A 54,806-nucleotide genomic window follows, 5' to 3' on the forward strand; every position below is an offset into this window, starting at 1 on the left:
GCTCAACTCTGGCAAGGCAATCATCTCCCGGCAATTGCGGGGCAAATTATTGCCGGATGGCGCTGAAAACCAGCCCCTTTCGACAAGCGGGGAGCGCGGAATTTAGCAGCACCGGCCCGCTTTCGCGCATCGCGCCGCCGCCAGGATCATGCCCCCCTTTGCATCAGATAGATATCCATGATCCAGCCATGCCGGGCCCGTTCCTGCGCGCGGAGCGCTGCGATCCTGTCCCGCACGACTGCCAGCGGCCCTTCGACCAGGAGTTGATGCTCCATGCCGAGATAGGCCCCCCACCAGATATGGATGCCGGCGGGATCGAGCGCGTCGAAGGCACAGCCCTGATCCAGCATCACGGCGACGCTGTCGCCGTCCGCCGGCCAGCCATCGTCGCGCAGCCGGCGCCCGGTCGTGATGACGACCGGCGCGCCCAGCCGATTGAGCGGGATGGCATGAGCCGCAGTCAGCGCCTGCAGGCTGGTGATGCCCGGCACGACGCTTACCCGGATCGCCAGCCCCCTCTGCGCCAGCCGGTCGGCGATCCGCAGGCTGCTGTCATAAAGGGAGGGGTCGCCCCAGACCAGCAGGGCAAGGCGGCCGCCATCGGGCAGGTGGCGCGCGATCTGTCCGGCCCAGGCCTGGGTGATGGCATCGTGCCAGTCATGGACGCCGCCCATATAGTCGCCCCGCGCATCGCGCACGGGCAGGTCGAACTCCACCACGCGCACCGCCCGCGTCAGCACGGCCGCGCAGATGGTGCGGCGCAGGTCGACAAGGTCGGACTTGGCGCTGCCCTTGCGCGGCAGGAGGATGAGGTCGGCGCTGTTCATCGCCCGTACCGCCTGGGCCGTCAGATGATCCGGATTGCCGGTGCCGATACCGATGAGGTGCAGGTCGATCATCATGCGCTCGCGATCATGTGGAAGAAGGAACCGCTGGCCCAGCCGCGCCGCGAGCCGGTCTCCGCGACCGCCGCACCATCGGCATCGGTCACCCGCATCAGGGGCGCGTCATCTTGGCCCAGGATGGTCGAATAATGGAACTCATGGCCCCGCAGCATGGTGCCGGCGCGCAGCCCCGCGACGGGCGCCAGCAGCTCCGCCCGCCGATAGCCCAGATGCAGGCGGCGGTCCGCATGGCTGGTGACAAGGCGGAGCAGCCCGGCCATGCGATGGGCGGTGCCGTCCCGGTCGATCAGCGCATCCCCCAGAACCATATAGCCGCCGCATTCGCCATGGACCGGCCGATCCTCGGCATGGCGGCGCAGGCCCGTCAGGAAGTGCTGCGCACCGGCGATGGTCCCAGCGTGCAGTTCGGGATAGCCGCCGGGCAGCCAGATCAGGTCGGCATCCGCCGCTGGCGCCTCATCGGCCAACGGCGAGAAGGGCATGATCTGCGCCCCGGCCTGTCGCCAGCCTTCGAGGAAATGCGGGTAGAGGAAGGAGAAAGCCACGTCCTTCGCCACCGCGATCCGTTGCGCCGGGGGATCGGGCAGGCGCCCGCCGGCCCTGACGCCGTGCGAGCGGGCCGCGTCCCGAACCGCGGCGAGATCGACCCGCTCCCGCATGAGTGCGCCATGGCGCTCCAGCGCCTGATCGAGCCCCTGCTGCTCGCCGGCCTGCACCAGCCCCAGATGCCGCTCGGGCAGGCTGAGGTCCGCGTGCCGGGGCAAGGCGCCGAACACCGCAATGCCCGCCGCCGCCAGTCCCGCGCGCGCCAGCCGTTCATGGCGCGGGCTCGCCACGCGATTGAGGATGACGCCTGCAATCGTCACATCGGGATCGAAACGGGCAAAGCCCAGCGCCGTCGCCGCACAGGATTGCGCCTGTCCGGATATGTCGAGCACCAGCAGCACCGGCCAGCCCATGCGGCGCGCCACGTCGGCGGCGGTGCCATGGCCAGCGGCGCCCCGACCCGCCACCCCGTCGAACAGGCCCATCGCCCCTTCGGCCACGATCATGTCGGCATCGCCGGCCTCGGCCGCCACCCGGTCCAGCAGCGCGCCGTCCATCGCCCAGCTGTCCAGGTTGAAGGACGGCCGGCCACAGGCGGCGCGATGGAAGGCCGGGTCGATATAGTCCGGCCCGCATTTGAACGGCTGCACCGTCACGCCCGCGTCGCGCAGCGCGCGGAGCAGGCCGAGCGTGACGGTCGTCTTGCCGGTGCCCGATGCGGGCGCCGAAACGAGCAGGCCCGGCACCGTCACTCGGACGACCCGGCGTAGCGCGATCCGGCATGCTGGGGCCGGAAACGCCGGTCATAGCCCTGCGCGTAGAGGCTGCTTTCGGCAAAATCCGCCGCGTCCAGCGCCGGGCCGACCAGGATGATGGCGGTGCGCTCCACGCTGCCCGCGACCGCCGCCTCGATCGACGAAAGGGTCGCCCGCACGATCCGCTGGTCGGGCCAGCTTGCCCGCCACACGACCGCGACCGGGCAGGATTGCCCATAGGCCGGCATGAGATCGGCCACCACCTGCGCCAGATTGTGGATCGACAGATGGATGGCCAGGGTCGCGCCCGTCACCGCAAAGTTGGTCAGGCTCTCGGCCGGCGGCATGGTGCTGGCGCGCCCCGGCGTGCGCGTGAGGACGAGCGACTGGGCCAGTTCAGGCAGCGTCAGCTCCACCTCCAGCGCCGCGGCCGCCGCAGCGAAGGCGGGCACACCGGGCGTCACGGTGAAGGGGATGTCCAGCGCCCGGAGGCGGCGGATCTGCTCGCCCATGGCCGACCAGACCGACAGGTCGCCGGAATGGAGCCGCGCCACATCCTGCCCGGCGGCGTGGGCGGTGGTGATTTCCGCCATGATGGCGTCCAGGTCCATGGGCGCGGTGTTGACTATGCGGGCGCCGGGCGGGCAATGGCCCAGCACCTCCGCCGGGACCAGCGACCCGGCGTAGAGGCATATCGGGCTGGCTGCGATCAGATCGCGGCCGCGCAGGGTCAGCAGGTCAGGCGCGCCGGGGCCAGCGCCGATGAAATGGACGGTCATGATGATGCTCCTTGAGCGATGGCGCAGGTTGCCATGCGATCGGGGGAAAGGCTGCGGGCGGCGCGCAGGCGGGCGCCTTCCCCCGCGCCGGCCAGGGCACAGGCCTCGGCGACGCTGCCGGTGCCGCGCGCGGCCAGCGAGGCCGGCGACCGGCTGATGGTGGGCAGGGAGGCTAGGCGATCCGCCGCAATCGGGATGAGCGGCAGGGCCAGTTGGGCGGCGAGTTCCGCCAGTGCCGGCGCCTTGTCCGCCAGCGTGGCAAGATGGGTGACGTCCCGTCCGCCGCCGGCCGCCACCAGCGCCGCGCGCAGGGATGCGGTGGTCGCGCCGGCACGGAAACCGAAGCCCGCGACGATCATAGCGTGACGCTCCACTGCACCACCGGATAGCGCGACCGCCAGCCATGGCGATTGCCGAGCGGCGCGGCGTCGGCCAGTTCGATGCGCAGCAGGCTACCGCCCCGCCGCCCGTGCCAGAGCGCCAGCAGCGCCTCCGACTCCAATGTCACGGCATTGGCCACCAGCCTTGTGCCGGGTGGCAGCAGCGCCTCCAGCCGTTCCAGCAGCACCTGCGACAGACCGCCACCGATGAAGACCGCCTGCGGCATCGGGCCATCGGGCAACATGTCCGGCGCGCGACCGATCATCAGCTCCAGCCGATCCACGCCCAGCGCACGGGCATTGGCGCGGGCGCGATCCGCACGGGCCGGATCGGCCTCCACCGCGCAGGCGCGATTGGCGGGATGGGCCAGCAGCCATTCGATCGCGATCGATCCCGACCCCGCGCCAATGTCCCACAGATAGTCCCCCGGCCGGGGCGCCAGCGCCGACAGGGTCAGGGCGCGCACCGGCGCCTTGGTGATCTGTCCGTCATGGTCGAACAGCGCGTCGGGACGACCGCTGGCGACGGTCAGGACGGGGCCGTCACCGGCGACCTCCAGCCCGACCGCCACGGGATGGGCGATGTCGGCCGGTATCGTCGCCTCGGCCTCGATCGACCGGATCCGTTCGCGCGGGCCGCCGAGGCGTTCCAGGACATGGAGGCGCGACGCGCCAAATCCCCTGGCCGACAACCAGGCGCTAAGTCCCGCCACCGCCGCCCCGTCGCGCAGCAGCACCAGCGCCCGCGCGCCCGGCGCGAGGTGCGGACGCAACCGATCCAGCGGCGCGGCATGCAGGCCAAGGCACGCGACATCCTGTATCGCCCAGCCCAGCCGCGCCGCCGCCAGCCCGAAGGTGGAGGGCGCGGGATGCGCGCACCATTCATGTGGCGCCAGATGGCGCGCGATGCTGCCGCCCGCGCCGAACCAGAAGGGGTCGCCCGACGCAAGCACCACCACCGGCCGCCCACGATGCGCCAGCAGCCGCGCGATCCCGTCCGCGAAGGGCACTGGCCATTCGACGATCGGCGCGCTAATCCCGCCCAGCAGCGCGAGGTGCCGGGCCGGCCCCATGACCAGGTCCGCCGCCGCCAGTGCCGCGCGGCTTGCCGCAGACAGGCCGTCCATCCCGTCCTCGCCGATGCCGACGATCGTCAACCAGGGGGGAGAATTCATGTCATCCATGCCCAATATCCTGCTGCTGGGCGGCACGACGGAGGCAAGCGCGCTGGCGGTCCTGCTGGCGGCGCGCGGCATCCGTGCGACCTTCAGCTATGCCGGACGCACGGCCAGCCCGCGGGCACAACCCCTGCCCGTGCGGGTCGGCGGCTTTGGCGGGGTGGCGGGACTGGTCGCGCATCTGCGTGCGGAAGGCATCACCCATCTGGTCGACGCCACCCATCCCTTTGCCGCGACGATGAGCGCCCATGCGGTGGCGGCTGCGCATGGGGCGGGGATCGCCCATGCCGCACTGACCCGTGCGCCCTGGACGCCCGGCGCCGGCGACCGCTGGACCGCGGTGCCGGACATGGCAGCGGCGGTGGCCGCGCTCGACGGCCCGCCTCAGCGGATCATGCTCGCCCTGGGGCGCATGCATGTGGAGGACTTCGCCGCCCAGCCCCAGCATCATTATCTGCTGCGCTTCGTGGATGCGCCGGACGCGGTGCTCCCCCTGCCCGATCATGCCCTGATCGTGGATCGCGGCCCGTTCACGGTGGCGGACGACACAAGCCTGCTGCGCGATCATCGCATCGACCTGATCGTCGCCAAGAATGCCGGTGGCACGGGCGCAGCCGCCAAGCTGGACGCCGCGCGCGCGCTGGGCCTGCGCGTGCTGATGATCGACCGGCCCGCGCTGCCCGATCGGTGGGAGTTCCACCGGCCCGAGGATGTGCTCGACTGGATCGCTCATCCCGCCGCCTCGTCGGGGATGCCGCGCGGCGTGTAGAGGATAGGCCCGCGCGCGCGCTCGATGATGCGAGTCCGGCTCGACCCGACGATCACCATGGTGCGCATGTCCGCCATGTCCGCGCGCGCCTGCCCCAGCGGCACGATATGCAATGTCTCCTGCGCGGTGGTGACGGCGCGGGCAAAGAGGATCGGGCGCGCGTCGCCACAAAGTTCCCGCAACAGCGCCAGCGTGCGCACGAACCCTTCCGGCCGCGACGCCGAGCGAGGATTGTAGAAGGCCATGGCGAAATCCGCCTCCGCCGCCAGCCGCAGCCGCTTTTCGATCAGGGACCAGGGCTTGAGATTGTCCGACAGGTTGATCGCACAGAAATCATGGCCGAGCGGCGCGCCCGCACGCGCCGCGGCGGCCAGCATCGCGGTAATGCCGGGCAGCACGCGAATGTCGATGTCGCGCCAGGGAGCGGGGCCGGCCTCCAGCGCCTCGAACAGCGCGGACGCCATGGCAAAGACGCCCGGATCGCCCGAGGAGACGACGACCACCCGCCGCCCCTGCGCCGCCAGCTCCAGCGCATGGGCCGCCCGATCCAGTTCCACCCGATTGTCCGAAGGATGCAACATCAGCCCCGCACGCGGCGCGACCCGCGCGACATAGGGGATATAGCCCACCACGTCGGTCGCGGCAGCCAGCGCGGCATCGACCTCCGGCGTCACCAGCGCTTCGTCCCCCGGCCCAAGCCCCGCGATCGCGATCCAGCCCCCCTCTGCCGCCGCGAAACTCATGGCCGGCGCCCCTGGCCGTGGATCAGCAGGATCGAGAAATAGGGCGTGACCCTGTCGACATCGGCCAGCCGGGTCACGCGCTGTTCCGGCATGGCGGCATGTTCGACCAGCCATGCTTCATCGCTGCGCCCGGCCGCCGCCACCGCACGGCGCAGCTTGGCGAGGTGCCGGCCGATCTTCATCACCACCAGCGCGTCGGTATCGCGGATGCGGCGGACCAGTTCCTCTTCCGGCAGGGTTGCCATCGCCACGGTCAGCACATCGTCCCCCCAGGTGATCGGCAGGCCGGTCGCATTCCACGCCCCCGACATGCCCATGATGCCGGGGACCACTTCGACCGGGACCAGCCCCGACAGCCGACTGTGCAGATGCATGAAGGAGCCGTAGAAAAAGGGATCGCCCTCGCACAATACGACCACATCCTCGCCCGCCTCCGCGATCGCCAGCAGCCGACCGGTGCAGTCGGCATAGAAGGCGGCTAAACAATCATTGTAGCGCGGATCGGTGAGCGGAATTTCGGTCGTCACCGGATATTCCATCGCCAGTTCGATCGCATCGTCCCGCAACATGCCCTGCGCGATGCGGCGCGCCTGCCCCGGCCGGCCAGCCTTGCGGAAATAGGCGACATGCCGTCCCCCCCGCACCAGCCGGTCGGCGCGCACGCTCAGCAAGTCCTGCGCGCCGGGGCCAAGGCCCACGCCATAGACGGTGCCGCTCATTCCGCGCGGCTCGCCAGCGCATTGATCGCCGCGACCGTGATCGCGCTGCCGCCAAGCCGCCCGTCGACGACGCAGCAGGGGACCGGCTGCGCCGCCCACAGTGCCGCCTTGGATTCCGCCGCGCCGACGAAGCCGACCGGGCAGCCGATGATCGCTGCGGGGCGCGGACAGGCCGGATCCTCCAGCATGTCGAGCAGGTGGAACAACGCCGTGGGCGCATTGCCGATGGCAACCAGTGCCCCGGCAAGATGCGGCCGCCACAATTCCAGCGCGGCGGCGGACCGGGTATTGCCCATCGCCCGCGCCATGTCCGGCACGGCGGTGTCGTGCAAGGTGCAGAGCACGGCATTGTCGGCGGGCAGGCGCGCGCGCGTGACCCCTTCCGACACCATGCGCGCATCGCACAGCACCGGCGCCCCTTCGGCCAGGGCCTGCCGCGCCGCCGCTGCAAAGCCCGGCGAAAAGCGGATATGGCCCGCAAGGTCCACCATGCCCGCGGCATGGATCATGCGCACAGCGACCGGCTCCTCCTCGGCAGCAAAGCGCCCGAGGTCGGCTTCGGCGCGGATGGTGGCGAAGGACTGGCGATAGATCGCCGCGCCGTCCCTCTCATAATCATGGGGCATCAACAGGCTCCGAAATGGGCAAGAAGGTCGGTGGCGGTGAGGTCAGGACGGACGGGCGCCGATCCTGCGCGGGCATGGAAGGCAAGGTCGTAGCGCCCGTCCCGCCCCGTCAGCACGATGTCGGCCGGCATCGCACAGGCACAGCCCTTGGCGCAGCCGGAGACATGAAGGCGGCCCGCCACATGGGGGGCCAACTGGCGGGCGAGGTCGCGCGTCTCCACGCTCGCCTGCGGACAGGCAGGCGCGCCGGGGCAGGCCTCCACATGGATCAGCGGGTCGGCAGCGTCGGCGGACAGGCCAGGCACCTGTCCTTCGGCCAGCAGCATGCGCCACGGGGTCAGCCGCATGGCCGGCGCGTCGAGAAAATGCCGCGCATCGATCTGGCCGAAGGGAAGACCATAGGCCAAGCCGCCATCCCATGCGCCGGGGACCAGTCGCGGGCGTGGCAACGCCGCCTCTGTCATGCCCGTTGCCCAATCCGGCAGGGGCGCATCATGCCGGGCCATGCGCCCCGCGCGCGCGCCGTCGCTCTCCACGAACCATCGGGCGAGCGCGAGCAGCGCATCCACTTCGCCGCCGCTGTCCACCGGCACGCCTTGTGCCCGCCCCTCGGCGCGCAGGATCAGGCCGCCGTCCCGCGCCCGCTCGATGCGAAAATCCCCCGCTTCGCCGGACAGGAGCGGCGCAGCGCCGGCATCGGTGACGAAGCCCATCTTGCCCGGCAAGTCCGGCAGTTCGTCCAGGCGATCGAGCAACTGGCGGGCGATGCGATGGCTGTCATCCCCTTCGCGCCAGTCCGGCGCGACCATCATCATGCGCGCGCCCTCGCGCCGAGCATCGTGGTCGACCAGGCCAAGGTCGAGCAGCCGGTCGAGCAAGGGGCGCCAACTATCGTCGCGCACGCCGCGGATCTGGAGGTTCGCGCGCCGGGTCATGTCGATCAGGCCGTTGCCATGGGCGATCGCCGCTTCGCCCAGCGCCGTCATGTCGGCGGCCGAAAGACGGCCAAGGCGCGGCTTCACGCGCACGATCAGCCCGTCGCCCGCCGCCATCGGACGCCAGGCATCGGGACACCAGCCCCGAACGGCCGGCCCGCGAGCCACCGCATGGTTCGCGGTCGCCCTATCACTGCCCGCGCCGGTCTGGCTCACAGGCACATCCTCCGCGCGCCGGGACGCAACCAGGCGGGGCTTGCCGGCATCGCCGGTCGGCGCGAGGCGGCAGGCAGGCGCGACAGGCGCCCGACACCACGCGGCCGTGCAGCCCCAGCCACACGCTTCGCCGCCCAGACGGAAGAGAGACCGTGCCATGACCAATCCCTGGGTCAGGACAAGAGCGACCGAAACGCCGGCAGGTCTCCTGGCTCGCGGGTCGTTGCGGGATGCACGCCTTCCCGGACGCTCTGTCCAGTGGCTGCCCTCATGGGCTCGTGCATCGCGCTATCCGCTTACAGTTGCAGGGACAGCCGCGGAATAAGGGGCCAGGCCCCCGCACCGCATTCCCGATTAAGTTCCTTGCGGAACACCGGCGTCAGTTATGCAATGCACCAGCATGAACCGGCGCATCGGTGATGCCCTAGTCGAAACATCGGTCTTCGCCAAGACATGGAATGGGTATCGGCAGTCCCGCTGCCGGCTCGACGCCCAAGGCATACCGACGGAAGATGCCGAAACGGAAACCGGAAGCAAGGAAAGCGACGCGGCGTCGGATACCGAAAATTATGGCTGGGGCGGCAGGATTCGAACCTGCGCATGGCGGCATCAAAAGCCGCTGCCTTACCGCTTGGCGACGCCCCAGCAATGCGCCGATCCAAGTCAGCGCGGGACCGCCATATAGCGGCTGATGCACGAAAGAAAAGCCCTCCTGACGATGGACTTCGCCTTTCCCTTTCCTTCCCGCCCAACCCATCTTAGGGATCAACCCCACGCCCCCGCCCCTGCAACCGGAAACCCGCGCCGATGTCCGTCCAAGCCCCCTCGCCCAGCCAGATCGCACCGGCCTCGCCGCTGTTCCTGCGCGAGGACGAAATCCGGCGCGGCATCGAGATGCTCTATTTCGGCTATTCCGCGCTCACCCGCTCGATCGACGAGGGGCTGGCGGCGCAGGGCCTGGGCCGCGCCCATCACCGCGCCCTCTATTTCATCTCGCGCCAGCCCGACCTGACGGTGAAGGATCTGCTGCGCCTGCTGGCAATCACCAAGCAATCGCTCGGCCGGGTGCTCAATGACCTGATCGAGCGCGGCTATATCGAGACCCGGCCCGGCAGCAGCGACCGGCGGCAGAAACTGCTGCGCCTCAGCCCCGCCGGCCGCGCGCTGGAGGCCGAGCTTTTCCGCGCGCTGCGCGAGAAGATGGCGGCCGCCTATGCCCAGGCCGGACAGGGTTCCGTCACCGGTTTCTGGCGGGTGATGGAGGGTCTGATCCCCGATGCCGACCGGTCGATGGTGTTCGGCCTCAGCGGCGGCTGATCGCGAAAGCACGCAACCTTATGGCCGCTGCCGCGCTTTTAGGAGCGTCGTGCGGAAAAGTGGGAACCGGTTTTCCGCTTAAAACGATGCGACAACAAGGAATTTGGCAGCGCCGCGTCAGATATGATGCGGCGCTGCCTAAGCCTTGCCAACGCAATGAGGAGACATCATGCGCGCACCCCTTCTGGCCATCACGGCCCTGTCCGCCCTGGGCCTCGGCCTGTCCGCCTGCTCGGAAAAGGCATCGGACAATCTGGAAAATGCCGGCTCCGCGATCGGCAATGACGTCAGCAACGCCGTCGACGATGCCGGCGCCAGGATCGACAACGGCCTCGACCGCGCGGGCGCCGCGATCGACAATGGCGCGGACCGGATCGGCGCCGCGACCGACCGGGCCGCCGACGATGCCAAGCGCGAGGGCAAGGAAGCCAAGCAGGATGTCGGCGCCTCGCTGGAGCAGGCCGGCAAGGACCTGCGCAACGACAGCCATTGAGACGTATCGGGCCTCCCCATGGGGAGGCCCGGCCTCAGGCCGCGAGAATATATCCGGTCGGCCTGGATGCGACTGGCAGTGACTATTTCCATCTTCATCATCCCGGCCCCTTCGACAGGCTCAGGACAGGCTTGATCCGGGATCGCTTCAGCGCTCTCTATCTGGCCTAGTGCAGAATGGATCCTGACTTTCGTCAGGGTGACGTCTGTAATGATTGTCGGAATTCGACCAAAAGCCGTCCGCACTATCTTCGTCACCCTGAACTTGTTTCAGGGTCCATGCCTCCTAAGAGACCAATGGCTTGTTAGGCTTGATGGATACTGAAACAAGTTCAGCATGACGTTGGTGGGATGGCCGCTACCCACCCAACTCCGTCACCCCAGCGAAGGCTGGGGTCTCAAGCGGTGGAAGCAGGAGGCCAGCCGTCTAGCGCTATCCGTTTATGCCGCGTGCGCCTGCCTGAGATGCCAGCCTTCGCTGGCATGACGAGATAAAGGTCAGTCAACTCCCACCACCACATCTGGCCATTCGTCCGCGCTGCCTAGAAAACCACGTTGCGCACGAAGCGCAGCAGGTCCGTTCCGCGATTGACGAAGACATAGGGGCGGTCGCTGCTGAAGATGAGGAAGTCGCCCGCCGTGATCGTGCGCGTGCCGGCATCCATCTCGACCGTCAGCACCCCTTCCACCACATAGAGCATCTCGTGCCAGTTGGCGGCGTCCGCCTCGGCCGGGTAGCGATCGCCCGGCGCCAGCGACCAAGTCCATAGCTCCGCCTCGCGCGCGGCCGGCACGGTGCCGAGCAGGGTGGCGCGGCTATGCGCATCCTCGCCCTGCCAGGCGAGGGTATCGATCCGGCTATTGTCGGGCATGTCGGGCGCGCGCACGACGTGCGAGAAGCTGACGTCCAGCGCCTGCGCCAGCCGGTCGAGCGTCGACAGGCTGACATTGGCCTCGCCGCTCTCGATCCCCACCAGCATGCGCCGGCTGACCCCCGCCGCGCTGGCCAGCGCATCCTGGCTCAGCCCCTTGGCGGCGCGCAGGCGGCGGATATTGCCCGCGACATGGGAAAGAACGTCCGGGCGCGGGACTTCGACTTGACTGTGCAATATATTGCTCATAACGCGATGTGCATTATGTTGCACAATGCCGCCCTCGACAAGAGCCCTGCGCCCCGGCTGATCATCGGCCGTCCCGAACTCGCGCTGATCGGGATCACCGTGCTGTGGGGCGCGACCTTCCTGATCGTGCATCATGCCATGCAGCAGAGCGGGCCGCTCTTCTTCGTGGGGATGCGCTTCGGCACGGCGGCGCTGCTGGCGCTGCCGCTCGCCTGGCCGGTGCTGCGTGGCCTGACGGCGCGCGAACTGCTGGCCGGGTCGATGATCGGCCTTGGCATCTTCTGCGGCTACACGCTCCAGACCTGGGCGCTGCAGACCATATCCAGCAGCACATCCGCCTTCATCACCGCGGCCTATGTGCCGCTGGTGCCGATCCTCCAATGGGCGATATTGCGGCGGCGGCCGCGCTGGACCAGCTGGGTCGGCGTCGCGCTGGCCTTTGCCGGCCTGATCCTGATCGCGGCCCCGCGCGAAGGGCTGTCGCTGGGCAAGGGCGAGGCGCTGACGCTGATCAGCACGCTGGCGATCGCGCTGGAAATCATCTTCATCAGCCTGTGGGCCGGCAAGGTCGACATTGCCCGCGTCACGCTGGTGCAACTGGCGGTCACGTCGCTGCTCGCCTTCGGCCTGATGGCGCCGATGGGTGAGGCGATCCCGCCCTTTTCCTGGACGGTGATCCTGTCGGCCTGTGGCTTGGGCGCGATGACGGCGCTGATCCAGTTCGTGATGAACTGGGCGCAGCGCACCGTATCGCCGACCCGCGCGACCCTGATCTATGCCGGCGAGCCGGTCTGGGCCGGGATATTGGGCCGGATCGCGGGCGACCGCCAGCCCGCCACGGCGCTGGCCGGCGCGCTGCTGATCATCGCCGCCGTGATCGTGAGCGAACTGAAGTTCGAGCGACGGGGCAAGACGAACTGAAACATCCCCGTTCGCTTCGAGCCCAGTCGAGAAGCGGGTAGCACAATTTGCCGCCTCTTGGCTGTGCTCCGTTTCTCGACAGGCTCGAAACGAACGGAGGTAGGGACTTGGTCAGGCCCGCTTGAAGACCGGCGCGCGCTTTTCGAAAAAGGCCATGAACGCCTCCTGCGCTTCGGGCGAGGCCAGCGCTTCGCGGAACAGCCGGGCTTCTTCGGCGATGCGTGCCTGCAAGACTGTCGGATCGCCCTTCATCAGCCGGCGCGTCGCCATCAGCGCCTGGGGCGGCTTGGCCATCAGCGCCGCCGCCTTGGCGCGGGCATGGTCGAGCAGCGCGTCCCCCGTCACGATCGCCGTCACGAAACCGGCGCGATCGGCCCCTTCCGCATCCATCGGCTCACCCAGCATCAGCATCGCCGCCGCCCTGGCATGGCCCATGATCGCGGGCGCGAGCAGGCTGGAGCCGGCCTCCGGCACGATGCCCAGATTGACGAAGGGCATGACGAAGCGCGCGTCGGGCGCGGCATAGACCAGATCGCAATGGAACAGCATCGTCGTGCCGACGCCCACGGCCAGCCCCTGCACCGCCGCGACGATCGGCTTGTCGAAGGCGGCAATCGCGCTGATGAAATCGAAGGCGGCAGCGCCGCCCTCCGGCCCGGCCATGAAGTCCTTGAGGTCATTGCCGGCGCAAAAGGCGTCGCCCCGGCCCGCGAACAGCACCACGCCAATCTCCGGCCGGCTCGACGCATCGGCCAGCGCGGCGATCATCGCGCGATACATCGGCCCGGTCAGCGCATTCTTCTTGTCGGGCCGGTCGATATGGATTTCGAGCACGCCGTTCGTCTCGATGATGGCGATATGGTCGCTCACGCAAATTCTCTCCCGATACTCTGTGCCAAGGCTGTTGGCCCAGAGGATGGGGCGGCGTCTATCCTTTTCCAAGCCCCTTCCCTATGCCCGGAATCATGATGACTCGCCTGCGCCTGATCCTCGATCCCTTCCTCGTCCTGCTGCTCTGCACCGTTGCCCTAGCGTCGGTCCTGCCCGCGCGCGGCCAGGGCGCCCATGTCGCATCGATCGTTGCGGATGCCGGCATCGTGCTGCTTTTTTTCCTGCATGGGACAAAATTGTCGCGCGAGGCGATCTGGGGCGGTGCCAAGGCGTGGCAACTCCATCTCGCGACTCTGGGCACGACCTTCCTCTTCTTCCCGCTGGTCGGCATCCTGCTGCAACAGATCGGCGCGATCCCGGAGAATATGCGCGCGGGCCTGCTGTTCCTGGCGCTGCTGCCATCGACGGTGCAAAGTTCGATCGCCTTTACCGCGATTGCGCGCGGCAATGTCGCCGCGGCGGTGGTCAGCGCGTCCTTTTCCAACCTGCTCGGCATCGTGCTGACGCCGCTGCTGGTGGCATTGCTAATGCAGCGCGGCGGCAGCAACCTCATCTCCCTTTCCTCGGTCGAGGGGATCATGCTGCAATTGCTGCTGCCCTTCGTGCTCGGTCATCTGGCCCGCCCCTGGATCGGCGGCTTCGTGTCGCGGCACAAGACGCTGGTCGGCCGGGTCGATCGCACCTCGATCCTGCTGGTGGTCTATTCCGCCTTCAGCGCGGCGGTGGTCGAAGGGCTATGGCACCGGGTCTCGCGCGCGGAACTGGCGCTGCTCGCGCTGCTCTGTATCGCCATGCTGGTGATCGTGCTGCTCTTCACCTGGGGGCTTGGCCGGCTGCTCGGCTTTTCCCGCGAAGATGCGATCGTGCTGCAATTTTGCGGCTCGAAGAAGAGCCTCGCTTCGGGCGTGCCGATCGCCGGCGTCCTCTTCCCCGCAGCGGCCGTCGGGCCGATCATCCTGCCGGTCATGCTGTTCCACCAGATTCAGCTGATGGCTTGTGCCCTGCTGGCACGGCGCTATGGGGCGCAGGCGGCCGATAGGGCCGATTCGCAGATGGCAACCATATCATGACCCAACCGATCCTGACCGACATTCCGATGGAGAGCTTCCTCTCCCATATCGACGCCGTGGCCGGCGCGATCGCCAAATCGGACTGGCGGCCCGACTATATTGTCGGCGTCGGGCGCGGCGGGCTGGTGCCGGCCACCTATCTGTCCCACGCCATCAGTCAGCCAATGCTGTCGGTCGACCTGTCGGCCCAGGTCGTGGGTTTCTGCGACGAACTGCTCGACAAGCTGGTGGCGATGGCGCTCGAAGGATCGCGCCTGCTGTTCGTCGACGACATCAATGACAGCGGCCGCACGATCAACCAGTTGCGTGCGGCGCTGGCCGGCGCACCCGCCGATCATCTGCGCTTTGCCGTGCTGATCGACAATGTCAGCTCGGCCGCCAAGGTCGAATATCGCGCGACCACGATCGACCGTGCCGTCACCAAGGACTGGTTCGTCTTCCCCTGGGAAGCGGTTGCCAGCCGCGCGTCGATCCTGTCCGACTGGGGCGAAGTGCCCGAACGGACCAGTTGAGAATAGCTGTCACAAAAATATAATGGAAATTCCCCGCCCGCTCGTTATACAAGCGTACAACTGCAATGGGGCATGCGGGGTAGATGGGCGAGACGGGAAGCGGACCGGATCCGGACGCGGGCTATAGCCTGCCGGCATGGACCTATAGCGATCCCGAATTTTTCGCCGTCGAAGCCCGCCGCATCTTCCGTCCGAGCTGGCAGATCGTCGCCCATGACAGCGACCTGCCGGCGCCGGGCGACTTCCATGTGCTGGACTATCTTGGCGAGAGCATCATCGTCATCCGCGGGGATGACGGCGAAGCCCGCGCCTTTACCAACGTGTGCCGCCACCGCGGCGCGCGCCTAGTGGACGGGCCCTCGGGTCGCACCAGAAAGCTGGTCTGTCCCTACCATGCCTGGACCTATGGTCTGGACGGATGCCTGACGGGCCTGCCAATGGCGGGCAGCTATGGCAGCCTCGACCGGTCCAGGCATGGACTTTCCCCTGTAGAAATCGAGAATTTCCACGGCTTCCTGTTCGTCCGGCTGGAGGATGATGGCGGCCCGTCGGTGGCGCAGATGATGGCGCCCTATGTCGACGAGATCGCGCCCTATCGCTTTTCCGAACTGCGCGCGCTTGGCCGCGTCACGCTGCGCCCGCGCGCGGTGAACTGGAAGAATATCGGCGACAATTATTCCGATGGCCTGCACATTGCGGTCGCCCATCCCGGCCTCAAGCGGCTGATGGGCGATGGCTATGGCGTCGAAGCCAGCCCCTATGCCGACAAGATGTGGGGGCCGATCTTCGATCGCCCATCCGCCAACCTGTCCGAGCGCGCCTATCAGCATTTCCTGCCGGCTGTCCCGCATCTTCCGCCCGATCGGCAGCGGCTTTGGACCTATTTCAAGCTCTGGCCCAATTTCGCCTTCGACATCTATCCCGACCAGGTGGATTTCATGCAGTGGCTGCCGGTGTCGCCGACGCAGACGCTGATCCGCGAGATCAGCTATGCGCTGCCCGACGACCGTAGGGAGATGAAGGCGGCCCGCTATCTCAACTGGCGCATCAACCGCCAGGTCAATGCCGAGGATACGGCGCTTGTCGCCCGCGTGCAGGCCGGCATGGCGTCGGACAGTTTCACCGTCGGCCCGCTGAGCGACCAGGAAGTCGCGCTGCGCCATTTCTGCGCGCGGATGCGCACCATCATTCCGCAGGCGCGCCAGCATCGCGCGCCGAAAATGGGATGGTCTTTCGACTATCATGATTCTCGTCATTCCCGCGCAGGCGGGAATCCATCCCCCGACCTCACCTATGGGGAGATGGCTGGAGATGGATCCCCGCCTTTGCGGGGATGACGGCGCTTTTTCGGGGAGGGATATGTTGTGACCAAAGCCTATGACGCCGTCATCATCGGCGCGGGCCATAATGGCCTCGTCTGCGCCTTCTACCTGGCCCGTGCCGGCTACAAGGTGCGCATGGTCGAGCGCCGCGATGTCGTCGGCGGCGCGGCGGTGACCGAGGAATTTCACCCCGGCTTCCGCAACTCGACCGCCAGCTACACGGTCAGCCTGCTCAATCCCAAGGTCATCCGCGACATGAAGCTGGCCGACCATGGCTATCGCGTGATCGAGCGGCCGATCAGCAATTTCCTACCCCAGCCCGATGGCGGCTATCTGAAGCTGGGCGGCGGGCTGGAGCGGACGCAAGCCGAGTTTGCCCGGTTCAGCGCGCGCGACGCCGCCACCCTTCCCGCTTATTATGACGCGCTGGAACTGGTCGCCGATGTGTTGCGCGACCTGGTGCTCAAAAGCCCGCCCAATGTCGGGGATGGCCTGACCATGGTGGTCGAGGCGCTGAAACAGGGCCGCCGCGTCGCCGGGCTCGATATCGAACAACAGCGTGACGTGCTCGACCTGTTCACCAAATCGGCCCGAACCTTCCTCGACAGCTGGTTCGAGAGCGAGGCGGTCAAGGCCGCCTTCGGCTTCGACGCGGTGGTCGGCAATTTCGCCTCGCCCGACACGCCGGGCAGCGCCTATGTGCTGCTGCACCATGTGTTCGGCGAGGTGAACGGCAAGAAGGGCGCCTGGGGCCATAGTGTCGGCGGCATGGGCACGATCACCCAGGCCATGGCAAAGGTCGTGCAGGCGATGGGCGTCGAGATCAGCCTGGAGGCGCAGGTCGACCATATATTGGTTGATGGCGACCGCGCCGTCGGCGTGAAGCTGGCCAGCGGCGAGGAAGTGATGGGCACCAGCATCATCGCCAATGTCGGCCCCAAGCTGCTCTATGAGCGGATGATGCAGCCGACCGACCTGCCCGCCGACTTCCTGAAACGGATCAAGGCGTTCAAGGCGGGATCGGGCACCCTCCGCATGAATGTCGCGCTCTCCGCCCTGCCCGACTTCACCTGCCTGCCCGGCATTGGCGAGCATCACCAGTCGGGCATCATCATCGCGCCGACGCTCGACTATATGGACCGCGCCTATCTGGATGCGAAGCGCGACGGCTGGTCGAAGCAGCCGATCGTCGAGATGCTGATCCCCTCGACCATCGACGACAGTCTCGCGCCCGAGGGTTGCCATGTCGCCAGCCTCTTCTGCCAGCAATTCGCGCCCGAGCTGCCCGACGGGCGAAGCTGGGACGATGAGCGCGAGGCGGCGGCCGACCATATCATCGCCACGGTCGAGGCCCATGCGCCGGGTTTTGCAAGGAGCGTGATCGCCCGCCAGATCCATTCGCCGCTCGACCTGGAACGCAAGTTCGGTCTGGTCGGCGGTGACATCATGCATGGCAATCTGACGCTGGACCAGATGTGGGCAGCGCGGCCAGTACTGGGCCATGGCGCCTATCGCGGGCCGCTGAAGGGCCTCTATATGTGCGGCGCGGGCACCCATCCGGGCGGCGGCGTCACCGGCGCGCCGGGCCATAATGCCGCGCGCGAAGTGCTGAAGGATCGCGCCCTGTGGGGGAAATGGCGCGGCCGGGCCTGATCGGGTCTTTCCCCGCCTTGCCCCAACCGAAAGCCTGGCCTAAAGACCCGGCTCATGCCCGACATCTTCATTCCTGATGCAACGCCCGAGCTGACCGGCCGGGCGCTGTTCCCGCACCGGCACCTGCTGTCGATCGCCGACCTCAAGCCCTGGGAAATCCGTTTCCTGCTGGACGAGGCCGAACATTGGGCCCGCACCAACAAGGGCCAGGCGCGCAAGCATGACGACCGGCTGGCGGGCATGACCCAGATCAACGCCTTTTTCGAGAACAGCACCCGCACCCTGCTGTCGTTCGAGATTGCCGGCAAGCGGCTGGGCGCCGACGTCGTCAACATGGCCGCGGCTACGTCCAGCGTGAAGAAGGGCGAGACCCTGATCGACACCGCCATGACGCTCAACGCCATGGCCGCCGACGTCATCGTCATCCGCCATGCGAGTTCCGGCGCGGTCGCGCTGATCGCCGACAAGGTCGACTGCCCGGTGCTGAACGCGGGCGATGGCTGGCACCAGCATCCCACGCAGGCGCTGCTCGACGCGCTCACCATCCGCCGTCGCAAGCGCGGGTTCGAGGGGCTGGTGGTCGCCATCTGCGGCGACGTGCTGCACAGCCGCGTCGCCCGATCCAACATGCTCTGCCTCGCCGCGCTGGGCGCGCAGGTGCGTGCGGTCGCCCCGCCCACCCTGCTGCCGCCCGAGGTCGAGATGCTGGGCGCCACCCCCTATAGCCGGATGGAAGACGGGCTGGATGGCGCCGATGTCGTCATGATGCTGCGCCTGCAGAATGAGCGGATGGACGGCGCCTTCATCCCGTCGGCCCGCGAATATCACGCACTTTATGGCCTGACGCCCGAACGGCTGGCGATCGCCAAGCCCGATGCCCTGGTCATGCACCCCGGCCCCATGAACCGCGGCGTCGAGATCACCAGCACGGTGGCGGACGATCCGGATCGGTCGGCGATCACCGAACAGGTGGCGATGGGCGTGGCGGTGCGCATGGCGTGCCTGGATGTTTTGACGCGCCAGGCGCGTGGTGTGGAAGGCTGGGCATGAGCAGGATCGCAATCGTCAACGGCAAGCTGGCCGATCCGGCCGGCGACGCCCTTGTCCCCGGCACCGTCCTGATCGAGGGTGACCGCATCCTGGCCACCGGCGCGGTCGACATTCCCGCCGACGCGCAGCAGGTCGATGCCGGCGGGCTGGTGGTCGCGCCGGGCCTCATCGACCTGGGCGTCTTCGCCACTGACAAGCCGGCCTTCCACTTCGGCGGCATCACCCGCGCCGCGCTGATGCCCGACCAGCGCGCGCCGCTGGACGAGGTCGGCCTGATCCGGGAAGCGACCCGCGCGGGCAAGCCCGACTTCTGGGTCCACCCGATCGCCGCCGCGACCCGCGGCCTCAAGGGCACGGAAATGGCCGAAATGGGCCTGATGCAGATCGCCGGCGCCAAGGCGGTGGGCACCGGTCGCCAGTGGATCGCCGATTCGGGCGTGATGCTGCGCATCCTCTCCTACGCCTCGGGCCTTGGCCTCACCGTCATCGCCCATGCCGAGGATGGCGGCCTGTCCGCCAAGGCGGTGGCGACCAGCGGCGAGACTGCGACGCGCCTGGGCCTGGCCCATGCCCCGGCCTGCGCCGAGGCGATGGCGATCGCGCGCGACATCATGCTGGCCCGCGAGACCGGCGCCGCCATCCATTTCCGCCTGGTCACGACCAAGGCCGGTTTCGACCTGATCCGCGCCGCCAAGGCGGAGGGGCTGAAGGTCAGTTGCGGTATCAGCCCGGCCTATCTGTTCCTCAACGATCAGGCGATGACCGACTTCCGCACCTTTGCGCGCCTGTCGCCGCCGCTGCGATCCGATGCCGACCGTCATGCCAGCATCGCCGCCGTCGCCGACGGCACGGTCGATGTCATCACATCGGGCCATGATCCGCGCGGTCCAGAGGACAAGCGCCTGCCCTTCGCCGACGCGTCGCCCGGAATGGCCGGCGCCGAAACGCTGCTGGCGCTCTCGCTCAACCTGGTGCGCGAGCGCCATGTCAGCCTCAACCGGCTGATGACCCTGCTCAGCGCCAATCCGGCCAAGATATTGGGCGTCAATGCCGGGAGCTTCGCGCCCGGCAGCGCCGCCGACCTGATCCTGGTCGATCCCGACGCACCATGGATCGTCGATTCGGCGAAGATGGCGGCCTCGGCCGGCAACACGCCGTTCGACAAGGTGCCGGTGCAGGGCCGCGCGCGCCGCATCATGAAGGGCGGGCAGTTCTTCTAAGCAATCTGGCGTTGCGGCCCCACAAATCGCCATCCCTTGCGCTGCCGCTTGTCCGCATAGAGCCGCGTGTCGGCGACATGCAGGACGGCGGCGGCCTCCGCCCCGTCCTGCGGGAAGGTCGCGATGCCAAAGCTGCTGCCGACCGACAGGCTGCGCCCCTGCCAGCCTACCGGCGCAGCGATCGCCTGCCGGATGCCGGGCATGCGTCGATGCAGGGCGTCGACATCGGTTTCCGCGTCATGGAGCAGCGCAAATTCGTCGCCGCCCAGCCGCGCAATGCTCACCGCGTCCGGCATCAAGGCCCGCAACCGACCGCCCAAGGATGTCAGCAGGACATCCCCTGCCTGATGGCCATGCTGATCATTGCACTGTTTGAAGCCGTCGAGATCGGCGAGCAGCACGCTGAAGGCCGCGCCCCGCTCCACCCGCTCTTCGATCGCGCGCATGAAGCTCAGCCGGTTGTCGAGCCCGGTCAGCGCATCGGTGCCGGCCAGCCGCGCCAGTTCGCGCTGCGACACCAGCATCGCCACCGTCTCGCGAAACTTCCCCAGCACCAGATTGGCCTGCATCACCGTGACGATCGCCATCATCACCGCCATCGCCCGCACGCCCAGATTGTCATAGAGTGCCATCTTCACCAGGATCGGCAACACCGCCGCGCCCATAGCCCCGATCGCGGCGCGCGGCACGCTGAGCAGGGTCGTCGCCGCAACCAGCGCGCCGATGCCGATGAACACCGGCGCCACCATGCAATAATAGATTTCGGTTTCGGTGAAGGCGTTGACCGCCCACAGCCCCGCCACCAGCCCGGACGCGGTCGCAACATGCGCGACCCGCTTCAGGCTGCGCGCCTGCACCCTGGCGTCGGTCGCGATCGGCACGCCGCGCCAGCGCAGCAGGGATATCGCGCAGGCCAGGAAGATCAGCGCAGGCGGCGTCACCTGTTGCCACAAGGGCAGATCGCCCATCACCGCGAGCGCCATCGCGACGGCATTGGCCATGATCAGCAGGCACAAAAGCGGCAACGCCTGATGGAAACGGCGATATTGGGTATCCAGCACAGCCTCGCGCGCGCTGTCCGGCACCGGTGCCGTGAACGGGCCGTCCCAGCCCTTCAGCCGCTGTTGCCAGCGCTTTTCCGCCACTTGTCCGCTCCCTGCCGCCTCGCTGCGAGCGGCCGTTGGTAGCGAAAGGAGGTTAATCCTCCAACAACGGGAAACCCTAACCGGGGAAAACCATGAGAGAGGCGAATCAGGGAACCCTATCGCCATTCAGGCGCTACCCCTGTTCAGCAGGGGATATGCATGACCGAAACGATCGCCCAGCAGGTGCATGTCGATGCGCCATGGAAAATCCCGCCGCGTGCCTGGTGGGAGATATTGAAGCGCGTCTATGCCGCCATGTCGGCCAATCATCTGGGCCTGCTGTCCGCCGGCGTCGCTTATTATGCCTTCCTGTCGATCGCCCCGCTGCTGGCCGCGGTCGTCCTCACCTACGGCCTGGTCGGTGACCCGCAGATCGTGGCCCGCCACATGCAGGCGATCATCACCGTCGTGCCCGCCGATGCCGCCCAACTGATCAACGACCAGTTGCTGGGCATGGTCAGCGCGCGCAAGCCGGCGATCGGCTTCGGCCTGTTCCTGGCGCTGGGCCTGGCGGTCTATGGCGCGACCCGCGCCGCCTCCGCGATCATGGAGGCGCTCAACATCGTCTATGCGCAGAAGGAGGGGCGCAACATCTTCGCCTTCTATCGCGTGTCGATGGGAATCACCTTTTCCGCCGTGCTGGTGGTGGTCGCCGGCGTCGTGACCGCGACGATCATCGGCCTGCTCCAGAAATTACTGACCAACTGGGGACCGGGCGTGCTGTTCGCGATCAAGGCGGCGACCTGGATCTGCGCCGGCCTGCTCGCCAGCAGCATCTTCGGCCTGATCTACCGCTTCGGCCCGCATCGCCGCCGGGTGCAATGGCAATGGCTGACCGTGGGATCGATCGCCGCGACGCTGTTCTGGCTGGTGGCGACGCTGGGCGTCTCCTTCTACGTCTCGACCTTTGGCGATTACAACAAGACCTATGGCTCGCTGGCCGCCGTGGTGATCCTCCAGCTCTGGCTGTTCGTCTCCGCCTATATCGTGCTGCTGGGGGCCCAGATCAACGCGGAAGCCGAGCGTCAGACCAGCGCGCATATTCTTGTTGAAGAAGTTGCATAAAGTCGCTTGCCCTCCCCGATAGGCCACGCTAAAGCGCCCTCCTTCGCTGGCTCGGGCCAGTGCAGGAGTGTAGCTCAGTTGGTAGAGCGTCGGTCTCCAAAACCGAATGCCGTGGGTTCGAGTCCCTCCACTCCTGCCAAGCGAACTAGCCGCGAACCTTGAACAATCACGGGTTCGCGGCTAAGTGCGCTTAGCGAAGCATCGGTCGCGAAGCGCGACTGCCTCCCCCGACACCGATTTATCGCGGGAAACGGGAGGGCGGACCGCCGTTTCGCGCTTTGGTATTGATTTTGAAGGTGAGCTGACAGCGCGATGGCGAAGACTTCTCCGAGCGAATTCGTCAATCAGGTGCAGACCGAAGCGAAGAAGATCGTTTGGCCGACCGGTCGTGAAACGATCATGACCGCGATCATGGTCGTCATCATGACCTCGTTGCTGGGCATCTTCTTCTTCGGTATCGACACCTTCTTCGGTGCGATCGTCCAGTGGCTGCTGAGCCTCGCATCGGGTCGTTGAACGCTCGGCGTTCAAAAGGGAGTTTAAGACGGTAACATGGCGCGCTGGTACATCATCCACGCCTATTCGGGCTTCGAGAACAAGGTCAAGGAATCGATCCTGACCGAGGCCGAGCGCATGGGCCTGTCACAACTGGTCGAGCAGGTCGAGGTTCCGACCGAGACCGTGACTGAAGTGAAGCGCGGCAAGAAGGTCCAGGTCGAACGCAAGTTCATGCCGGGCTATGTCCTCGCCAAGCTGGCGATGAACGACGACGTCTATCACCTCGTCAAGAACACGCCCAAGGTCACCGGCTTCCTGGGTTCGTCGGGCAAACCCCAGGCGATCAGCGAGAGCGAAGCCGCCCGCTATTTCGGCGCCCAGAAGGAAGCCGCCGCCGCCCCGAAGCACAAGGTCAATGTCGATTACGAAATCGGCGACAGCGTCAAGGTGCTGGACGGCCCCTTCGCCAGCTTCAACGGCGTGGTCGAGGAACTGGATTTCGAAAAGAACCGGGTCAAGGTGTCGGTGTCGATCTTCGGTCGCGCCACCCCGGTGGAACTGGACTTCGAACAGGTCGAACTGTCGAAGTAACCAGCCGCCGCAAGGCTGTTCAAAAAGGGTCGCCCGCTTTTCAGCCGGCGGCCCTTTTTGTTGGGGAAGCCCTGCGCTTTCGGCCGAATCGACCGAATGACAGACTCCCCCTTCCCTTTGGACAAGAAGGTCGCTATAGGGCCGCGCTTCCATGCCTCCCCACGGGGCGGCTGGACATGTGCGGGAGGTTCCCTTGCGGGAGCCGCTAGACCGCTAAACTTGAACCGGTGAATCTGTCCGCAGATTTGCCAGCTATAGAGTGAGTGAAAATGGCCAAGAAGATTACGGGCTATATCAAGCTCCAGGTGCCCGCCGGAGCCGCCAACCCCTCGCCGCCGATCGGCCCTGCCCTGGGTCAGCGCGGCGTGAACATCATGGAATTCTGCAAGGCGTTCAACGCCTCGACGGAAAAGATGGACAAGGGCACCCCGCTGCCGACCATCATCACCGTCTATGCGGACCGTTCGTTCACCTTCGTGACGAAGCAGCCGCCGGCCACCTACCTGATCAAGAAGGCCGTCAACCTGAAGTCGGGCTCGAAGGAGCCGGGCAAGGTCGTCGCTGGCAAGATCACCCGCGCCCAGCTCGCCGAAATCGCCCAGGCGAAGATGGCCGACCTGAACGCGAACGACATCGACGCTGCAACGAAGATCATCGAAGGTTCCGCTCGCGCGATGGGCCTCGAAGTGGTGGAGGGCTAAGACCATGGCAAAGCTGACCAAGAAGGCGAAGGCCCTGGCGACCGCGATCGACCGCGAAAAGCTGCACGGCGTTGACGAAGCGCTGGGCCTGATCAAGACCCACGCCACCGCCAAGTTCGACGAAAGCGTCGAAATCGCGATCAACCTGGGCGTTGACCCGCGTCACGCCGACCAGATGGTCCGTGGCGTCGTCACCCTGCCCGCCGGCACCGGCAAGGACGTTCGCGTCGCCGTGTTCGCCCGCAACGACAAGGCCCAGCAGGCGCTCGACGCCGGTGCCGACATCGTGGGCGCCGAAGACCTGCTCGAATCGATCCAGGCCGGCAACATCGACTTCCAGCGCGTCATCGCCACCCCCGACATGATGGGTCTGGTGGGTCGCCTGGGTAAGGTTCTGGGCCCCAAGGGCCTGATGCCGAACCCGAAGCTGGGCACCGTCACGCCGAACGTCGCCGAAGCCGTGAAGGCCGCCAAGGGTGGTCAGATCGAATTCCGCGTCGAAAAGGCCGGCATCATCCACGCTGGCCTCGGCAAGTCGAGCTTCTCGGCTGAAGACCTGCGCAAGAATTTCGATGCGTTCGTCGACGCGATCGTCAAGGCGAAGCCCTCGGGCTCGAAGGGCAAGTATGTCCGCAAGATCGCCCTGTCGTCGTCGATGGGTCCGGGCGTGAAGGTCGACGTGGCCGAAGTCGCCTCGATCTGATCCCGCTGGGATAAGAATTAAAGGGGCCGCCTTCCCTCCTTGCGGGGGAAGGCGGCCTTCTTATTTTATAGGACCAGCCGCTCACTCAAGAAGCGGCCCGAGGGCCACAAGGCCGGGCAAAGGGGCATTCGTCGCCTGCGCCATAGGGGGACACCCCTCCACCGTCGGCGATGTCGACGGTCCCCCTCCCCCGACAAGGGGAGGATTTTGGAACCAGGGACGCGACCTACCCCTGGGCTCTCCATGGCGGGAGCATGGCAGGTCTTCACGTATCCGTCGGGAATGGCGGGTCGCTTTACCGATGGAAAACGAAAAAATGTCTTTTGAACATCTCCCCTCCATGCTCGCCCAGGCGCTGACCACCAAGGGCTATGAGAGCCTGACCCCGGTCCAGTCCGAAGTGACGCAGGACGAAGCGCAGGGCCGCGACCTGCTGGTGTCGGCGCAGACCGGTTCGGGCAAGACCGTCGCCTTCGGCCTGGCCATGGCCGCCGAACTGCTGACCGGCGGCGACAAGCTGCCCGTCGCCGGCCTGCCGCTGGCGCTGGTGATCGCGCCGACGCGCGAACTGGCGCTGCAGGTCAGCCGCGAGCTGGAATGGCTCTATGGCGCCGCCCGCGCCCGCATCGCCACCTGCGTCGGCGGCATGGACGCCGCCAAGGAACGCCGCGCGCTCAGCCATGGCGCCCATATCGTCGTCGGCACCCCCGGCCGCCTGCGCGATCATCTGGAACGCGGCGCGCTGGACCTGTCGGGAATGCGCACCGTCGTCCTCGACGAAGCGGACGAAATGCTCGACATGGGCTTCCGCGAGGATCTGGAAGGCATTCTTGACAGCGCGCCGGAAGATCGCCGCACCCTGCTCTTCTCGGCCACCATGCCCAAGCCGATCGTCGCGATGGCCAAGCGCTATCAGTCAGACGCGCTGCGCATCTCGACCGTGGGCGAAGAACGCGGCCATGGCGACATCAGCTACCAGGCCGTCACCGTCGCCCCGTCGGACATCGAGAATGCGGTGGTCAACCTGCTGCGCTATCATGAAGCCGAAACCGCGATCCTGTTCTGCGCCACCCGCGACAATGTCCGCCACCTGCATAGCAGCCTGACCGAGCGCGGCTTCGCCGCCGTGGCGCTGTCGGGCGAGCATAGCCAGAATGAGCGCAACCACGCGCTCCAGGCGCTGCGCGACAAGCGCGCGCGCGTCTGCGTCGCCACCGACGTCGCCGCACGCGGCATCGACCTGCCCAGCCTGACGCTGGTGGTCCATGTCGAACTGCCGCGCGACGCCGAGACGATGCAGCACCGTTCGGGCCGCACCGGTCGCGCCGGCAAGAAGGGCACCGCTGTCCTGATCGTCCCCTATCCGCGTCGCCGCCGCGTCGAATCGATGCTGCGTGGCGCCAAGATTCCGGTCGAATGGGGCACCCCGCCCAGCAAGGAAGCGATCCTGGAACAGGATAATGCCCGCCTGCGCTCGACCCTGATGGAAAAGGCCGAGTTGGACGAGGCCGATTGGGCACTGGGCGCCGAGCTGCTGGCGGAAAAGTCGGCCAAGGAAATCGCCGCGATGCTGGTGAAGAGCGCCCGCGCCTCGCTGCCCGCGCCCGAGGAACTGCTGGACCGCAGCGAAGCGCCGCCGCGCCAGGAAGGGCCGCGTCCGGGCTTCGAGGACACCCAGTGGTTCCGCATGGACATCGGCCGTCGCCAGAATGCCGATCCGCGCTGGATCCTGCCGCTGATCTGCCGCCGTGGCCATGTGTCGCGCGGCGACATCGGCGCGATCCGCATCACCACCAACGAAACCATGTTCGAAATCCCGCGGGCGATCGCCAGCCGCTTCATGTCGGCCGTCAAGCGCTCGGGCGAGGCCAATGACGAGGGTGCGGATGTGGCGTTCGAGATGATCGACGGCGCCCCGCGCGAGCAGGCCCGCGACAATCGCCGCCAGGGCAACCGCTCGAACGACCGTGGCCCGCGTCCGGCCGGTTACGCGCCCCGCCCCTTCAAGGGCGGGCCCAAGCGCCCCGGCGGCCCGCGCAAGCCGCGCAAGCCGCGCGGCTAAGGCCCGTAACATGACGTCCTGAAAAAGGGCGGTGAACGATCGATCACATCGTTCACCGCCCTTTTTCTTTGTCCCTCAGCCGACGCCGCAAAGCTGCAGCATGCGCCCGGCCAGTTCGCGTTCGCCCATGACGACATGGCGCACGCCCAGCGCTTCGAGATGCGCAACCTCGGCATCGCTATGGGCGCGGGCGATCACCTGCAGATTGGGGTTGAGATGGCGGGCATGCTCGTTGATCGCGCCGCCCTCGAACCCTTCGGGCACGGCGATCAGCAGATAGCGCGCCTCGCATATGCCCGCCGCCAGCAGGTGTCGGTCCTCCAGCGCATTGCCGCGCACCACCGACAGTCCGGCCTCTTCCGCTTCCTCGACCCGTTCGGGATCGCCCTCGATCACCACGAACTGGACATGACGCTCGGCCAGGCGCTTGGCGATCAGCTTGCCGACGCGGCCATAGCCGACCAGGATGACATGGCCGAGGCGCGGCTGATCGGTCGCGGTGTCCGCCTGCGTCTCATCTTCCTCCTTCTTGTGGTCGCGCACGATCAGCGAGAAGAGGATCGGATTGATGAAGATCGACACGATCGCACCGGCAAGGATCAGATCGCGCGCCTCAGCCGGCAGGACGCCCAGCCCCGCCCCCAGCGACGCCAGGATGAAGGAAAATTCGCCGATCTGCGCCAGGCTGGCGGCGATCGTCAGCGCCGTGACATTGGGATGGCCAAAGGCACGAACGATGCCCCAGGCGGCGATCGACTTGCCCACCACGATGATGAGCACGGTCGCCAGCAGCGGCAGCGGCTGTTCCACCACCACCGCCGGATTGAACAACATGCCGACCGACACGAAGAACAGCACCGCAAAGGCGTCGCGCAGCGGCAGCGTCTCCTCGGTCGCGCGACGGCTGAGCGGGGTTTCGCCCAGGATCATGCCGGCAAAGAAGGCCCCCAGCGCAAAGGACACGTCGAATACGATGGCGGCACCGAAAGCTACACCCAGCGCAATGGCCAGCACGGCGAGGCGGAACAGCTCGCGCGACCCGCTATGCACCACCCAATGCAGCGCCCAGGGGATGAGGCGGCGCCCCACCACCAGCATCAGCACGACGAAGCCGACGACCTTCAGCAGCGTGCCCACCAGCGGCGCGATCAGCGCGCTCGCCCCGCCGCCGGCATCGGCATTGTTCATCACCCCCGCCAGCGCCGGCAGGAGGACGAGGGCAAGGACCATCACCAGATCCTCGACGATCAGCCAGCCGACCGCGATACGTCCGCGCCGGGTTTCGACCAGGTCCGCCCCCTGCAACGCACGCAGCAGCACGACCGTGCTGGCGACCGACAAAGCGAGGCCAAAGACCAGCCCGCCCATCAGCGGCCAGCCCATCAGATAGCCAAGGCCCATGCCGAGCAGGGTCGCGACCGCGATCTGCACGATTGCGCCGGGCACGGCGATCGCTTTGACCGACAACAAATCCTTGAGCGAGAAATGCAGGCCGACGCCGAACATCAGCAATATGACGCCGATTTCCGCCAGTTCATTGGCGAGGCCACTGTCGGCGACGAAGCCGGGGGTGAAGGGGCCGACCATGATGCCGGCAACCAGATAGCCGACCAGCGGCGATAATTTCAGGCGATGGGCGATGGCACCCATGATGAAGGCCACGACGAGGCCGGCAACGATCGTCCCGATAAGGGGCGTGTGGTGGGGCATGAAATTCCTTCCCTGTCCGCCGGCAGCAGGCCTTCATCCTGCCGCCGGCGCGGAACATTGTCTATTATTCGACGATGCCGAGCATCGCGATCGAGAGCAGGGCGCCGGCGGCGCCGAGCCCTGCCATGACGACAGGCATGAACCAGCCGGGCGGATTGCGCCGGCCACCGCGCATCTTTCTTTTGCGGGGCATGATCTCAATTCCTTCTGTCTGACGGACGCCCGCCATGGCGGGCGGGAAAAATGTCAGAGGAAGGCGGGCGGCGCGCGGGCGCGGCGACTCCGCGCGCGAAGATAGCTGTAGCGGCCTGCCAGCAGCGGCAGGGGCGCGTCGGGCGCCAGACGGCGCCAGGAGAGCATGAGGGCGAGCGCCGCCGCCAGCAGCCAGGGCAAGGCCACCCCATCCCCATCAGGGCGGGGCGCGCGGGCGAGATGCGGTGCGGGCAGCGAGCGCGCCTTGAGCACCACGCCGGTCGTGGCGGAACTGAAGGCGGAGCCATTGAGCTTGCTGGAAGGCGGACCGTCCGGCGCGATCGCACACAGAAGCGCGACCAGGATCGCAGCCCACAGCGATGCGATGAAGGGCAGCCTGCCCTTGCCGGTCGCATCCTGGGGATGTAATCTGCTCATCGGCGCTTATATTCCCTTCCATCACCGATGTAGGAAGACTAAGAGCCAAAAACCAGCCCACAAGCTGGGCCCATGGCGGTTGACAGAATCGAGTCATTCCACTACCGGGCCACATTCCCGCGCGGGTCGAACAGGCTTTTTGTCCTCGACGATCTGCGTAAAGCAGATTTGAACGAGAAGAGACCAAGCCATGTTCGCTATCGTGCGCACGGGCGGCAAGCAGTATCGCGTCGCCGCCGGAGATAAGATCGTCGTTGAAAAGCTCGCTGGCGAAGCCGGCGACAAGGTTACGCTGGACGACGTCCTGCTGGCCGGCGAAGGCGGCGACCTGAAGGACGCAGCCAAGCTGACCGTCGCAGCCGAAATCATTGCGCAGGCGAAGGGCGAGAAGGTCATCGTCTTCAAGAAGCGTCGTCGTCACAACTATCGCCGCAAGAACGGTCACCGCCAGAATCACACGATCCTCAAGATCGTGTCGATCGCCTGAGCGCAGCTTAGATAAGGAGTTTAGGTCATGGCACATAAGAAAGCTGGCGGTTCGTCGCGTAACGGTCGCGATTCTGAGTCGAAGCGCCTTGGCGTGAAGAAGTTCGGCGGTCAGGAAGTGATCGGCGGCAACATCATCATTCGCCAGCGCGGCACCCGCGTATATCCCGGCCGTAACGTCGGCATGGGCAAGGATCACACCCTCTTCGCCCTGGGCGAAGGTCGCGTCGTGTTCCACGACGGCAAGCTCGGCCGCAAATATGTGTCGGTCGACGCGGTAGCCGCGGCAGCCGAATAACGGACGATCGATGACGGGTCGTCCTTCGCAAAAGGGACGTCCCGCCTGATCGGTTATGCACATAAGTGCGTCGATCGGGATCGAGGGAAAAAAGGGCGCCCCTTCACAGGGAGCGCCCTTTTTCCGTTCTGACGAACATCACCGGGCACTCCTCCCGATTTCCCTCAAACCTCTGGAACTACTGACCTTCTCGCGCGTCGTGCGGGCGGGGCTCAGCCAGAGAAGACCGTCGTCAAGCCGTCATGATTGGCAGCTATTGGCGCGCACGAAGAGGAGAGACGTGAATGTTCGCCCGTACCCCCCGCCTGCTGCTGCGGCCAGGCTGGATGGAAGATGCCCCCGCCCTGGCCCAGGCCATCGGCAATGACGCGGTCCTGCGCAATCTGAGCCGCGCACCCGCCCCCTATGGCCTGGCCGATGCCGAAGCCTTCCTGGCGCTGCCGCAGGATTCGCGCATGCCGCGCCTGCTGGCCTTCACCCGCACCCAGGGCGCACCGCGCCTGGTGGGCGGCTGCGGCATCCATGAGGCCGAGGATGGCACGCCGGAACTGGGCTACTGGATTGCCCGCCCCTATTGGGGCCTGGGCTTCGCCACGGAGGCGGCCCGCGCCGTCATGAGCATCGCCCGCGCGCATAATCTGCCGGCAGTCCGCGCCGTCCATTTCGCCGACAATCGCGCGTCGGGCCATGTCCTGCGCAAGATCGGCTTCCGCGCCAATGGCACGATCGAGCGGCGCTACAGCCCCGCCCGCGGGGCCGAGGCCGACTGCCTGGTCTTCGACGAGGGCGAGGCCGCCCGCATGAGCGTGGACTTTGCCCTGGACCTATATGGCGACGCGCTGCCGGCGCTTGCCGCTTGACTGAAGTGCGCGGGCGCCGATCAGGGCGCCCGCGTCTCACCTCTGACAGGGCCGATCGAAGACACGGGTCGGCGCGCCATGGAAATCGACTTCGGCCAGCACGGCAAAGCTAGTTTCTCCGCCACCTTGATCGACCCGCCATTGTCGGGCGCGATGATGCAGCGGATCGACGGCGCATCCAGATGCGCATCGGTCCAGGCAAAGATCGCCGCCATCGCCTCGGTCGCGATACCGCGCCCCCAGGCGGCCGGCCCCAGCACCCAGCCCGCTTCGGGCACGCCGTCCAGTTCGGCCAGCCCCCGCGCCGCGCTCAGCAGCCCGGCCTCGCCCAGCAATTCGCCATTGGCGCGATCCTCGATCGCCCACATGCCATAGCCGAGCAGCGCCCACATGCCGGCATAGCGCAGGATGCGGAACCAGACCGCCTGCGCATCAAGCGCCGCGCCGCCGATGAAGCGCACCACGTCGGGATCGGCCCATAGCGCCTGGCAGGCGGGATAATCCTCCACCCGGTGCGGGCGCAGGATCAGGCGGTCGGTGGTGAGGATCGGTGCATCGGTCATCGCCAATCTATGGGCGGTCGCGCAGGGGCCGGTCAAGCGACGCCGCACATGGCTATGGCCTTCCCCCGCCCCCTGTGTCATGGGCAAGCCACGTTGCCCGAACCAATCCCCCTCAAGCGCTCGCGCCTCAGCCCCGACGAAAGTCGCCTGATTGCGCTGGAAGCCGCCCGCGACCTGCTGCTGGAAGCGGGGCCGCAGGCCGTCACGCTGAAGGCGGTGGGCAATCGCATCGGCCGCACCCACGCCAATCTGCTCCATCATTTCGGATCGGCCGCCGGCCTGCAGAAGGCGCTCGCCGGCTATCTGGCCGACGCCATCACCGCCACGATCGGCGACGCGGTGAACGCTGCCCGGCGCGGCGAGGTCGAACCCCGGCGGATCGTCGACATGACCTTCGACGCATTTGACGCAGGCGGCGCCGGCGCGCTGGCCAGCTGGATGCTGGCATCGGGCAATGAGGATGCGCTCGACCCGGTGGTGGACGCGATCCACCGGCTGGTCGACAAGCTCGCCGCCACCGCGCTGCGCCCGCAACTGGCCGAGGTGATCCGCGACAATACGTTGATGCTGGTCCTGCTGGCGCTGGGCGATTCGCAGATGGGCGGCCCGATGGCCGCTGCACTGGGCCTCAATCGCGAGAAAGCGCGCGAACTGGCGGCCCGCAGCCTGGTCTCCGCCCTGACCGAAGAAGCCCGGTTGACGGCGACGGCGAAAGTGTCGCAAGCTAAGGTTTAATTTTGCCCAAGAAGACGCTATGGGCGCGCCATGCATTTTCTCGATCAAGCAAAAATCTATATCAAGTCCGGCTGGGGCGGTCCCGGCGCGGTCAGCTTTCGGCGTGAAAAATATGTCGAATATGGCGGCCCGGACGGCGGCAATGGCGGCAAGGGCGGCGACATCATCTTCGAGGCCGTGGCCGGCCTCAACACGCTGATCGACTTCCGCTACACCCAGCATTTCAAGGCGCAGCGCGGCATGCCCGGCATGGGCAAGAACCGTTATGGCGCCGGCGGCAACGACCTGATCGTGAAGGTGCCGGTCGGCACCCAGATCCTGTCCGATCCCCAGCCGATCGAGGGGACCGAGGACGAGGACGGCTATCCCGAATATGAGGAACAGGAAATCCTGGCCGACTTCACCGAGGTCGGGCAGCGTGTGAGCTTCCTGCGCGGCGGCGACGGCGGCCGCGGCAACCTGTCCTACAAGACCAGCACCAACCGGGCGCCGCGCCAGCATGGCACCGGCTGGCCGGGCCAGGAAATGTGGGTCTGGCTGCGGCTGAAGCTGCTGGCCGATGTCGGCCTGGTCGGCATGCCCAACGCCGGCAAGTCGACCCTGATCAACCAGGTGACGAACACCAAGGCGAAGGTCGGCGCCTATGCCTTCACCACCACCAAGCCGCAGCTTGGCGTGGTGCTGCACCGTGATCGCGAATTCGTGCTGGCCGACATTCCCGGCCTGATCGCGGGCGCGGCCGAGGGCGCGGGCATCGGCGACCGGTTCCTGGGCCATATCGAACGCTGCCGCGTGCTGCTGCACCTGATCGACGCGACCGGCGACGACCCGGTCGAAGCCTTCCGCATCGTCACCGACGAACTCGCCGCCTATGGCGGCGGGCTGGACGAAAAGCCGCAGATCGTGGTGCTCAACAAGGGCGACCTGCTGGGCCAGGAACTGATGGAAGACATTGCCGAGCAGCTGCGCGAGCAGGCCGGCGTGGAAGATGTCTTCATCATCTCCGGCGCGACCGGCGAAGGCGTCACCCCGTTGCTCGACGCCGTGCTGGAAATGCTCGACGAGGATCGTGAAGAGGACGACGCCGACGACAGCGACGGCGAAGCCACCTGGTCGCCGATCTAAGGCATCAATAAACTTATCTCCGTTCGGTTCGAGCTTGTCGAGAACTGCGCGCGAGGTTCTCGACAAAGCCTGTCCTGAGCGACGCCGCAGGCGTCGTCGAAGGGCTCGAACCGAACGGATGTTGTTGTAAAAGTGGCCACGAACGCCCTGTCCGGCTTTCCCCCTGCCCTGGTCCGCCGCCTGGTCATCAAGATCGGGTCGGCGCTGCTGGTCGATCCGGCCGGGGAAGTGCGCGTCGATTGGCTGCGCACGCTGGTGGCCGATGTCGCCGCGCGCAAGGCGGCCGGGCAGCAGGTCATCATCGTGTCGTCGGGCGCGATCGCGCTGGGCGCGCGCCGGCTGAAGCTGCCCAAGGGCGGGCGCGGCAGCCTGGAGGATGCGCAGGCGGCGGCCGCCACCGGCCAGATCGCCCTGTCGCAATGCTGGGCCAGCCTGCTGCATGAAAAGGGCATTACCGCCGCGCAGATGCTGGTGACGCTCGACGATCTGGAGCATCGCCGCCGCTATCTCAACGCCTCGGCCACGCTGGAGCGGCTGATGGCGCTCGACGCCGTGCCGGTGGTGAACGAGAATGACAGCGTCGCCACGGCGGAAATCCGCTTTGGCGACAATGATCGCCTCGCGGCGCGCATCGGACAGGCGGCACGGGCCGACGCGGTTGTGCTGCTGTCGGACGTGGACGGGCTTTACACCGCCAACCCGCACGCCGATGCGAATGCCATGCTGATCGAGAGGATAGAGCGCATCGACGCGCGCATTGCCGCCATGGCCGACACCGGCTCGGCTTCGGGCATGGGATCGGGCGGCATGGTGTCGAAAATCCAGGCGGCCCAGATCGCCACCGGCGCCGGCGCCCATCTCGCCATCATCTCGGGCAAGGTCGACGCCCCGCTCAGCCATTGGGCCAATGGCGGCCGTGGCTCCATCTTCCTGGCCGCCGAAAGCCAGGGCGCGCGCAAGGGCTGGCTCTCGGGCCGCCTCACCGTGCTCGGCCGGATCATCGTCGATGCCGGCGCCGAAGCGGCGTTGGGCAAGGGCAACAGCCTGCTCCCTGCCGGCGTCGCGCGGGTCGAGGGTGTGTTCGCGCGCGGCGACGTGGTCGACATTCTCAATCAGGACGGCCGGGTGATCGCCCGTGGCCTGACCGAATATGACAGCGAGGCCGCCGCGAAGATCGCCGGCCGCCGCAGCGAAGACATTCCCGCCCTGCTCGGCGAAATGTCCCGCACCGTGCTGGTCCATCGCGACCATATGGCGATGGTCTGACCTATTATGTCCCTTAGAATTGCCATGACCGGCGCGACGGGTTTCGTCGGCGCCGAAACGCTCGATCAGGCGCTTGCCGCCGGTCTTCAGGTCAACGCCCTCACCCGCCGGGCGCAGCCGCCGCGCGCGCATCTCAAATGGGTGCCCGGTTCGCTCGACGATACCGCCGCGCTCGACACGCTGGTGCGTGACGCCGATGCCGTGATCCATATCGCGGGCGTGGTGAACGCGCCCGACCGCGAGGGGTTCGAGGCGGGCAATGCGCGCGGCACGATGGCCGTGGTCGACGCCATGCGCAAACGCGGTGTGCGCCGACTCGTCCATGTCTCCTCGCTCGCCGCGCGCGAGCCGGGCATGTCGGACTATGGCTGGTCGAAGGAACTGGCCGAACGCCATGTGAAGGCCAGCGGCCTCGACTGGACGATCGTGCGCCCGCCCGCCATCTATGGCCCCAATGACCAGGAGATGCTGGAGCTGTTCCGCATGGCCAAGCGCGGCATCATGCTGCTGCCGCCCGGCGGCCGGCTGTCGGTGATCCATGTCGCCGATCTGTCCCGCCTGCTGCTGACGCTCGCCTGCGAAAAGGAGCAGAGCCAGACCCGCACCTATGAGGCGGACGATGCAACGCCCGGCGGCTGGGACCATCAGGAATTCGGTCAGGCGATCGGCCGGGCGGTGGGCCGCACTGTCCGCACCTTCGCGACGCCGCAATGGCTGCTGGCGACCGCCGCCCGGCTCGACCGGCTGGTGCGCGGCCGCAACGCGAAGCTGACCCCCGACCGGGTCGATTATTTCTGCCATCCCGACTGGGTCGTCGCCAAACGCAAGCAGCCGCCCAAGCGGCTGTGGACGCCGCAGATCCCGACCGAGGAAGGGCTCAAGGCCACGGTCGAGGCCTATCGCGCCAAGGGCTGGCTGTAGCCCGCCCAAGGACACGGGCCGCGCGGGTCACGACCGAAGTTCACAATGTAAACGGCCTTTTCGGGGCATTTGCACCTGCTTCGCCCCCATGATGCACCGCCCACGCGCCGGTAACGCGCCATGGCAGGTTCGGCAGACGCGCCCGGCGCGCGCCGACAAGGCCCCACCCGCGCACCTGCACAGCGACAACGACGCACCGGTCGCGCGCCTGTTGCATGGATAGCGGAGGCAGAATGAGCGGCAGCGTCATGCCCCAGCTTAGAACAGGGGCAGAGCTGTAGGACAGCGGCATGCGGGCGTGACGGGTCGAGTTTCGATCAAGAACCGCCCATCCCATCATCGTCACCCTGAACTTGTTTCAGGGTCCATTCCTCCCAATAGGCCAATGGTTTGTTACGCTTGATGGATGCTGAAACAAGTTCAGCATGACGTCGGTAGGATGGCCGATCCCCCCCCCCCCCCCGGTCACGCCGCCGGATCAGCCTCCGCCGGTTTCTGCGCGCGCTGTTCGTCGACAAATTCGCTGATCGCCTTGCCGCTGGCGTTGAGCAGCGGATAGGTACGGGCGTCGGACAGCCAGTCGGGGCGGCGCGCGCCGCTGCCGTAGAATGTGTCATAGACCAGGGAGAAGGCGAGGAAGACCAGAGTCGCGCCAATCAGCCCCTTGATCGCGCCGAAGCCGCCGCCCAGCACCCGGTCGATCGGGCCGAGCACCGACTGGCGGGTGCGCTGGCCGATCGCGCGGGCGAGCAGCTTGCCAGCGCCAAAAGTGACGGCGAAGATCAGGAAGAAGGCCAGCACCGCCGCCCCGCTCTCGCTGCCGACAAAGCTGGTCAGCAATTCGGTGACGGAAGCGTGGAACAGGCTGATCGCGAAGATGCCCGCGACCCAGGCAATCAGCGACAGGGTTTCGGTCACGAACCCGCGCAGCAGGCCGAATATGGCGCAACCGCCGATGAGGAGGAGGACGAGGATATCGACGGCGTTCATGCCGCGCTGGCTATCCGCGCCCGAGCATCTGGTCAACCAGCTGTGCAAGGGTGCGGAAGCCGCTGACCGAAATCCCCTTCACCCCATCCGCGCCCGACGCCGGCACGAAGGCGCGATTGAAGCCCAGTTTCGCCGATTCCCGGAGCCTGAGCGGCGTGTGCGAGACGGGGCGGATCTCGCTCGACAGCGCAATCTCGCCGAACAGTACGACATCGGCGGGCACCGGCCGTTCCGACAAGGCCGACATCAAAGCGGCGGCGACGGCCAGATCGGCAGCCGGATCGGACAGCCGATAGCCGCCCGCGACATTGAGATAGACTTCGCAGGTCGAGAAGCTGAGGCCGCAGCGCGCCTCCAGCACGGCGAGGATCATCGCCAGCCGGCCGCTGTCCCAGCCGACCACCGCGCGCCGGGGCGTTGCCCCGCTCGAAAGCCGCACCACCAGCGCCTGGATCTCGACCAGCACCGGCCGCGTCCCTTCCAGCGCCGGGAAGACGGTGGCGCCCGTCACCGTCTCGTCGCGATTGGTGAGGAACAGGGCGGACGGGTTGGCGACCTCCTCCAGCCCCTCGGCGACCATCGAGAAGACGCCGATCTCGTCGGTGCCGCCAAAGCGATTCTTGATCGCGCGCAGGATGCGATATTGGTGGCTGCGCTCACCCTCGAACGCCAGCACCGTGTCGACCATATGTTCCAGCACGCGCGGGCCGGCGATGCTGCCATCCTTGGTGACATGGCCGACCAGGATCAGGGCGGTGCCGCGCTGCTTGGCGAATTTGATCAGTTCCTGGCTCGACGCGCGCACCTGGCTGACGGTGCCGGGCGCGCCCTCGATCAGGTCGCTGTGCATGGTCTGGATCGAATCGATGATGAGCAATGCGGGCGGCACGCCCTCGCTCAGCGTCGTCAGGATATCGCGCACCGATGTCGCGCTCGCCAGTTGCACCGGGGCGTTGCCAAGGCCCAGCCGCTGGGCGCGCAGCCGCACCTGGTCCGACGCTTCCTCCCCGCTGATATAGGCGACGGTCAGCCCGCGCGAGGCGACCCGCGCCGCCGCCTGCAGCAACAGGGTCGACTTGCCGATGCCCGGATCGCCGCCGATCAGCGTCGCCGATCCCGGCACGATGCCGCCGCCCAGCGCCCGGTCGAACTCGGCGATGCCGGTGCTGGTGCGCGAGGGCAGCTCCACCTTGCTGTCGAGGCCGATGAGCGTGATCGCCCGGCCGCCGCCCTGCAGGTCATGCTTGGCGGAAAAGACGGTCTCGGCCGCTTCCTCGACGATGCTGTTCCATTCGCCACAGTCATCGCATTGCCCCTGCCACCGGCCGGAAACAGTGCCGCATTGCTGACAGACGAATTTGCGCTTTGCCTTGGCCATCGCCCACGCATAACAGAACATAAAAGGAACACAAACGCGATCTTGCATCGAGGCTGGAAACCCCCGCGCCGCTGGCGCATTGAAGCAGCATGTCCGCCACGATCCGCGTCGCCAGCTATAATATCCGCAAGGCCATCGGTACCGACCGCCGCCGCTCGCCCGAGCGGGTGATCGACGTGCTGAACGAGGTGGATGCCGACATCATCGCGCTGCAGGAGGCCGACCGGCGTTTCGGCATACGCTATGCCGCGATCCCGCCGCTGCTGCTCGACCGCCAGAGCGGCTACAAGCCGGTGCCGCTCAATGTCCAGACCGACAGCATGGGCTGGCACGGCAATGCCATCATCGTCCGCAAGGAAGCGGAGGTCGCCGCCTATGACGTGCTGCACCTCCCTTGCCTGGAACCGCGCGGCGCGACCATGGCGGAGGTCGCGATCAAGGGCGCGACCCTGCGCGTATTCGGCATGCATCTCGACCTGTCGGGCCTGTGGCGGCGCAAGCAGGCGGCGGCGGTGATCCATGCCGCGGCACAGGGCCATGCGCTGCCGACGGTATTGATGGGCGATCTCAACGAATGGAGCGCCGAACGCGGTTGCCTGGCCGACTTTGCCCGCCATTACAGCTTCGCGCCCTGCGGCCGTAGCTTCCACGCCCGCCGCCCGGTCGCCCGGCTCGACCGGATCATGCATTGCGGCCGCATCCGCCTGGTCGACAGCGGCGTCCACGAAAGCGCCGCCGCGCGCAAGGCGTCGGACCATCTGCCGATCTGGGCGGAGTTCAAGCTGGGGTGAATGCGGGCGCGTGTTGGGGGGGACGGCAGAGGGCCTGGAAGCGACCAGAAGCGACTGTAAATTCCTCCCCTGCAAGGTTCGGCAGAGGCACGCGACTCTGCCGAAGGGGACCACGAAGTGGTGGAGGGGTGTCACGCTATCGAGAGGGGGATACCCCTCCGTCTAGCCTTCGGCCAGCCACCTCCTCTTGCAGGGGAGGATGGTCTAAAAACGACCAGAAGCGGCCCACCCCATCATCGTCTCCCTGAACTTGTTTCAGGGTCCATTCCTCCCAATAGACCAATGGCTTTTTAGGCTTGATAGATGCTGAAACAAGTTCAGCATGACGTAGGTGGGATGGCAGCTTCCCACCCCATTTTGTCATTCCCGCGCAGGCGGGAATCCATCCCCTGACCTTGCATCTGGTCCGACGCTGTGGAGATGGATCCCCGCCTGCGCGGGGATGACGGTGGAAAACAGGCCGTTGCTTAGCCACCCACCCCGCCATCCCCCCTTCCCGCTTTCGGACAGGGGGTGGGACATTCCGCCTCTCGACAAGGCGGCCTGGCTTTGCGATCCCTATCCCCATGAGGGAGAAGGAATTACGCCTCGCGCTCGTCTGTTATGGCGGGATCAGCCTGGCCGTCTACATGCACGGCATCACCAAGGAAATCTGGCACCTGACGCGGGCAAGCCGGGCCTTTCATGACGGCACCGCGCCGCAGGGGGCGAGCGAGGCGGTCTATCATCGGCTGCTCGCCGATATCGAGGCAGCGAGCGGCACGCGGCTGCGCATCCTGCCCGACATCATCGCCGGCGCCAGCGCGGGCGGGATCAACGGCATCTTTCTTGCCCAGGCGATCGAGACCGGCCAGTCGCTGGAGCCACTCACTGCGCTGTGGCTCGACAATGCCGATGTCGACGAACTGCTCGATCCCGATGCCCGCCCCGCCCGCGCGCTGACCAAATTCTGGGCGACGCCGCTGGTATGGATGGCCGCGCGCCGCCCCGGCGACGCGGTCGAGCGCACGGTGGCGCCCGACACGCGCGAAGAGGTGCGGATGAAATTATCGCGCTTCATCCGCTCGCGCTGGTTCGAGCCGCCCTTTGGCGGGGAAATATTCTCGACCATGCTGCTCGACGCGTTCGACGCGATGGCGGCGACGCCGGCCGGCCCGTCGCTGCTGCCCGACGGCCATCCGCTCGACCTGTTCGTCACCGTCACCGATTTCGACGGCCATGTGCAGAGCCTGAGCCTCAACAGCCCGCCCCAGGTGATCGAGACCGAACATCGGCTGTCGATCGGCTTTCGCGGCCGGGGCGGCAGTGCCAGCGGCTTTGCCGATCCGGCCGAACTGGTCTTTGCCGCGCGCGCCACCGCCAGCTTCCCCGGCGCCTTCCCGCCCTTCACCGTGCGCGAGCTCGACCGGGTATTGAAGCGCCGCCACCGCGCCTGGCCCAGCCGCGACGCCTTTCTGGCGCGCGTTCTGCCCCGCCGGGCAGCACGGGACGAGGCGGAGGACGCGGTGCTGATCGACGGATCGGTGCTGGCCAACGCCCCCTTTGCCCAGGCGATCGGCGCGCTCAAGAACCGGCCGTCGCGGCGCGAGGTCGATCGCCGTTTCGTCTATATCGATCCCAAGCCCGGCCACCGGTCGATCCACCTCAACCGCGAGGGCGAGGAGGAAGCAGCGCCGATCGGCGAGAATGCGCCGCTGCCCGGCTTTTTCCGCACCATCTTCGGCGCGCTGTCGGACATTCCGCGCGAACAGCCGATCCGCGACAATCTGGAGGCGATCGACCGCCATTCCGCCCGCATCCGCCGCATGGGCCGGATCATCCAGGCGCTGCGCCCCGGTATCGAGGCGGAGGTGGAGGGCGCGATCGGCCGCATGCTCTTCCTCGACCGGCCGACGCCGGCGCGCCTGTCGGCCTGGCGCGGCAAGGCGCAGCAGCGTGCCGCCGCATCGGCCGGATTCGCCTTCCCTGCCTATGCCCATCTCAAACTGTCGGGCATCGTCGAGGATCTGGCCGCGCGCCTGTTCCAGCTGAGCGGCGAGGATGCGCCGATGATGCGCGAAGCCTATCGCCAGGCGATCTGGAGGCAGGTGCGCGCGATCGGCGCCGACCAGTTGACCGAGGATGCCGGCTCCGCCGCCGCGCCCGTCCTGTTCTTCCGCACCCATGACCTGGCCTTCCGCATCCGCCGCCTGCGTTTCCTGGCCCGGCGGCTGGCCGAGACGCTGGAACTGGAGGCCGATGCCGACAGCGAAGCGGTGCAGGCGATGCACGACGCCATCTATCGCGCGCTCGCCCTCTATACCGAATGCGAGGGCAATGATTTCTACAATGACCATGTCCGCGCCGCCGCGGCGCAGGTGCCGACCGACGCCGGTGCCGCGCTGGAGGCGATGGCGCAGGCGCGTGACCTGCGTGCCCGCGACGAAGCCGCCGACATGCTGCTGGCCGAGGCGCTCGCCAACCTGCCCAAGGCGGGGCGCCGCACCATGTTGCTGGCCTATCTCGGCTTCCCCTTCTCCGACATCGCGACCTTACCGTTGCTTCAGGGTGACGCTGTCGATGAATATGATCCGATCAAGGTCGACCGGATTTCGCCCGAAGATTGCACCGCCATCCGCGCCGGCGGCGCCAACGCCACGCTAAAAGGCATAGAATTCAACAATTTTGGTGCCTTCTTCAGCCGGGTTTATCGGGAGAATGACTATCTGTGGGGCAGGCTCCATGGGGTGGAGCGCCTGCTGGATATCGTAATTTCCGCAATTCCTGCCCCAACCCGTCTTCCCGAAGGGGCGTTGCGCAACTATAGGCGGGCGGCGTTTCTGGCGATCCTCGACGAGGAAGAGTCGCGCTTGCCGCATGTTGCGGATCTGATCGCCGGACTGCGGGAGGAAATCGGGTGAAGGGGCGTTTGAAGCTGTTTCCGATGATGCTGGCGCTGGTGCTCGTCACCGGCTGCAAGGGCTCGTCCGATGACAGCGCACAGGCCGCCCCGGCCAGCACGCCGCAGCAGGTGGCCGTTGCCGTCATCCAGCCCGATCCGCCGCCGCCCGCGCCCCCCGCCGTCCTGCCCTCGCGCCCGGCGCCGATCGTCACCGTCGGCCCGCCCGGCCCGACCAATTCGCTCGACCTGCCGCCGTCGAGCAATGCGGCCCAGCCCGCCCCCTTCCCGCGCGAAGTCACCGCCTTCATGGTCGATCGCGACAGCTGCGACCATTTCCGCGGCGAGGAACCCTATGATGCGGAACGGCGCGCCTATATCGAGGAAAGCGTCGCCGAACTCTGCTCCGGCACCGACGCGAAGCTGGCCTTGCTGCGCAAGCGCTACGAAAAGATGCCGGACGTCATCAGCGCGCTGAGCAGCTATGACGCCCGGATCGAGGGCGAGGAACCCTGAGGCCGCCTCGCCCGCACTAGCGCCATCCGGTCAGGCGGCGACCGCCAGACAGGCTTCCCTGATGTCGCGGGCCAGTTCGTCGACCCGCTCCACCTGCGCATCCCAGGCAAACATGAATCGCGCGCCGCCGCCGATGAAGGTGTAGAAGCGCCAGCCGCGCGCGCGCAGCGCGTCCAGCACTGGCGCGGGGGCCGACAGGAACAGCGCATTGGCCTCCACCGGGAAGATCGGGCTGACATCGGGCAGGTCGGCGATCGCCGCCGCCAGCCGGCGCGCGCAATCATTGCCATGGCGGGCGTTGCGCAGCCAGGCGCCGCTTTCCAGCAGGCCGATCCACGGCGCCGACAGGAAGCGCATCTTCGACGCCAGTTGTCCCGCCTGCTTGCAGCGATAGTCGAAATCCTGCGCCAGCGCGCGATCGAAGAAGATCACCGCCTCGCCCACGGCCATGCCATTCTTGGTGCCGCCAAAGCAGAGCATGTCGACGCCCGCCTTCCAGCTGATCTCCGCCGGATCGCAGCCGAGGCTGGCGCAGGCATGGGCGAAGCGCGCGCCGTCCATATGCAGTTTCAGCCCCAGTTCGCGGCACACGGCAGAAATCGCGCGCACTTCCTCGACAGTGTAGACAAGGCCGGTCTCGGTCGGCTGGGTGATGGTGACGACGCGCGGCTTGGGAAAATGGATGTCGGACCGGCTGGTCGCGAGTTGGCGGATCGCGTCGGGCGTCAGCTTGCCGTCGGCCGAGGGCGCGGCAAGCAGCTTCGACCCGTTGGAGAAGAATTCGGGCGCGCCGCATTCGTCGGTCTCGACATGGGCGGCCGCCGAACAGATCACGCTATGATAGGATTGGCACAGCGCCGCGAGCGCCAGCGAATTGGCGGCCGTGCCGTTAAAGACGAAGAACACCTCCGCATCGCCGCCGAACAGGGTGCGGAAATTGTCGGCCGCGCGCTGCGTCCATTCATCCTCGCCATAGGCCGTTGCCGATCCGCTGTTCGCCGCGAGCATCGCTTCGAGCGCCTCGGGGCAGGCCCCGGCATAATTGTCGCTGGCAAATTGCTGTGTGGATATGGGCACGTCATGCTTCCGTCTGCTGGTGTGTGACCAAGCATCGGATCAACGTCGTCGTGGCTGCATGTCCCGTTGGATTGCCGGTCCGGCCACATCCCCCTCTTTCGAAAGGCACCACCTTGCTCGGGGAGCAGGTTGGTGTCGGACGTTGGCCCGACTCTTGATGTTGCCGGGGCGATTATCGGCCGGGCGATGCCGCGTCAAGCATCAGCGCAGCAGCGCCTCTATCCCCTTCGCCAGATCGACGTCTCGCTGCGACAGACCGCCGGCATCATGGGTGGTGAGCGTGATTTCGACCCGATTATAGACGTTCGACCATTCGGGATGATGGTCCGCCTTTTCCGCCAGCAGCGCGACGCGCGTCATGAAGCCGAAGGCGGCGACGAAGTCGGGAAAGGTGAAGCTGCGCGCAATCCCGTCCGGTTCGGCGACCGCCGTCCATTCGGGCAAATCCGCCAGCGCGATCGCCCGTTCCGTTTCGTTCAGTCTGGCAAGCATTTCTCTATCCTGCGTTATTTCTTTCGCCTATGTGACAGCCATGCCTGACACTGGTCAATCGTTCCGCTTCGCCCCTACCCCACAGGAAATCGAGACACTCGCGCTGGAGGCCCTGAGCCGCCTGCCCGAGCCCTTCCGTTCCTATCTCTCCAATGTCGTGATGCTGGTGGAGGATTTTGCCGACGCCGATATCCTGAAGGAGATGGAGATTGACGACCCGTTCGGCCTGACCGGCCTCTATAGCGGCCGTCCCTTCGGGCAGGAGGCGCAGACCGGCGACCTGCCGCCGACCGTGCATCTTTTCCGCCGCCCGCTGCTCGACGAATGGGTCGAAACCGGCGTGCCGCTCGAAGCGCTCATCACCCATGTCGTGGTGCATGAGGTCGGCCATCATTTCGGCCTGTCGGACATCGACATGCATGTGCTGGAGGATATGGTCGCCCCATGAGCGGCGCGGCGCTGCGCCTGTCGGGCCTGGCCTGTCTGCGCGGCGGACGCCTGCTCTTTGCCGGCGTCGACCTGGTGCTGGCGGCCGGCGGCAGCGCCTTGCTGCACGGCGCCAACGGCATCGGCAAGTCGAGCCTGCTGCGCCAGTGCGCCGGACTGCTGCCCGCCTACGCCGGAACCATCGACCGCCAGGGCGGCGTCGCGCTGGCCGACGAGCGGCTGGCGCTCGACATGGAATTGCCGCTCCACCGCGCACTCGGCTTCTGGGCACGGCTCGATCGGGTGGATGCGGCCGCGCTCGACCGCGCGCTCCACGCCATGGCGCTCGCCCCCTTGCGCGACGTGCCGGTGCGCATGCTTTCCACCGGCCAGCGCAAGCGCGCCATGCTCGCCCGCGTGATCGCCAGCGGCGCGGATATCTGGCTGCTCGACGAACCGGCCAATGGCCTGGACGATGCGTCGGTCGCGCTGCTTGGCGCCGCGGTGGCCGATCATCTGGCGACGGGCGGCATCGTCGTCGCCGCCTCGCACCAACCTTTGCCGCTGACCGATCCGGTGCGGATCGCCATGGCTGCCCATGTGCCCGACCCGGCGCAGGAGGCGTCATGCGACTGATCGCCCTGCTCGTCGCCCGCGACCTGGGACAGGCCTGGCGCTCGGCCGGACTGTGGCTACCGGTCGCCTTCCTGCTGCTGGTCGCCAGCCTCTATCCCTTTGCGGTCGGACCCGACGCCGCCCTGCTCGCCCGCACCGGTGGCGGCATGCTGTGGATCGCGGCGCTGCTCGCCAGCCTGCTGCCGGTTGATCGGCTGGTCGCGCCCGATCGCGACGCCGGCATCCTGGACCAGATCGCGCTGCGCGGCATCAGCGAGGAGATGGTGGTGATCGCCCGGCTGATCGCCCATTGGCTGGGTTTCGGCCCACCGCTGATGATCGCTGCCCTGCCCGCCGCCGCGCTGCTGAAGCTGGATGGCGCGACGATCCTGACGCTGGAGGCCGGGCTGCTGATCGGCACGCCCGCGCTGGCCGCGCTCGGCCTGCTGGTGGCGACGCTGACCACCGGACTGCGCTCGTCGGGCGCGCTGGCGGGCCTGCTCGCCCTGCCGCTGGCGGTGCCGCTGCTGATCTTTGGCGCGGGCACTTTGGGCGATGGCAGCGGCGCCGCGTTCAAGTTCCTCGGCGCCGCCTCGCTGCTGCTGGTCGCGATCACGCCGATCGCGGGTGGCGCGGCGATCCGCGCGGGCCGGGAATGAGGTTTGTGCAACGCGCAAGGCGTTGACATTGGCGGGCCGCAATGGTCCCATGCTGCATCGCAACAAACTCCGACAGCGGGCCATGCCCGCCAAGCGCGAGGTACCCGATGCCCGATCCGACTGCCGAGCCGCAAAGCCGCCTGATCGACCTGGCCCTGCAGGGCGGCGGCGCCCATGGCGCCTTCACCTGGGGCGTGCTCGACCGCTTGCTGGAGGAACCCTGGCTGCGGATCGACGGCATATCGGGCACGTCGGCCGGGGCGATGAACGCGGCCGTGCTGGCCAGCGGCTATGCCCATGGCGGCGCGCCGGGCGCCCGCCGCGCCCTCACCCGCTTCTGGAGCAAGGTGTCGGACGGGGCGATGTTCAGCCCGTTCCGCCGCAGCCCGCTCGACATAGCGCTCGGCCGCTGGACGCTCGATTATTCGCCGCTCTATGTCGGCATGGACCTGATGGCGCGGCTCTGCTCGCCCTATGATCTCAATCCGGGCGGCTTCAATCCGCTGACCGACATCCTCAACGAATGCGTCGATTTCGATCATCTCGCCGCCAGCCCGATCCGCCTGTTCATCACCGCGACCAGCGTGCGCACCGGCCAGGCCCGCGTGTTCCGCAATGCGGAGATCACCCCCGACGTGCTGCTCGCCTCCGCCTGCCTGCCGACCATGTTCCACGCGGTCGAGATCGATGGCGAGGCCTATTGGGACGGCGGCTATTCGGGCAATCCGACGCTGACGCCGCTGGTGCGCGACTGCGATTCGGACGACACCATCCTGATCCAGGTGAACCCGGTCGAGCGCGCCACCGACCTCTACGCCGCGCGCGACATTGCCAGCCGGTTGAACGAGATTTCCTTCAACGCCGTGCTGTTGCAGGAAATCCGGATGATGGCGCTGCTGCGCCAGGTTGCCGACCCCGGCCATGGCGAGGGCGAGAAATGGGCGAAGATGCGCATCCACCGCATCGCCAGCGCCGACATGCTGCAATTCGGCCATTCGTCCAAGCTGAACGCCGAATGGGCGTTCCTGTGGAAGCTCAAGAAGATCGGGCGCAAGGCTGCGGACGATTTCCTGAAGGAGCATGGCCAGGCGATCGGCCGGGACTCGACGCTCGATATCGACGCGCTGCTCGCCCATGTCTGAGGCATTGAGCTTCCTAGGCATATTGGTCGCGCTCGGCGCGCTGATCGCCATGGCCTATCGCGGCTGGAGCGTCCTGTTCCTCGCCCCGGCGCTGGCGATGATCGCCGCCAGCTTTTCGGGCTATCCGATGCTGGCGAGCTGGACCCAGATCTTCATGGTCGCCGCCGCCGGCTTCCTCGCCCAGTTTTTCCCGCTCTTCCTGCTCGGCGCGATCTTCGCCAAGCTGATGAACGACAGCGGATCGGTGCGCACCATTGCCGATGCCATGATCGGCTGGCTGGGGTCCGGCCGCGCGATCATGGCGGTGGTGCTGGCCGGCGCGATCCTGACCTATGGCGGGGTCAGCCTGTTCGTCGCCTTCTTCGTGCTGGTACCGATGGCGCAGGCGCTGTTCCGCGCCGGCAACATCCCCCGGCGGCTGGTGCCCGCGACCATCATCCTTGGCACATCGACCTTCACCATGACCGCCCTGCCCGGCACGCCGGCTATCCAGAATGTCATTCCCATGCCCTTCTTCGGCACCTCCATCTATGCCGCGCCGGGCCTGGGCCTGATCGCCGCGATCATCATGCTGGCGGTGGGCCTGGGCTGGCTGTTGCGGGCACAGGCAGCGGCCGCCGCCCGGCAGGAGGGCTATGACCCGAGCCTCTCCCCCGCCGCGCCGGTCGACAGCGCGCGGATGCGCGAGCATACGACGACGGCCTCCACCTTCGACCCCGCAGAGATGGACAAAGGGGCACCCACCGACGACCGCCCCTCGCTCGCCATCGCCTTCCTGCCGATCGGGGTGATGATCGGTTGCAACCTCGTCCTCTCGCTCTGGCTGTTCCCGACCTGGGACGCGCCCTTCCTGGCGGAGCCTTTATGGGGCAGCACCAGCCTGGGCGCGGTTGCGGGCATATGGTCGGTGACGGCGGCGCTGATGATCGCCACGCTCGCCATCATCCTGTGCAACCGGGGCCGCCTGACCAGCCTGCGCGACAGCATCGATTCGGGCGCCAACGCCGCCGTGCTGCCGATCATCAGCGTGGCGAGCCTGGTCGGCTTCGGCGCGGTGATCGCCGCGCTGCCCGCCTTCCACATGATCCGCGACTGGGTGCTGGGCATCGGCGGCGGGCCGCTGGTGTCGCTGGCGGTGGCGACCAACCTGCTCGCCGCGCTCACCGGATCGGCATCGGGCGGGCTCACCATCGCGCTGGAGGCGCTGGGGCCGACCTATATGGAGATTGCGGCGCAGACCGGCACCGATCCCGCCATCATGCACCGGGTCGCGGTGATCGGGTCCGGCACGCTCGACATATTGCCGCATAATGGCGCGATCGTCACCCTGCTGGCGCTGAGCGGCGTTACCCACCGCGAATCCTATCTGGATATCGCCATGGCCGGCATCGTCAGCTCGCTTGCGGCACTGGTCGCCGTCATCCTGATCGGGTCGACGATGGGCAGCTTCTGATCCCTTCGCCCCTTGGCCGGGTCGACAGGCGCGCGCGCATCGGCCATGGGCTGCGCCATGTTCGGTATTATCGCATCCCTGTTGTTCGTCCTGATCTGGTCCACCGGCTTCATCGTCGCCCGCGCGATGGTGCCCCATGGCGCGCCCGAGCTGATCCTGGCCGCGCGCCTGTGCCTGACCGCATTGCTGCTGGGTGCGCTGGCGCTGCATGGGCGTCAGCCCTGGCCGCGCGGCCGGCGATTGGGGCTGCATCTGGCGGCTGGCGCGATGCTGCACGGCCTTTACCTCACGCTCAGCTGGTGGGCGGTCAGCCATGGCATGCCGGCCGGCATCATGTCGCTGCTGGGCGCGACACAGCCGCTGATGGTGGCGGTCGCCAGCGTCGCGATCCTGGGCGAGCGCTTGCCCGCGCGCGCCTGGAGCGGCCTTGCCATCGCCATCCTGGGTGTCGGCTGCGTGCTGATGCCGGCGATCGCCAAGTCGGGCGCGGGCGCGATCACGCTCATTCCCGCGATCGGCGGCATCGTCGCGGTGCTGGCGATGACCGGCGGCACGCTAATCCAGCGCGGCACGATCGGCGGCGATCCGATCTGGGTGTCGGGCGCGGTGCAGAATGCCGGCGGCGCGCTGGTGGCGATCGCCGCCACCCTGATCGTGGGCGAATGGCGCTGGGACAATAGCCCAATGATGTGGATCGGCCTCAGTTGGTCGGTGCTCGGCCTGTCGGCGGCCGGCCTGTCGCTGCTGGTCTGGCTGGTGCGGACCCAAGGACCGACGCGCATGTCGATGCTGTTGCTGCTGGTGCCGCCGCTCGCCGCGGTCGAGGCCTGGCTGCTGTTCGGCGAGAAGCTCGGCCCGGTGCAGATCGCCGGCTTCGCGCTGGCGTTGGGCGGCGTGCTGCTGGGCCGGTCGCAGCCCAAGCGGACCGAGGTGGTGGAGCCAGCCTGAACCGCCACCGCGCCGTCACAGGTTCGTCACATCCTGCAACATGGCGGTCATGATCGCGCGCTAGGGCGGGTCATGAGCAAATCCGGCCGCACCCCGCCGCTTCCGTCGCTCCTGTCGCAGGCGGCGGACATGCAGATGCAGATGACCCTACGCCAGGTCGGCTTTAACGCACCGTCCGCCAATGCCGTGCCCCATGTGCCGCTCAAGCCTGCGCCCGCGCCGCGCGACGACAGCGCGCTCGCGCTCAAGCGGCGCGACTGGCTGCTGAATGTCATGGAGCAGCAGCGCGCCCTGTCGCCCTATGCCTCCGGCCTGCTGACCGCCGACGCGCTGTCGGGCGAGGATTTCCTCCACAATTTCTACGCGCCCGGCCGGCCGGTCCTGATCAAGGGGGCGATGGAGGGCTGGCCCGCCCGCGCGAAATGGACGCCGGACTATCTGGCCGATGCCATTGGCGCGGCGGAAATCGAATATCAGGGCAGCCGCGCACAGGCCGCCGACTATGAGCTGGCCAAGGACCGGCACAAGCGCCGCGCGCCCTTTCGCCAGTTCATCGATCTGGTGCGCGATGGCGGCAATGACGCCTATCTGACCGCCTATAACAGCGCGGCCAATGGCCCGGCCCTCGCCCCGCTACAGGCCGACCTTGGCCATCCCGACGCCTATCTGGCGCCGACGCCCGGCATGCTCTGGATCGGCGGCGCGGGCGCCTTCACCCCGCTCCATTTCGACCTCACCAACAATCTGCTGGCACAGGTGACCGGCACCAAGCATGTCATCCTGGTGCCGCCGTCACAGACCCATCGGCTGGCGCATAACCGCCATGTCTTCAGCGATGTCGGCGACCTGACCGACCCGGCGCGGCTCGCCCGCTATCCGCGCGCCCGCGACCTGCTGCGCTACGAAGTGCGCATGACGCCGGGCGACCTGCTCTTCATCCCGATCGGCTGGTGGCATCAGGTCCGGTCGGAAAGCTTCTCGACCATGCTGACCTACACGCATTTCCACTGGCCCAATGCGGGCCATGAAAATTATCCGAAGGATTAAAGCCTCTTATCCTTCCCGCAGCCGCTCATGATGGCGGATCACTTCATCGATGATGAAGCGCAGGAACTTCTCGGTGAAGTCGGGGTCGAGATTGGCGTCGAGCGCGAGCTGGCGCAGGCGCGAAATCTGGCGTTCCTCGCGGCCCGGATCGGCCGGCGGCAGATCGTGGGTCGCCTTATATTCGCCCACCGCCTGGGTGACCTTGAACCGTTCCGCCAGCATGAAGACAAGCGCCGCGTCGATATTGTCGATGCTCTCGCGATAGCGCTTCAAAGTCTCGTCCACCTGGCATTCTCCACAGCGGCACCGCGGCGGGAAAAGGCGTGGCTTTTCCGTTACTGCGATGCGTCAATCAATCGTCCGGCGCGCTTTTTGCGCCATTGCGCCGCGCAGGCAAGCTATTCCCGCTTGCCATCTGCTTTTTGCCCCGCCAGAGGACGCTTGTCATGACTGCATCCTCCCCCGGCAACGTCCACCCGATCGGCCGCACCAGCGCCCCTTCGCTCGCTCCCATCATGGCGCTCGTCGCCGATGGCATGAACCAGGTGAACAGCGTGATCCTGGACCGGATGCAGTCGCGCATCCCGCTGATCCCGGAACTGGCCGGTCATTTGATCGCCGGCGGCGGCAAGCGGCTGCGGCCGATGCTGACACTCGCCTGCGCCGACCTGGTCGGCTATGCCGGATCGCGCCATTACAAGCTGGCCGCATCGGTCGAGTTCATCCACACTGCCACGCTGCTGCATGACGATGTCGTCGACGGATCGGGCCTGCGCCGCGGCCGCAAGACCGCCAACATCATCTGGGGCAACAGCGCCTCCGTGCTGGTCGGCGACTTCCTCTTCTCCCGCTCGTTCGAGCTGATGGTCGAGGCCGAGTCGCTCAAGGTGCTCAAGATCCTGTCGGGCGCATCGGCGATCATCGCCGAGGGCGAGGTCAACCAGCTGACCGCCCAGCGCAAGATCGACACCAGCGAAGAACAATATCTCGACATCATCGGCGCCAAGACCGCCGCCCTGTTCGCCGCCGCCTGCCGCATTTCCGCCGTGGTCGCCGACCGCAGCGAAGCGGAAGAGCATGCGCTCGACGTCTATGGCCGCAACCTTGGCATCGCCTTCCAGCTGATCGACGACGCGATCGACTATGAATCGGACGGCGCGACCATGGGCAAGGATGCCGGCGACGATTTCCGCGACGGCAAGGTCACCTTGCCGGTGATCCTGGCCTATGCGCGCGGGTCGGACGAGGACAAGGCCTTCTGGAAGGCCGCGATCTCGGGCCATCGCATCAGCGACGAGGATCTGGCCCACGCCACGCAGCTGCTGCGCCAGACCGGCGCAATCGCCGACACGCTGGCCCGCGCCCGCCATTATGGCCAGCGCGCGATCGATGCGCTGGGCATGTTCGATGCCGGCAAGGCCAAAGCGGCCCTTACCGAAGCGGTCGAATTCGCGATAGCACGGGCGTATTGAAGCATTTTCAAAGCGGACGGAGGTCCGCTGACTCGGAAAATGCGGCAGACCATAAGTTGAGGAGACTGGCACTTCTGCTCGTTTCCCCTTCCAATATCCGTTCGCCCTGAGCGAAGTCGAAGGGCAAAACTGAGCCGCAGGCGAAGTTCCTTCGCTTCGCTCTGGTGCGGGCTTCGACTTCGCTCAGCCCGAACGGGGTAAATATCATGATCCTGTCCCCCGAAACCATCGCCTTCCTCATGGCCGCCGCCTTCATGGCCGGCTGCATCGACGCGATGGCGGGCGGGGGCGGCCTCATTGCCCTGCCCGCGCTGCTCGCCGCCGGCGTGCCGCCGGTGCCGGCGGTCGCGACCAACAAGTTGCAGAGCTGCCTGGGCACCTTCGGCGCCTGCGTCGCCTATGCCCGGCGCGGCCATATGGATCTTGCGACCTACAAGGGGCCGGTGATCGCCGCCTTCATCGGGTCGATCGGCGGCGCTTGGCTGCTGCAACGGGTCGATCCGTCGATCCTGGCCGGGCTGATGCCTGCGCTGCTGATCGCGATGGCCGCCTATTTCACCTTCTCGCCCAAGCTCAGCGATGCCGATCGCCATGCCCGCGTCGGCATGTGGGGCCTGTCCGGCATGATCGGCGTGGTCGGCTTCTATGACGGCTTCTTCGGCCCCGGCGCCGGCGCCTTTTACACCACCATCTTCATCGCGCTGGGCGGCCTGTCGCTGCTGCGCGCCACCGCCCAGACCAAGGCGGCCAATTTCGCCTCCAATGTCGCGGGATTGCTGACCATGGTCGCGGGTGGCCATGTCATCTGGATCGCCGGCCTCGCCATGGCGGTCGGATCGATCACCGGCGGCCAGATCGGATCGCACCTCGCCATGCGGTTCGGCTCGAAGCTGATCAAGCCGCTGCTCATCATCATGTCGCTGGCGCTGACGACCAAGATGCTGCTCGATCCGAAGAACCCGATCCACATCTATCTGTTCGGCTAGGCGTCCGCCCCTTCTCCGGGCATCGGGGATGTTCCCGCCGCTTCTCGGGATTATCCCCATGCAGCGTCGCGGCCCGCCCGCCATTAGCCTTCCGCCGATCCATAATGGTCGGAGACTCGGCATGGCGACGAAGAAACCCAATATCCTGGTCATCTGGGGTGACGATATCGGCTGGCAGAATGTCAGTGCCTATGGCCTGGGCACGATGGGCTATACCACGCCCAATATCGACAGCATCGGCTATGGCGGCATCCGCTTTACCGATCATTATGCGCAGCAGTCCTGCACCGCCGGCCGCGCCGCCTTCATCACCGGCCAATATCCGATCCGCTCGGGCATGGTGACGGTGGGCCAGCCCGGCGATCTGCTCGGGCTCCAGCCGGCCTCCCCCTGCCTCGCCGAAGTCATGAAAGGCGCGGGCTATCGCACCGGCCATTTCGGCAAGAGCCATCTGGGCGATCGCAACGAGCATCTGCCGACCAACCATGGTTTCGACGAGTTTTTCGGCAATCTCTACCATCTCAACGTGTCGGAAGAGGAAGAGCAGCGCGATTACCAGAATTTCGCCAAGGCCCATTCGGGCAGCGTCGAAGCCTATATGAAGAAATTCGGGCCGCGCGGCGTGATCCACAGCTGGGCCACCGATGTCGATGATCCGACCGAGGATCCGCGCTACGGCAAGGTCGGCAAGCAGAAGATCGTCGACACCGGCCCGCTGCACCAGGAACGGATGCACGAGGTGGACGAAAAGGAATTCATCCCGCCCGCGCTGGAGTTCATGCAGAAGGCCAAGGATGCCGACGAACCCTTCTTCGTCTGGCTCAACACCAGCCGCATGCACCTCTACACCCGGCTCAACGACAAATGGCGCTATGCGGCGGAGAAATACACGTCGGACGCCGACCTGCACGGCTCGGGCATGCTCCAGCATGACCATGATATCGGCATCGTGCTCGACTGGCTGAAGGAAAGCGGCCTGGAGGAGGATACCATCGTCTGGTATTCGACCGACAATGGCCCGGAACATTCCTCCTGGCCGCATGGCGCGACCACGCCCTGGCGCGGCGAGAAGATGACCACCTATGAAGGCGGCGTCCGTGTCATCTCGATGCTCAAATGGCCCGGCGTGATCGAGCCAATGCAGCTCAAGAACGGTATCCAGTGTCATCAGGACATGTTCACCACCCTCGCCGTCGCCGCCGGCGTGACGGACGTGAACGAGAAGGTTCTCAAGGAGAAGAGCCAATATATCGATGGCGTCAACAACCTCGACTATTGGACGGGCAAGGCCGAGGATTCGGCGCGGAACCATGTGTTCCACTATAACGAATCGAAGCTCACAGCGTTGCGCATGGGGCCGTGGAAATGGCATTTCTCGACCAACGAGGATTATTACGGCACCATGGTCGGCCGCTCCAAGCCGATGGTCTTCAACATCCGCATGGATCCGTTCGAAAGCTATGACAACAGCGACTCCTACGGCCATCTGATCCAGAAGGTGGCGTGGCAAAACGGGCCACTGGGCGAATTGATGAAGGAACATCTGACGACGCTCGCCCAATATCCGCCAGTCCAGGGCGGCAAGAGCTTCGACATGTCCAACGTAGTCGAACAGTTCATGAGCAAGGGCCACGACTGACCGTCGCACGCCAGCGCCGGAATAGACGCAATGCCCGGAGCCGCACGGCTTCGGGCATCGCCGTTTCTGCCCGGCGCGCCTTGCGCTCTGCCTGGATTGGCGCGAGAGGGGGCGGATCATGACCGCCCCCGCCCTGCCGATCCATGCCGTCCTGCCCGACCTGCTCGCTGCCCTGGCGCGCGGCAGCAATGCGGTGCTGGTGGCGCCGCCGGGCGCGGGCAAGACGACGGCGGTGGCCCCCGCCCTGCTCGACCAGCCTTGGTGCGACGGCCAGGTGCTGCTACTCTCCCCCCGCCGCCTCGCCGCCCGCGCCGCAGCCGAGCGCATTGCCGAGATGCTAGGCGAGCAGCCCGGCGGCACGGTCGGCTATGCGACGCGGATGGACAGCAAGGTCAGCGCGAAGACGCGCCTGCTGGTACTGACCGAGGGCATTTTCGTCCGTCGTATCCAGGATGATCCCGAACTGGCCGGCGTGTCGGCCGTGCTGTTCGACGAAGTGCATGAGCGCAGCCTGGACAGCGATTTCGGCCTGGCGCTGGCGCTCGATGCGCAGGCGGCGCTGCGCCCGGACCTGCGTATCCTGCCGATGTCGGCCACGCTCGACGGCGCGCGTTTCTCCACCCTGCTCGATGGCGCGCCCGTCATCGAGAGCGAGGGCAAGATCCAGCCGCTGGAGTTGCGTCCTATCGGCCGCCATACCGAAAAGCGGATCGAGGATGAGATGGCCGCCGCCATCCGCCGCGCGCTGGAGGAAGAAACGCAGGGCGACCTGCTCGCCTTCCTGCCCGGCGTCCGGGAAATCGAGCGCACCGCCGAAC

Annotated in this window: 58 protein-coding genes, 2 tRNA genes, 1 pseudogene and 2 riboswitches (2 of these 63 cut by a window edge); of the genes and pseudogenes, 38 read left to right on the forward strand and 23 right to left on the reverse strand. The window is 67.0% G+C overall.

Features of this window, described 5'->3' with window-relative positions:
- The 6 genes from AC13EK_RS11600 to AC13EK_RS11625 all read right to left on the reverse strand — a co-directional run.
- Positions 1 to 6 carry the beginning of a TetR/AcrR family transcriptional regulator gene (locus AC13EK_RS11600; protein WP_202968916.1) on the reverse strand. It extends 687 nt beyond the left edge of the window, so the window shows 6 of its 693 coding nt (coding positions 1–6); it begins with the start codon at positions 4 to 6; its stop codon lies beyond the left edge, outside the window.
- A gap of 140 nt (positions 7 to 146) precedes the next feature.
- Positions 147 to 899 (reverse strand): precorrin-6A synthase (deacetylating), encoded by a 753-nt coding sequence (gene cobF / locus AC13EK_RS11605; RefSeq protein WP_069336479.1) that lies wholly within the window; start codon positions 897 to 899, stop codon positions 147 to 149.
- Complete coding sequence (locus tag AC13EK_RS11610) at positions 899 to 2,203, reverse strand: cobyrinic acid a,c-diamide synthase CobB (RefSeq protein ID WP_069336460.1); 1,305 nt, start codon at positions 2,201 to 2,203, stop codon at positions 899 to 901. The genes cobF and AC13EK_RS11610 overlap by 1 nt, the downstream gene beginning before the upstream one ends.
- Positions 2,200 to 2,985: a precorrin-4 C(11)-methyltransferase gene (cobM, locus tag AC13EK_RS11615; protein ID WP_069336459.1), complete on the reverse strand. Its 786-nt coding sequence runs from the start codon at positions 2,983 to 2,985 to the stop codon at positions 2,200 to 2,202. Before cobM ends, AC13EK_RS11610 begins: the two co-directional genes overlap by 4 nt.
- Complete coding sequence (locus AC13EK_RS11620; protein WP_069336458.1) at positions 2,982 to 3,344, reverse strand: cobalamin biosynthesis protein; 363 nt, start codon at positions 3,342 to 3,344, stop codon at positions 2,982 to 2,984. Before AC13EK_RS11620 ends, cobM begins: the two co-directional genes overlap by 4 nt.
- Complete coding sequence (locus tag AC13EK_RS11625) at positions 3,341 to 4,549, reverse strand: bifunctional cobalt-precorrin-7 (C(5))-methyltransferase/cobalt-precorrin-6B (C(15))-methyltransferase (RefSeq protein WP_069336457.1); 1,209 nt, start codon at positions 4,547 to 4,549, stop codon at positions 3,341 to 3,343. Before AC13EK_RS11625 ends, AC13EK_RS11620 begins: the two co-directional genes overlap by 4 nt.
- Between AC13EK_RS11625 and AC13EK_RS11630 the strand changes: the two genes are divergently transcribed.
- Positions 4,548 to 5,312 (forward strand): cobalt-precorrin-6A reductase, encoded by a 765-nt coding sequence (locus tag AC13EK_RS11630; protein WP_069336456.1) that lies wholly within the window; start codon positions 4,548 to 4,550, stop codon positions 5,310 to 5,312. The genes AC13EK_RS11625 and AC13EK_RS11630 overlap by 2 nt on opposite strands.
- Here the strand turns inward: AC13EK_RS11630 and cobJ are convergent.
- The 5 genes from cobJ to AC13EK_RS11655 all read right to left on the reverse strand — a co-directional run bounded on the left by cobJ (position 5,273) and on the right by AC13EK_RS11655 (position 9,196).
- Positions 5,273 to 6,055: a precorrin-3B C(17)-methyltransferase gene (gene cobJ, locus AC13EK_RS11635; protein ID WP_277788079.1), complete on the reverse strand. Its 783-nt coding sequence runs from the start codon at positions 6,053 to 6,055 to the stop codon at positions 5,273 to 5,275. The genes AC13EK_RS11630 and cobJ overlap by 40 nt on opposite strands.
- Complete coding sequence (gene cobI, locus AC13EK_RS11640; protein ID WP_017499818.1) at positions 6,052 to 6,774, reverse strand: precorrin-2 C(20)-methyltransferase; 723 nt, start codon at positions 6,772 to 6,774, stop codon at positions 6,052 to 6,054. The genes cobJ and cobI overlap by 4 nt, the downstream gene beginning before the upstream one ends.
- The gene (locus AC13EK_RS11645) at positions 6,771 to 7,400 is read right to left on the reverse strand and encodes a precorrin-8X methylmutase (RefSeq protein WP_069336453.1); all 630 of its coding nucleotides are present in this window, start codon (positions 7,398 to 7,400) and stop codon (positions 6,771 to 6,773) included. Before AC13EK_RS11645 ends, cobI begins: the two co-directional genes overlap by 4 nt.
- Positions 7,400 to 8,452 carry a cobalamin biosynthesis protein CobG gene (locus tag AC13EK_RS11650; protein WP_483022209.1) on the reverse strand — a complete coding sequence of 351 codons (1,053 nt, stop codon included), beginning with the start codon at positions 8,450 to 8,452 and terminating at the stop codon, positions 7,400 to 7,402. Before AC13EK_RS11650 ends, AC13EK_RS11645 begins: the two co-directional genes overlap by 1 nt.
- Before the next feature lie 280 nt (positions 8,453 to 8,732).
- A riboswitch (cobalamin riboswitch) is annotated at positions 8,733 to 8,944 on the reverse strand.
- Between the two features lie 177 nt (positions 8,945 to 9,121).
- A tRNA-Gln gene (locus AC13EK_RS11655) sits at positions 9,122 to 9,196 on the reverse strand.
- Positions 9,197 to 9,358: 162 nt separating this feature from the next.
- Here AC13EK_RS11655 and AC13EK_RS11660 point away from each other — a divergent pair.
- On the forward strand, positions 9,359 to 9,868 hold the full coding sequence (locus AC13EK_RS11660) for a MarR family winged helix-turn-helix transcriptional regulator (protein WP_037512438.1): 510 nt from the start codon (positions 9,359 to 9,361) through the stop codon (positions 9,866 to 9,868).
- Positions 9,869 to 10,037: 169 nt separating this feature from the next.
- Positions 10,038 to 10,361 carry a hypothetical protein gene (locus tag AC13EK_RS11665; protein ID WP_069338917.1) on the forward strand — a complete coding sequence of 108 codons (324 nt, stop codon included), beginning with the start codon at positions 10,038 to 10,040 and terminating at the stop codon, positions 10,359 to 10,361.
- Between the two features lie 541 nt (positions 10,362 to 10,902).
- Here AC13EK_RS11665 and AC13EK_RS11670 read toward each other — a convergent pair.
- Positions 10,903 to 11,469, reverse strand: a complete 567-nt coding sequence (locus AC13EK_RS11670) for a helix-turn-helix domain-containing protein (protein WP_234792486.1) — start codon at positions 11,467 to 11,469, stop codon at positions 10,903 to 10,905.
- A gap of 27 nt (positions 11,470 to 11,496) precedes the next feature.
- On the opposite strand from AC13EK_RS11670, the gene AC13EK_RS11675 reads away from it, so the two are divergent.
- Entirely contained in the window at positions 11,497 to 12,402 is a 906-nt protein-coding gene (locus tag AC13EK_RS11675) for a DMT family transporter (protein ID WP_069338548.1), read from the forward strand.
- Between the two features lie 111 nt (positions 12,403 to 12,513).
- Here the strand turns inward: AC13EK_RS11675 and AC13EK_RS11680 are convergent, their stop codons facing one another.
- Positions 12,514 to 13,272, reverse strand: a complete 759-nt coding sequence (locus AC13EK_RS11680) for an enoyl-CoA hydratase (protein WP_069338547.1) — start codon at positions 13,270 to 13,272, stop codon at positions 12,514 to 12,516.
- Between the two features lie 98 nt (positions 13,273 to 13,370).
- Here AC13EK_RS11680 and AC13EK_RS11685 point away from each other — a divergent pair, with 98 nt between their 5' ends.
- The 6 genes from AC13EK_RS11685 (at position 13,371) to AC13EK_RS11710 (ending at position 20,120) form a co-directional block, all read left to right on the forward strand.
- Positions 13,371 to 14,363, forward strand: a complete 993-nt coding sequence (locus AC13EK_RS11685) for a bile acid:sodium symporter family protein (protein ID WP_069338550.1) — start codon at positions 13,371 to 13,373, stop codon at positions 14,361 to 14,363.
- Positions 14,360 to 14,875 carry a phosphoribosyltransferase gene (locus AC13EK_RS11690; RefSeq protein WP_277788080.1) on the forward strand — a complete coding sequence of 172 codons (516 nt, stop codon included), beginning with the start codon at positions 14,360 to 14,362 and terminating at the stop codon, positions 14,873 to 14,875. Before AC13EK_RS11685 ends, AC13EK_RS11690 begins: the two co-directional genes overlap by 4 nt.
- An 83-nt stretch (positions 14,876 to 14,958) precedes the next feature.
- Positions 14,959 to 16,212 (forward strand): aromatic ring-hydroxylating oxygenase subunit alpha, encoded by a 1,254-nt coding sequence (locus AC13EK_RS11695; RefSeq protein ID WP_069338544.1) that lies wholly within the window; start codon positions 14,959 to 14,961, stop codon positions 16,210 to 16,212.
- 27 nt (positions 16,213 to 16,239) lie between these two features.
- The gene (locus tag AC13EK_RS11700; protein WP_069338543.1) at positions 16,240 to 17,850 is read left to right on the forward strand and encodes a phytoene desaturase family protein; all 1,611 of its coding nucleotides are present in this window, start codon (positions 16,240 to 16,242) and stop codon (positions 17,848 to 17,850) included.
- 54 nt (positions 17,851 to 17,904) lie between these two features.
- Positions 17,905 to 18,900, forward strand: coding sequence for an aspartate carbamoyltransferase catalytic subunit (locus AC13EK_RS11705; protein ID WP_069338542.1), 996 nt, complete (start codon positions 17,905 to 17,907; stop codon positions 18,898 to 18,900).
- On the forward strand, positions 18,897 to 20,120 hold the full coding sequence (locus AC13EK_RS11710; protein ID WP_069338541.1) for a dihydroorotase: 1,224 nt from the start codon (positions 18,897 to 18,899) through the stop codon (positions 20,118 to 20,120). Before AC13EK_RS11705 ends, AC13EK_RS11710 begins: the two co-directional genes overlap by 4 nt.
- On the opposite strand, the gene AC13EK_RS11715 is transcribed toward AC13EK_RS11710, so the two are convergent.
- Positions 20,117 to 21,265, reverse strand: coding sequence for a GGDEF domain-containing protein (locus AC13EK_RS11715; protein WP_069338540.1), 1,149 nt, complete (start codon positions 21,263 to 21,265; stop codon positions 20,117 to 20,119). The genes AC13EK_RS11710 and AC13EK_RS11715 overlap by 4 nt on opposite strands.
- A 159-nt stretch (positions 21,266 to 21,424) precedes the next feature.
- On the opposite strand from AC13EK_RS11715, the gene AC13EK_RS11720 reads away from it, so the two are divergent.
- The 7 genes from AC13EK_RS11720 (at position 21,425) to AC13EK_RS11750 (ending at position 26,885) form a co-directional block, all read left to right on the forward strand.
- Positions 21,425 to 22,330, forward strand: a complete 906-nt coding sequence (locus AC13EK_RS11720; protein ID WP_037517122.1) for a YihY/virulence factor BrkB family protein — start codon at positions 21,425 to 21,427, stop codon at positions 22,328 to 22,330.
- Between the two features lie 63 nt (positions 22,331 to 22,393).
- Positions 22,394 to 22,469 (forward strand) — tRNA-Trp (locus AC13EK_RS11725).
- A 173-nt stretch (positions 22,470 to 22,642) separates the two neighbouring features.
- Entirely contained in the window at positions 22,643 to 22,846 is a 204-nt protein-coding gene (gene secE / locus AC13EK_RS11730; RefSeq protein ID WP_004207893.1) for a preprotein translocase subunit SecE, read from the forward strand.
- Between the two features lie 36 nt (positions 22,847 to 22,882).
- Positions 22,883 to 23,419 carry a transcription termination/antitermination protein NusG gene (gene nusG / locus AC13EK_RS11735; RefSeq protein ID WP_004207894.1) on the forward strand — a complete coding sequence of 179 codons (537 nt, stop codon included), beginning with the start codon at positions 22,883 to 22,885 and terminating at the stop codon, positions 23,417 to 23,419.
- Positions 23,420 to 23,688: 269 nt separating this feature from the next.
- Positions 23,689 to 24,120, forward strand: coding sequence for a 50S ribosomal protein L11 (gene rplK, locus AC13EK_RS11740; RefSeq protein WP_004207895.1), 432 nt, complete (start codon positions 23,689 to 23,691; stop codon positions 24,118 to 24,120).
- Positions 24,121 to 24,124: 4 nt separating this feature from the next.
- A complete protein-coding gene (rplA, locus tag AC13EK_RS11745) occupies positions 24,125 to 24,823 on the forward strand; it encodes a 50S ribosomal protein L1 (RefSeq protein ID WP_004207896.1) in 699 nt (232 codons plus the stop codon).
- A 316-nt stretch (positions 24,824 to 25,139) separates the two neighbouring features.
- Positions 25,140 to 26,885, forward strand: a complete 1,746-nt coding sequence (locus tag AC13EK_RS11750; protein ID WP_069338546.1) for a DEAD/DEAH box helicase — start codon at positions 25,140 to 25,142, stop codon at positions 26,883 to 26,885.
- Positions 26,886 to 26,960: 75 nt separating this feature from the next.
- Here the strand turns inward: AC13EK_RS11750 and ybaL are convergent, their stop codons facing one another.
- The 3 genes from ybaL to AC13EK_RS11765 all read right to left on the reverse strand — a co-directional run bounded on the left by ybaL (position 26,961) and on the right by AC13EK_RS11765 (position 29,225).
- Entirely contained in the window at positions 26,961 to 28,595 is a 1,635-nt protein-coding gene (ybaL, locus tag AC13EK_RS11755; RefSeq protein ID WP_037517124.1) for a YbaL family putative K(+) efflux transporter, read from the reverse strand.
- 64 nt (positions 28,596 to 28,659) lie between these two features.
- Entirely contained in the window at positions 28,660 to 28,788 is a 129-nt protein-coding gene (locus tag AC13EK_RS11760) for a hypothetical protein (protein WP_257211493.1), read from the reverse strand.
- 53 nt (positions 28,789 to 28,841) lie between these two features.
- Entirely contained in the window at positions 28,842 to 29,225 is a 384-nt protein-coding gene (locus tag AC13EK_RS11765) for a hypothetical protein (protein WP_069338539.1), read from the reverse strand.
- Between the two features lie 190 nt (positions 29,226 to 29,415).
- Here AC13EK_RS11765 and rplU point away from each other — a divergent pair, with 190 nt between their 5' ends.
- From rplU to AC13EK_RS11780, 3 genes are all read left to right on the forward strand, one after another.
- Positions 29,416 to 29,712, forward strand: a complete 297-nt coding sequence (gene rplU, locus AC13EK_RS11770) for a 50S ribosomal protein L21 (RefSeq protein ID WP_004207901.1) — start codon at positions 29,416 to 29,418, stop codon at positions 29,710 to 29,712.
- Between the two features lie 27 nt (positions 29,713 to 29,739).
- Complete coding sequence (rpmA, locus tag AC13EK_RS11775; protein ID WP_004207902.1) at positions 29,740 to 30,009, forward strand: 50S ribosomal protein L27; 270 nt, start codon at positions 29,740 to 29,742, stop codon at positions 30,007 to 30,009.
- 284 nt (positions 30,010 to 30,293) lie between these two features.
- A complete protein-coding gene (locus AC13EK_RS11780; protein WP_069338538.1) occupies positions 30,294 to 30,869 on the forward strand; it encodes a GNAT family N-acetyltransferase in 576 nt (191 codons plus the stop codon).
- Positions 30,870 to 30,905: 36 nt separating this feature from the next.
- Here the strand turns inward: AC13EK_RS11780 and AC13EK_RS11785 are convergent.
- A pseudogene (locus tag AC13EK_RS11785) lies at positions 30,906 to 31,432 on the reverse strand (GNAT family N-acetyltransferase).
- Between the two features lie 54 nt (positions 31,433 to 31,486).
- Here AC13EK_RS11785 and AC13EK_RS11790 point away from each other — a divergent pair.
- The 4 genes from AC13EK_RS11790 to AC13EK_RS11805 all read left to right on the forward strand — a co-directional run bounded on the left by AC13EK_RS11790 (position 31,487) and on the right by AC13EK_RS11805 (position 35,479).
- Positions 31,487 to 32,167, forward strand: coding sequence for a TetR/AcrR family transcriptional regulator (locus AC13EK_RS11790; protein WP_069338537.1), 681 nt, complete (start codon positions 31,487 to 31,489; stop codon positions 32,165 to 32,167).
- A 30-nt stretch (positions 32,168 to 32,197) separates the two neighbouring features.
- Complete coding sequence (gene obgE / locus AC13EK_RS11795) at positions 32,198 to 33,292, forward strand: GTPase ObgE (protein ID WP_004207911.1); 1,095 nt, start codon at positions 32,198 to 32,200, stop codon at positions 33,290 to 33,292.
- A 132-nt stretch (positions 33,293 to 33,424) separates the two neighbouring features.
- Entirely contained in the window at positions 33,425 to 34,558 is a 1,134-nt protein-coding gene (gene proB, locus AC13EK_RS11800; protein ID WP_069338536.1) for a glutamate 5-kinase, read from the forward strand.
- Between the two features lie 24 nt (positions 34,559 to 34,582).
- Positions 34,583 to 35,479, forward strand: coding sequence for an NAD-dependent epimerase/dehydratase family protein (locus AC13EK_RS11805; protein ID WP_010336317.1), 897 nt, complete (start codon positions 34,583 to 34,585; stop codon positions 35,477 to 35,479).
- 465 nt (positions 35,480 to 35,944) lie between these two features.
- Here the strand turns inward: AC13EK_RS11805 and AC13EK_RS11810 are convergent, their stop codons facing one another.
- A complete protein-coding gene (locus AC13EK_RS11810; RefSeq protein ID WP_277788082.1) occupies positions 35,945 to 36,469 on the reverse strand; it encodes a CvpA family protein in 525 nt (174 codons plus the stop codon).
- 10 nt (positions 36,470 to 36,479) lie between these two features.
- Positions 36,480 to 37,847, reverse strand: a complete 1,368-nt coding sequence (gene radA / locus AC13EK_RS11815) for a DNA repair protein RadA (protein WP_010336315.1) — start codon at positions 37,845 to 37,847, stop codon at positions 36,480 to 36,482.
- A gap of 89 nt (positions 37,848 to 37,936) precedes the next feature.
- Between radA and AC13EK_RS11820 the strand changes: the two genes are divergently transcribed.
- From AC13EK_RS11820 to AC13EK_RS11830, 3 genes are all read left to right on the forward strand, one after another.
- Entirely contained in the window at positions 37,937 to 38,638 is a 702-nt protein-coding gene (locus tag AC13EK_RS11820; protein ID WP_069338535.1) for an endonuclease/exonuclease/phosphatase family protein, read from the forward strand.
- Positions 38,639 to 39,204: 566 nt separating this feature from the next.
- A complete protein-coding gene (locus AC13EK_RS11825) occupies positions 39,205 to 41,538 on the forward strand; it encodes a patatin-like protein (RefSeq protein WP_069338180.1) in 2,334 nt (777 codons plus the stop codon).
- Entirely contained in the window at positions 41,535 to 42,032 is a 498-nt protein-coding gene (locus AC13EK_RS11830) for a superantigen-like protein SSL4 (RefSeq protein WP_277788083.1), read from the forward strand. The genes AC13EK_RS11825 and AC13EK_RS11830 overlap by 4 nt, the downstream gene beginning before the upstream one ends.
- 30 nt (positions 42,033 to 42,062) lie before the next feature.
- Here AC13EK_RS11830 and AC13EK_RS11835 read toward each other — a convergent pair whose 3' ends face one another.
- Together AC13EK_RS11835 and AC13EK_RS11840 are read right to left on the reverse strand one after the other, a co-directional pair.
- Positions 42,063 to 43,109, reverse strand: coding sequence for a threonine aldolase family protein (locus tag AC13EK_RS11835; RefSeq protein WP_483022207.1), 1,047 nt, complete (start codon positions 43,107 to 43,109; stop codon positions 42,063 to 42,065).
- Positions 43,110 to 43,166: 57 nt separating this feature from the next.
- Positions 43,167 to 43,275, reverse strand: a riboswitch (SAM-I-IV-variant riboswitch).
- A gap of 35 nt (positions 43,276 to 43,310) precedes the next feature.
- Positions 43,311 to 43,601 carry a 4a-hydroxytetrahydrobiopterin dehydratase gene (locus AC13EK_RS11840; RefSeq protein ID WP_069337106.1) on the reverse strand — a complete coding sequence of 97 codons (291 nt, stop codon included), beginning with the start codon at positions 43,599 to 43,601 and terminating at the stop codon, positions 43,311 to 43,313.
- Positions 43,602 to 43,641: 40 nt separating this feature from the next.
- Between AC13EK_RS11840 and AC13EK_RS11845 the strand changes: the two genes are divergently transcribed.
- The 7 genes from AC13EK_RS11845 (at position 43,642) to AC13EK_RS11875 (ending at position 49,891) form a co-directional block, all read left to right on the forward strand.
- The gene (locus tag AC13EK_RS11845) at positions 43,642 to 44,049 is read left to right on the forward strand and encodes a metallopeptidase family protein (RefSeq protein ID WP_017501770.1); all 408 of its coding nucleotides are present in this window, start codon (positions 43,642 to 43,644) and stop codon (positions 44,047 to 44,049) included.
- Positions 44,046 to 44,663: a heme ABC exporter ATP-binding protein CcmA gene (ccmA, locus tag AC13EK_RS11850; protein ID WP_069337105.1), complete on the forward strand. Its 618-nt coding sequence runs from the start codon at positions 44,046 to 44,048 to the stop codon at positions 44,661 to 44,663. The genes AC13EK_RS11845 and ccmA overlap by 4 nt, the downstream gene beginning before the upstream one ends.
- Complete coding sequence (locus AC13EK_RS11855; RefSeq protein WP_069337104.1) at positions 44,654 to 45,301, forward strand: heme exporter protein CcmB; 648 nt, start codon at positions 44,654 to 44,656, stop codon at positions 45,299 to 45,301. Before ccmA ends, AC13EK_RS11855 begins: the two co-directional genes overlap by 10 nt.
- Positions 45,302 to 45,408: 107 nt before the next feature.
- Complete coding sequence (locus tag AC13EK_RS11860; protein WP_069337103.1) at positions 45,409 to 46,443, forward strand: patatin-like phospholipase family protein; 1,035 nt, start codon at positions 45,409 to 45,411, stop codon at positions 46,441 to 46,443.
- Positions 46,436 to 47,896: a GntP family permease gene (locus AC13EK_RS11865; RefSeq protein WP_069337102.1), complete on the forward strand. Its 1,461-nt coding sequence runs from the start codon at positions 46,436 to 46,438 to the stop codon at positions 47,894 to 47,896. The genes AC13EK_RS11860 and AC13EK_RS11865 overlap by 8 nt, the downstream gene beginning before the upstream one ends.
- Before the next feature lie 45 nt (positions 47,897 to 47,941).
- Positions 47,942 to 48,844 carry a DMT family transporter gene (locus AC13EK_RS11870; RefSeq protein ID WP_037517161.1) on the forward strand — a complete coding sequence of 301 codons (903 nt, stop codon included), beginning with the start codon at positions 47,942 to 47,944 and terminating at the stop codon, positions 48,842 to 48,844.
- Between the two features lie 72 nt (positions 48,845 to 48,916).
- Complete coding sequence (locus AC13EK_RS11875; RefSeq protein WP_069337101.1) at positions 48,917 to 49,891, forward strand: cupin-like domain-containing protein; 975 nt, start codon at positions 48,917 to 48,919, stop codon at positions 49,889 to 49,891.
- A 6-nt stretch (positions 49,892 to 49,897) separates the two neighbouring features.
- Here the strand turns inward: AC13EK_RS11875 and AC13EK_RS11880 are convergent, their stop codons facing one another.
- Positions 49,898 to 50,176 (reverse strand): chorismate mutase, encoded by a 279-nt coding sequence (locus AC13EK_RS11880; protein ID WP_004207932.1) that lies wholly within the window; start codon positions 50,174 to 50,176, stop codon positions 49,898 to 49,900.
- 161 nt (positions 50,177 to 50,337) lie between these two features.
- Between AC13EK_RS11880 and AC13EK_RS11885 the strand changes: the two genes are divergently transcribed.
- The 4 genes from AC13EK_RS11885 to hrpB form a co-directional block, all read left to right on the forward strand.
- The gene (locus AC13EK_RS11885) at positions 50,338 to 51,363 is read left to right on the forward strand and encodes a polyprenyl synthetase family protein (RefSeq protein WP_004207933.1); all 1,026 of its coding nucleotides are present in this window, start codon (positions 50,338 to 50,340) and stop codon (positions 51,361 to 51,363) included.
- A gap of 206 nt (positions 51,364 to 51,569) precedes the next feature.
- Positions 51,570 to 52,349: a TSUP family transporter gene (locus AC13EK_RS11890; protein WP_010336303.1), complete on the forward strand. Its 780-nt coding sequence runs from the start codon at positions 51,570 to 51,572 to the stop codon at positions 52,347 to 52,349.
- Positions 52,350 to 52,470: 121 nt separating this feature from the next.
- Positions 52,471 to 53,988 carry an arylsulfatase gene (locus AC13EK_RS11895; RefSeq protein WP_069337099.1) on the forward strand — a complete coding sequence of 506 codons (1,518 nt, stop codon included), beginning with the start codon at positions 52,471 to 52,473 and terminating at the stop codon, positions 53,986 to 53,988.
- Positions 53,989 to 54,106: 118 nt separating this feature from the next.
- Positions 54,107 to 54,806, forward strand: partial view of an ATP-dependent helicase HrpB gene (gene hrpB, locus AC13EK_RS11900; protein WP_277788084.1) — the start only. The gene runs 1,751 nt beyond the window's last position; 700 of the gene's 2,451 nt are visible here — the first part of the coding sequence; it begins with the start codon at positions 54,107 to 54,109; its stop codon lies off the right edge, out of view.

This window comes from Sphingobium sp. L-44 (assembly GCF_056859495.1).

Coding starts and splice junctions, on each gene's coding strand:
- AC13EK_RS11885 (WP_004207933.1), top strand. CDS start 50,338: ATGACTGCATCCTCCCCCGGCAACGTCCACCCGATCGGCCGCACCAGC.
- AC13EK_RS11855 (WP_069337104.1), top strand. CDS start 44,654: ATGCGACTGATCGCCCTGCTCGTCGCCCGCGACCTGGGACAGGCCTGG.
- AC13EK_RS11685 (WP_069338550.1), top strand. CDS start 13,371: ATGACTCGCCTGCGCCTGATCCTCGATCCCTTCCTCGTCCTGCTGCTC.
- AC13EK_RS11690 (WP_277788080.1), top strand. CDS start 14,360: ATGACCCAACCGATCCTGACCGACATTCCGATGGAGAGCTTCCTCTCC.
- cobM (WP_069336459.1), bottom strand. CDS start 2,985: ATGACCGTCCATTTCATCGGCGCTGGCCCCGGCGCGCCTGACCTGCTG.
- AC13EK_RS11810 (WP_277788082.1), bottom strand. CDS start 36,469: ATGAACGCCGTCGATATCCTCGTCCTCCTCCTCATCGGCGGTTGCGCC.
- AC13EK_RS11870 (WP_037517161.1), top strand. CDS start 47,942: ATGGGCTGCGCCATGTTCGGTATTATCGCATCCCTGTTGTTCGTCCTG.
- ccmA (WP_069337105.1), top strand. CDS start 44,046: ATGAGCGGCGCGGCGCTGCGCCTGTCGGGCCTGGCCTGTCTGCGCGGC.
- AC13EK_RS11665 (WP_069338917.1), top strand. CDS start 10,038: ATGCGCGCACCCCTTCTGGCCATCACGGCCCTGTCCGCCCTGGGCCTC.
- AC13EK_RS11825 (WP_069338180.1), top strand. CDS start 39,205: ATGAGGGAGAAGGAATTACGCCTCGCGCTCGTCTGTTATGGCGGGATC.
- AC13EK_RS11760 (WP_257211493.1), bottom strand. CDS start 28,788: ATGCCCCGCAAAAGAAAGATGCGCGGTGGCCGGCGCAATCCGCCCGGC.
- AC13EK_RS11630 (WP_069336456.1), top strand. CDS start 4,548: ATGCCCAATATCCTGCTGCTGGGCGGCACGACGGAGGCAAGCGCGCTG.
- AC13EK_RS11750 (WP_069338546.1), top strand. CDS start 25,140: ATGTCTTTTGAACATCTCCCCTCCATGCTCGCCCAGGCGCTGACCACC.
- AC13EK_RS11650 (WP_483022209.1), bottom strand. CDS start 8,452: ATGGCGGCGGGCGACGGGCTGATCGTGCGCGTGAAGCCGCGCCTTGGC.
- AC13EK_RS11845 (WP_017501770.1), top strand. CDS start 43,642: ATGCCTGACACTGGTCAATCGTTCCGCTTCGCCCCTACCCCACAGGAA.
- AC13EK_RS11765 (WP_069338539.1), bottom strand. CDS start 29,225: ATGAGCAGATTACATCCCCAGGATGCGACCGGCAAGGGCAGGCTGCCC.
- AC13EK_RS11805 (WP_010336317.1), top strand. CDS start 34,583: ATGACCGGCGCGACGGGTTTCGTCGGCGCCGAAACGCTCGATCAGGCG.
- nusG (WP_004207894.1), top strand. CDS start 22,883: ATGGCGCGCTGGTACATCATCCACGCCTATTCGGGCTTCGAGAACAAG.
- AC13EK_RS11710 (WP_069338541.1), top strand. CDS start 18,897: ATGAGCAGGATCGCAATCGTCAACGGCAAGCTGGCCGATCCGGCCGGC.
- cobJ (WP_277788079.1), bottom strand. CDS start 6,055: ATGAGTTTCGCGGCGGCAGAGGGGGGCTGGATCGCGATCGCGGGGCTT.
- AC13EK_RS11695 (WP_069338544.1), top strand. CDS start 14,959: ATGGGCGAGACGGGAAGCGGACCGGATCCGGACGCGGGCTATAGCCTG.
- AC13EK_RS11620 (WP_069336458.1), bottom strand. CDS start 3,344: ATGATCGTCGCGGGCTTCGGTTTCCGTGCCGGCGCGACCACCGCATCC.
- secE (WP_004207893.1), top strand. CDS start 22,643: ATGGCGAAGACTTCTCCGAGCGAATTCGTCAATCAGGTGCAGACCGAA.
- rplA (WP_004207896.1), top strand. CDS start 24,125: ATGGCAAAGCTGACCAAGAAGGCGAAGGCCCTGGCGACCGCGATCGAC.
- AC13EK_RS11660 (WP_037512438.1), top strand. CDS start 9,359: ATGTCCGTCCAAGCCCCCTCGCCCAGCCAGATCGCACCGGCCTCGCCG.
- AC13EK_RS11625 (WP_069336457.1), bottom strand. CDS start 4,549: ATGGATGACATGAATTCTCCCCCCTGGTTGACGATCGTCGGCATCGGC.
- AC13EK_RS11645 (WP_069336453.1), bottom strand. CDS start 7,400: ATGCCCCATGATTATGAGAGGGACGGCGCGGCGATCTATCGCCAGTCC.
- radA (WP_010336315.1), bottom strand. CDS start 37,847: ATGGCCAAGGCAAAGCGCAAATTCGTCTGTCAGCAATGCGGCACTGTT.
- AC13EK_RS11820 (WP_069338535.1), top strand. CDS start 37,937: ATGTCCGCCACGATCCGCGTCGCCAGCTATAATATCCGCAAGGCCATC.
- AC13EK_RS11895 (WP_069337099.1), top strand. CDS start 52,471: ATGGCGACGAAGAAACCCAATATCCTGGTCATCTGGGGTGACGATATC.
- AC13EK_RS11840 (WP_069337106.1), bottom strand. CDS start 43,601: ATGCTTGCCAGACTGAACGAAACGGAACGGGCGATCGCGCTGGCGGAT.
- AC13EK_RS11780 (WP_069338538.1), top strand. CDS start 30,294: ATGTTCGCCCGTACCCCCCGCCTGCTGCTGCGGCCAGGCTGGATGGAA.
- cobI (WP_017499818.1), bottom strand. CDS start 6,774: ATGAGCGGCACCGTCTATGGCGTGGGCCTTGGCCCCGGCGCGCAGGAC.
- AC13EK_RS11720 (WP_037517122.1), top strand. CDS start 21,425: ATGACCGAAACGATCGCCCAGCAGGTGCATGTCGATGCGCCATGGAAA.
- AC13EK_RS11890 (WP_010336303.1), top strand. CDS start 51,570: ATGATCCTGTCCCCCGAAACCATCGCCTTCCTCATGGCCGCCGCCTTC.
- AC13EK_RS11705 (WP_069338542.1), top strand. CDS start 17,905: ATGCCCGACATCTTCATTCCTGATGCAACGCCCGAGCTGACCGGCCGG.
- rplK (WP_004207895.1), top strand. CDS start 23,689: ATGGCCAAGAAGATTACGGGCTATATCAAGCTCCAGGTGCCCGCCGGA.
- AC13EK_RS11860 (WP_069337103.1), top strand. CDS start 45,409: ATGCCCGATCCGACTGCCGAGCCGCAAAGCCGCCTGATCGACCTGGCC.
- obgE (WP_004207911.1), top strand. CDS start 32,198: ATGCATTTTCTCGATCAAGCAAAAATCTATATCAAGTCCGGCTGGGGC.
- AC13EK_RS11790 (WP_069338537.1), top strand. CDS start 31,487: ATGGCCTTCCCCCGCCCCCTGTGTCATGGGCAAGCCACGTTGCCCGAA.
- ybaL (WP_037517124.1), bottom strand. CDS start 28,595: ATGCCCCACCACACGCCCCTTATCGGGACGATCGTTGCCGGCCTCGTC.
- cobF (WP_069336479.1), bottom strand. CDS start 899: ATGATCGACCTGCACCTCATCGGTATCGGCACCGGCAATCCGGATCAT.
- rplU (WP_004207901.1), top strand. CDS start 29,416: ATGTTCGCTATCGTGCGCACGGGCGGCAAGCAGTATCGCGTCGCCGCC.
- AC13EK_RS11865 (WP_069337102.1), top strand. CDS start 46,436: ATGTCTGAGGCATTGAGCTTCCTAGGCATATTGGTCGCGCTCGGCGCG.
- rpmA (WP_004207902.1), top strand. CDS start 29,740: ATGGCACATAAGAAAGCTGGCGGTTCGTCGCGTAACGGTCGCGATTCT.
- AC13EK_RS11675 (WP_069338548.1), top strand. CDS start 11,497: ATGTTGCACAATGCCGCCCTCGACAAGAGCCCTGCGCCCCGGCTGATC.
- AC13EK_RS11875 (WP_069337101.1), top strand. CDS start 48,917: ATGAGCAAATCCGGCCGCACCCCGCCGCTTCCGTCGCTCCTGTCGCAG.